At 36.2% G+C, this 57,671-nt stretch carries 52 protein-coding genes, 1 tRNA gene and 2 pseudogenes (1 of these 55 running past the window's edge); 20 read left to right on the forward strand and 35 right to left on the reverse strand.

Annotated elements, in window-relative coordinates; translation table 11 throughout:
* Positions 1-622: 622 nt before the first annotated feature.
* The 4 genes from V6255_RS09730 (at position 623) to V6255_RS09745 (ending at position 2,914) form a co-directional block, all read left to right on the forward strand.
* Positions 623-994, forward strand: coding sequence for a type II toxin-antitoxin system RelE/ParE family toxin (locus V6255_RS09730; RefSeq protein WP_341627974.1), 372 nt, complete (start codon positions 623-625; stop codon positions 992-994).
* On the forward strand, positions 987-1,289 hold the full coding sequence (locus V6255_RS09735) for a helix-turn-helix domain-containing protein (protein ID WP_025563033.1): 303 nt from the start codon (positions 987-989) through the stop codon (positions 1,287-1,289). Before V6255_RS09730 ends, V6255_RS09735 begins: the two co-directional genes overlap by 8 nt.
* 342 nt (positions 1,290-1,631) lie before the next feature.
* Positions 1,632-2,585, forward strand: a complete 954-nt coding sequence (locus V6255_RS09740) for a DnaJ C-terminal domain-containing protein (protein ID WP_341627975.1) — start codon at positions 1,632-1,634, stop codon at positions 2,583-2,585.
* On the forward strand, positions 2,582-2,914 hold the full coding sequence (locus V6255_RS09745; RefSeq protein ID WP_341627976.1) for a chaperone modulator CbpM: 333 nt from the start codon (positions 2,582-2,584) through the stop codon (positions 2,912-2,914). The genes V6255_RS09740 and V6255_RS09745 overlap by 4 nt, the downstream gene beginning before the upstream one ends.
* Positions 2,915-3,324: 410 nt before the next feature.
* On the opposite strand, the gene glgC is transcribed toward V6255_RS09745, so the two are convergent.
* Both glgC and V6255_RS09755 read right to left on the reverse strand, forming a co-directional pair.
* Entirely contained in the window at positions 3,325-4,587 is a 1,263-nt protein-coding gene (glgC, locus tag V6255_RS09750) for a glucose-1-phosphate adenylyltransferase (protein WP_341627977.1), read from the reverse strand.
* Positions 4,588-5,083: 496 nt separating this feature from the next.
* On the reverse strand, positions 5,084-5,995 hold the full coding sequence (locus tag V6255_RS09755) for a LysR family transcriptional regulator (RefSeq protein ID WP_341627978.1): 912 nt from the start codon (positions 5,993-5,995) through the stop codon (positions 5,084-5,086).
* A 246-nt stretch (positions 5,996-6,241) separates the two neighbouring features.
* Here V6255_RS09755 and V6255_RS09760 point away from each other — a divergent pair, with 246 nt between their 5' ends.
* Positions 6,242-7,093: a DMT family transporter gene (locus V6255_RS09760; protein ID WP_341627979.1), complete on the forward strand. Its 852-nt coding sequence runs from the start codon at positions 6,242-6,244 to the stop codon at positions 7,091-7,093.
* 213 nt (positions 7,094-7,306) lie between these two features.
* Here V6255_RS09760 and V6255_RS09765 read toward each other — a convergent pair whose 3' ends face one another.
* The 6 genes from V6255_RS09765 to V6255_RS09790 form a co-directional block, all read right to left on the reverse strand.
* Positions 7,307-7,543 carry a hypothetical protein gene (locus tag V6255_RS09765; RefSeq protein WP_341627980.1) on the reverse strand — a complete coding sequence of 79 codons (237 nt, stop codon included), beginning with the start codon at positions 7,541-7,543 and terminating at the stop codon, positions 7,307-7,309.
* Positions 7,544-7,901: 358 nt separating this feature from the next.
* The gene (gene glyA, locus V6255_RS09770) at positions 7,902-9,167 is read right to left on the reverse strand and encodes a serine hydroxymethyltransferase (protein WP_025563040.1); all 1,266 of its coding nucleotides are present in this window, start codon (positions 9,165-9,167) and stop codon (positions 7,902-7,904) included.
* Positions 9,168-9,421: 254 nt separating this feature from the next.
* The gene (locus V6255_RS09775; RefSeq protein WP_341627981.1) at positions 9,422-11,725 is read right to left on the reverse strand and encodes an FdhF/YdeP family oxidoreductase; all 2,304 of its coding nucleotides are present in this window, start codon (positions 11,723-11,725) and stop codon (positions 9,422-9,424) included.
* A gap of 219 nt (positions 11,726-11,944) precedes the next feature.
* A complete protein-coding gene (gene fdhD, locus V6255_RS09780) occupies positions 11,945-12,787 on the reverse strand; it encodes a formate dehydrogenase accessory sulfurtransferase FdhD (RefSeq protein ID WP_341627982.1) in 843 nt (280 codons plus the stop codon).
* A 392-nt stretch (positions 12,788-13,179) separates the two neighbouring features.
* On the reverse strand, positions 13,180-13,785 hold the full coding sequence (locus V6255_RS09785; RefSeq protein ID WP_341627983.1) for a LysE family transporter: 606 nt from the start codon (positions 13,783-13,785) through the stop codon (positions 13,180-13,182).
* A 164-nt stretch (positions 13,786-13,949) separates the two neighbouring features.
* Positions 13,950-14,081: a hypothetical protein gene (locus V6255_RS09790; protein WP_341627984.1), complete on the reverse strand. Its 132-nt coding sequence runs from the start codon at positions 14,079-14,081 to the stop codon at positions 13,950-13,952.
* A gap of 116 nt (positions 14,082-14,197) precedes the next feature.
* Here V6255_RS09790 and V6255_RS09795 point away from each other — a divergent pair, with 116 nt between their 5' ends.
* Both V6255_RS09795 and ettA read left to right on the forward strand, forming a co-directional pair.
* A complete protein-coding gene (locus V6255_RS09795; protein WP_341627985.1) occupies positions 14,198-15,097 on the forward strand; it encodes a LysR family transcriptional regulator in 900 nt (299 codons plus the stop codon).
* 132 nt (positions 15,098-15,229) lie between these two features.
* Positions 15,230-16,909 (forward strand): energy-dependent translational throttle protein EttA, encoded by a 1,680-nt coding sequence (gene ettA, locus V6255_RS09800; protein WP_025563045.1) that lies wholly within the window; start codon positions 15,230-15,232, stop codon positions 16,907-16,909.
* Between the two features lie 95 nt (positions 16,910-17,004).
* Here the strand turns inward: ettA and V6255_RS09805 are convergent.
* The 8 genes and pseudogenes from V6255_RS09805 to V6255_RS09840 form a co-directional block, all read right to left on the reverse strand.
* Positions 17,005-17,716 (reverse strand): annotated as a pseudogene (locus V6255_RS09805) (IS4 family transposase); the annotation flags it as partial.
* A gap of 155 nt (positions 17,717-17,871) precedes the next feature.
* The gene (locus V6255_RS09810; RefSeq protein WP_341627986.1) at positions 17,872-19,032 is read right to left on the reverse strand and encodes a cytochrome-c peroxidase; all 1,161 of its coding nucleotides are present in this window, start codon (positions 19,030-19,032) and stop codon (positions 17,872-17,874) included.
* Between the two features lies 1 nt (position 19,033).
* Positions 19,034-19,942, reverse strand: a complete 909-nt coding sequence (locus tag V6255_RS09815) for a sterol desaturase family protein (RefSeq protein WP_341627987.1) — start codon at positions 19,940-19,942, stop codon at positions 19,034-19,036.
* The gene (locus tag V6255_RS09820; protein ID WP_341627988.1) at positions 19,932-20,933 is read right to left on the reverse strand and encodes a hypothetical protein; all 1,002 of its coding nucleotides are present in this window, start codon (positions 20,931-20,933) and stop codon (positions 19,932-19,934) included. The genes V6255_RS09815 and V6255_RS09820 overlap by 11 nt, the downstream gene beginning before the upstream one ends.
* Positions 20,930-22,366 carry a di-heme oxidoredictase family protein gene (locus V6255_RS09825; RefSeq protein WP_341627989.1) on the reverse strand — a complete coding sequence of 479 codons (1,437 nt, stop codon included), beginning with the start codon at positions 22,364-22,366 and terminating at the stop codon, positions 20,930-20,932. Before V6255_RS09825 ends, V6255_RS09820 begins: the two co-directional genes overlap by 4 nt.
* 142 nt (positions 22,367-22,508) lie before the next feature.
* Positions 22,509-23,924, reverse strand: coding sequence for an imelysin family protein (locus V6255_RS09830; RefSeq protein ID WP_341627990.1), 1,416 nt, complete (start codon positions 23,922-23,924; stop codon positions 22,509-22,511).
* A 145-nt stretch (positions 23,925-24,069) separates the two neighbouring features.
* The gene (locus V6255_RS09835) at positions 24,070-24,942 is read right to left on the reverse strand and encodes an FTR1 family iron permease (RefSeq protein ID WP_341627991.1); all 873 of its coding nucleotides are present in this window, start codon (positions 24,940-24,942) and stop codon (positions 24,070-24,072) included.
* Positions 24,943-24,947: 5 nt separating this feature from the next.
* Complete coding sequence (locus V6255_RS09840; protein ID WP_341627992.1) at positions 24,948-25,364, reverse strand: cupredoxin domain-containing protein; 417 nt, start codon at positions 25,362-25,364, stop codon at positions 24,948-24,950.
* Between the two features lie 649 nt (positions 25,365-26,013).
* Between V6255_RS09840 and folE the strand changes: the two genes are divergently transcribed.
* On the forward strand, positions 26,014-26,586 hold the full coding sequence (gene folE, locus V6255_RS09845) for a GTP cyclohydrolase I FolE (RefSeq protein WP_341627993.1): 573 nt from the start codon (positions 26,014-26,016) through the stop codon (positions 26,584-26,586).
* 158 nt (positions 26,587-26,744) lie between these two features.
* Here folE and V6255_RS09850 read toward each other — a convergent pair whose 3' ends face one another.
* Positions 26,745-27,455: a hypothetical protein gene (locus tag V6255_RS09850; protein ID WP_341627994.1), complete on the reverse strand. Its 711-nt coding sequence runs from the start codon at positions 27,453-27,455 to the stop codon at positions 26,745-26,747.
* Between the two features lie 12 nt (positions 27,456-27,467).
* Positions 27,468-28,739, reverse strand: a complete 1,272-nt coding sequence (gene tyrS, locus V6255_RS09855; protein ID WP_341627995.1) for a tyrosine--tRNA ligase — start codon at positions 28,737-28,739, stop codon at positions 27,468-27,470.
* A gap of 140 nt (positions 28,740-28,879) precedes the next feature.
* Between tyrS and mtnN the strand changes: the two genes are divergently transcribed.
* Together mtnN and V6255_RS09865 are read left to right on the forward strand one after the other, a co-directional pair.
* Positions 28,880-29,575, forward strand: a complete 696-nt coding sequence (gene mtnN / locus V6255_RS09860) for a 5'-methylthioadenosine/S-adenosylhomocysteine nucleosidase (protein WP_025563060.1) — start codon at positions 28,880-28,882, stop codon at positions 29,573-29,575.
* Positions 29,575-30,549 carry a cobalamin biosynthesis protein gene (locus V6255_RS09865; RefSeq protein ID WP_341627996.1) on the forward strand — a complete coding sequence of 325 codons (975 nt, stop codon included), beginning with the start codon at positions 29,575-29,577 and terminating at the stop codon, positions 30,547-30,549. Before mtnN ends, V6255_RS09865 begins: the two co-directional genes overlap by 1 nt.
* 483 nt (positions 30,550-31,032) lie before the next feature.
* Here V6255_RS09865 and V6255_RS09870 read toward each other — a convergent pair whose 3' ends face one another.
* The 8 genes from V6255_RS09870 to V6255_RS09905 form a co-directional block, all read right to left on the reverse strand.
* Positions 31,033-31,647, reverse strand: a complete 615-nt coding sequence (locus tag V6255_RS09870; protein WP_137297819.1) for an FKBP-type peptidyl-prolyl cis-trans isomerase — start codon at positions 31,645-31,647, stop codon at positions 31,033-31,035.
* Between the two features lie 253 nt (positions 31,648-31,900).
* On the reverse strand, positions 31,901-32,458 hold the full coding sequence (locus V6255_RS09875; protein ID WP_341627997.1) for a bifunctional adenosylcobinamide kinase/adenosylcobinamide-phosphate guanylyltransferase: 558 nt from the start codon (positions 32,456-32,458) through the stop codon (positions 31,901-31,903).
* A 184-nt stretch (positions 32,459-32,642) separates the two neighbouring features.
* A complete protein-coding gene (locus V6255_RS09880) occupies positions 32,643-33,455 on the reverse strand; it encodes a 2OG-Fe(II) oxygenase (RefSeq protein ID WP_341627998.1) in 813 nt (270 codons plus the stop codon).
* A 174-nt stretch (positions 33,456-33,629) separates the two neighbouring features.
* Entirely contained in the window at positions 33,630-34,139 is a 510-nt protein-coding gene (locus tag V6255_RS09885) for a hypothetical protein (protein WP_341627999.1), read from the reverse strand.
* Between the two features lie 317 nt (positions 34,140-34,456).
* Positions 34,457-34,816, reverse strand: a complete 360-nt coding sequence (locus V6255_RS09890) for a DOPA 4,5-dioxygenase family protein (protein ID WP_341628000.1) — start codon at positions 34,814-34,816, stop codon at positions 34,457-34,459.
* A 418-nt stretch (positions 34,817-35,234) separates the two neighbouring features.
* Positions 35,235-35,642 carry a lysozyme inhibitor LprI family protein gene (locus V6255_RS09895; RefSeq protein WP_341628001.1) on the reverse strand — a complete coding sequence of 136 codons (408 nt, stop codon included), beginning with the start codon at positions 35,640-35,642 and terminating at the stop codon, positions 35,235-35,237.
* 65 nt (positions 35,643-35,707) lie between these two features.
* Positions 35,708-35,971 carry a hypothetical protein gene (locus tag V6255_RS09900; protein ID WP_341628002.1) on the reverse strand — a complete coding sequence of 88 codons (264 nt, stop codon included), beginning with the start codon at positions 35,969-35,971 and terminating at the stop codon, positions 35,708-35,710.
* 169 nt (positions 35,972-36,140) lie between these two features.
* On the reverse strand, positions 36,141-36,578 hold the full coding sequence (locus V6255_RS09905) for a hypothetical protein (RefSeq protein WP_341628003.1): 438 nt from the start codon (positions 36,576-36,578) through the stop codon (positions 36,141-36,143).
* Positions 36,579-36,964: 386 nt separating this feature from the next.
* Here V6255_RS09905 and V6255_RS09910 point away from each other — a divergent pair, with 386 nt between their 5' ends.
* From V6255_RS09910 to V6255_RS09920, 3 genes are all read left to right on the forward strand, one after another.
* Entirely contained in the window at positions 36,965-37,645 is a 681-nt protein-coding gene (locus V6255_RS09910) for a glutathione S-transferase family protein (RefSeq protein WP_341628004.1), read from the forward strand.
* 142 nt (positions 37,646-37,787) lie between these two features.
* Positions 37,788-38,915, forward strand: coding sequence for a zinc-binding dehydrogenase (locus tag V6255_RS09915; protein ID WP_341628005.1), 1,128 nt, complete (start codon positions 37,788-37,790; stop codon positions 38,913-38,915).
* 1,036 nt (positions 38,916-39,951) lie between these two features.
* Complete coding sequence (locus V6255_RS09920) at positions 39,952-40,557, forward strand: YitT family protein (RefSeq protein WP_341628006.1); 606 nt, start codon at positions 39,952-39,954, stop codon at positions 40,555-40,557.
* 442 nt (positions 40,558-40,999) lie between these two features.
* On the opposite strand, the pseudogene V6255_RS09925 reads toward V6255_RS09920, so the two are convergent.
* A pseudogene (locus tag V6255_RS09925) lies at positions 41,000-41,482 on the reverse strand (zinc-binding dehydrogenase); the annotation flags it as partial.
* Positions 41,483-41,503: 21 nt separating this feature from the next.
* On the opposite strand from V6255_RS09925, the gene V6255_RS09930 reads away from it, so the two are divergent.
* Positions 41,504-41,833, forward strand: a complete 330-nt coding sequence (locus V6255_RS09930) for a hypothetical protein (RefSeq protein WP_341628007.1) — start codon at positions 41,504-41,506, stop codon at positions 41,831-41,833.
* A gap of 536 nt (positions 41,834-42,369) precedes the next feature.
* On the opposite strand, the gene V6255_RS09935 is transcribed toward V6255_RS09930, so the two are convergent.
* Together V6255_RS09935 and V6255_RS09940 are read right to left on the reverse strand one after the other, a co-directional pair.
* Positions 42,370-42,460, reverse strand: a tRNA-Ser gene (locus tag V6255_RS09935).
* A gap of 254 nt (positions 42,461-42,714) precedes the next feature.
* Positions 42,715-43,350, reverse strand: coding sequence for a PilZ domain-containing protein (locus V6255_RS09940; RefSeq protein WP_341628008.1), 636 nt, complete (start codon positions 43,348-43,350; stop codon positions 42,715-42,717).
* A gap of 218 nt (positions 43,351-43,568) precedes the next feature.
* Here V6255_RS09940 and leuS point away from each other — a divergent pair, with 218 nt between their 5' ends.
* From leuS to ggt, 5 genes are all read left to right on the forward strand, one after another.
* Positions 43,569-46,157 carry a leucine--tRNA ligase gene (leuS, locus tag V6255_RS09945; RefSeq protein ID WP_341628009.1) on the forward strand — a complete coding sequence of 863 codons (2,589 nt, stop codon included), beginning with the start codon at positions 43,569-43,571 and terminating at the stop codon, positions 46,155-46,157.
* A 368-nt stretch (positions 46,158-46,525) separates the two neighbouring features.
* The gene (gene lptE / locus V6255_RS09950; RefSeq protein WP_341628010.1) at positions 46,526-47,068 is read left to right on the forward strand and encodes an LPS assembly lipoprotein LptE; all 543 of its coding nucleotides are present in this window, start codon (positions 46,526-46,528) and stop codon (positions 47,066-47,068) included.
* A gap of 7 nt (positions 47,069-47,075) precedes the next feature.
* The gene (gene holA / locus V6255_RS09955) at positions 47,076-48,074 is read left to right on the forward strand and encodes a DNA polymerase III subunit delta (protein WP_341628011.1); all 999 of its coding nucleotides are present in this window, start codon (positions 47,076-47,078) and stop codon (positions 48,072-48,074) included.
* 10 nt (positions 48,075-48,084) lie between these two features.
* The gene (nadD, locus tag V6255_RS09960; protein ID WP_341628012.1) at positions 48,085-48,732 is read left to right on the forward strand and encodes a nicotinate-nucleotide adenylyltransferase; all 648 of its coding nucleotides are present in this window, start codon (positions 48,085-48,087) and stop codon (positions 48,730-48,732) included.
* Positions 48,733-48,812: 80 nt separating this feature from the next.
* Entirely contained in the window at positions 48,813-50,582 is a 1,770-nt protein-coding gene (gene ggt / locus V6255_RS09965; protein WP_341628013.1) for a gamma-glutamyltransferase, read from the forward strand.
* Between the two features lie 79 nt (positions 50,583-50,661).
* Here the strand turns inward: ggt and V6255_RS09970 are convergent, their stop codons facing one another.
* The gene (locus tag V6255_RS09970) at positions 50,662-51,339 is read right to left on the reverse strand and encodes a PilZ domain-containing protein (RefSeq protein WP_341628014.1); all 678 of its coding nucleotides are present in this window, start codon (positions 51,337-51,339) and stop codon (positions 50,662-50,664) included.
* A gap of 567 nt (positions 51,340-51,906) precedes the next feature.
* Here V6255_RS09970 and V6255_RS09975 point away from each other — a divergent pair.
* The gene (locus tag V6255_RS09975) at positions 51,907-52,218 is read left to right on the forward strand and encodes a hypothetical protein (protein ID WP_341628015.1); all 312 of its coding nucleotides are present in this window, start codon (positions 51,907-51,909) and stop codon (positions 52,216-52,218) included.
* Positions 52,219-52,354: 136 nt separating this feature from the next.
* Here the strand turns inward: V6255_RS09975 and V6255_RS09980 are convergent, their stop codons facing one another.
* The 5 genes from V6255_RS09980 to V6255_RS10000 form a co-directional block, all read right to left on the reverse strand.
* A complete protein-coding gene (locus tag V6255_RS09980; protein WP_341628016.1) occupies positions 52,355-52,759 on the reverse strand; it encodes a GNAT family N-acetyltransferase in 405 nt (134 codons plus the stop codon).
* Between the two features lie 82 nt (positions 52,760-52,841).
* Entirely contained in the window at positions 52,842-53,150 is a 309-nt protein-coding gene (locus V6255_RS09985) for a DUF2007 domain-containing protein (RefSeq protein WP_341628017.1), read from the reverse strand.
* Positions 53,151-53,662: 512 nt separating this feature from the next.
* Positions 53,663-54,139 (reverse strand): acyl-CoA thioesterase, encoded by a 477-nt coding sequence (locus V6255_RS09990; protein WP_160062687.1) that lies wholly within the window; start codon positions 54,137-54,139, stop codon positions 53,663-53,665.
* Positions 54,140-54,476: 337 nt separating this feature from the next.
* On the reverse strand, positions 54,477-56,552 hold the full coding sequence (locus V6255_RS09995) for an EAL domain-containing protein (protein ID WP_341628018.1): 2,076 nt from the start codon (positions 56,550-56,552) through the stop codon (positions 54,477-54,479).
* A gap of 45 nt (positions 56,553-56,597) precedes the next feature.
* On the reverse strand, positions 56,598-57,671 hold the end of the coding sequence (locus V6255_RS10000) for a response regulator (RefSeq protein WP_341628019.1). It continues 1,716 nt past the right edge of the window; 1,074 of the gene's 2,790 nt are visible here — the last part of the coding sequence; its start codon lies beyond the right edge, outside the window; it ends in the stop codon at positions 56,598-56,600.

Here is a 57,671-nt window from a genome sequence, read left to right on the forward strand (position 1 = left end):
CTACGTCCCCTCTCCCCGTTGAGTTTTTCTGAATTAATGATTACCTTCAAGCAAGGTAAGGCATGGAGCGATTTATGCGACAGCATAATTATATGAGCGGGCTAAGCTCTACGTGCCCTTTACCGTTGCTAGCTCAGTTCGCCACATGGACGTGGCGTACGCCAAAAGTGCTAAACAGCCATTCATTGAAATAAGCAATATCAAATAGTTACAATAAAAACATTGCTCAATATAGCTACGTCCCCTCTCCCCGTTGAGTTTTTCTGAATTAATGATTACCTTCAAGCAAGCTAAGGCATGGAGCGATTTATGCGACAGCATAATTATATGAGCCGGCTAAGCTCTGCGTGCCCTTTGCCGTTCCTAGCTCAGTTTGCCACATGGACGTGGCGTATGAGCGGTGCATTAAGAAGGTAGTCATTAATTCAGATAAAAAAACGAATTAGGGCGAGTTTCTTTTGACTCTGTTTTCTTTGTTCGCAGTAACAATAATCGACACAAGAGCGATAATAAGTTGAGATAAAGCTTTAATCGATTTTGGTATCACTTTACTTTTTTTGAATTCAATTCAATTTTTATACAAGTTTATTTGTTTTTAAATCATACCCTACTGGAGTATACTTTGATCTATAAAACTAAGGTTTTTGTTTCTTTAACAAAAAAAGAAGCTTTATCTGATAATGATCTTATTAATGCCTGTCAAGAAATGAGCCAAGGACTTTTTGATGCAGACTTAGGTGGTAGTGTTTATAAAAAACGCATTGCTGCTGGCAATAAAGGAAAAAGTGCCGGCTATCGAACCATTATTGGAGCGGTTATCAACGATAAATATTTTTTCTTATATGCCTTTGCCAAGAGTGACAAAGCGAATATTAATTCTAAAGAGAAATTAGCACTAAAAGAGTTAGCTAAAGAATTTCTAGGGTTTGATCAGAATGAGCTAAACCAACTTGTAAATGATGGCGAACTTATTAAGGTAGAAAACAATGAGTGATATTTTAAAAGCAGTACATAAAACAGCTAAAGGCCTACAAAAATCTGGTGCGATAGATAAAACGACTATGCGTAAGTTTGATGCACTTTGTTTAACTAGTGTGCATGAGTTTACGCCAGATCAAGTTCGAGCTCTTAGACTTAAAAATAAACTTTCTCAACCCGTATTTGCTCGTTATTTTAATGTGAGTGATAAATTAGTAAAAAAATGGGAACAAGGAGACAGCAAACCAAGAGGTGCCGCATTAAAAATGCTATCACTCGCTGAAAAAAAAGGCCTTGATATAATCGCTTGATCGGACTCAATCTGAAAAAATAGAAAAAATCAGGTCTGATCTTGCCTTTTGCCTATAAAACCCACCGCCTCATAGAAAAATAATAAAGTCATTTGAGCAAGTTAACCAAGCGGAGGTTTTAGCTATAGTGCTAGTAATAATGCAGGCCTTATTCCAACAAAGTTTAGAGACTAATTTACATGTTAAATCTATTAATTTAATCATAACCCTCCGCATTCTGGTGTGATGTTAACTAGCCTTTATAAATTTAATTATTTAATAAATTTGTGATTAAAAAATAATTAAAGAGTAAGCTTAATAGTATGTTTAATACTGTTTATACTTTTATTCTTAGGTCGTTTTATGGAATTCAAAGATTATTATAAAATACTCGGAGTCAGCAAAGATGCTGATGTTAAAGATATTAAAGTAGCCTACCGAAAACTTGCCCGACAATACCACCCTGACTTACATCCAGGAGAAGGTGGGGGTGACAAATTTAAAGAAATCGCTGAAGCTTATGAAGTATTAAAGGATGCTGATAGAAGAGCAAAGTTTGATGAATTGCTTGAATATGGAGATCAATCAAGCCAAGGGTTTCAGCCTCCACCTGGATGGCAACAAAACCATCAGACTTCTCAAGGGGATCCTTCAGCCGATCAGGACTTCTCAGATTTTTTTAATTCCATCTTTAATGGTGGACTTGATCAATCTCACTTTAATGGTAGAGCTCAACCACATCACGCTAGGGGCCAAGATGTTGAAACAGAATTGGCTATTTCATTACAAGAAACACTACATCAACAAATTAAAATGGTTCACTATCAATTGCCTGTTTTCGAAGATGGAAAAGTACGCCAGATTAAAAAACAATTAAATATAAAAATACCGCAAGGTGTTATTAATGGTGAGCGTATTCGTCTTAAAGGCCAAGGAAAGCCGGGTTATGGTGGAGGTGAACCGGGTGACCTTTATTTACATATTCATGTAAACAGCCATCCCCTTTTTGATGTAAAAAAACATGATTTAATATTAACCTTGCCACTTGCTCCTTGGGAGGCGGCACTGGGAACTAAAGTTACCGTTCCGACACTCGATGGCAAAGTAACGTTGACGATAGCCGCGAATACTCAATCGGGTAAAAAATTGCGTGTTAAAGGTAAAGGCTTAAAAAGAAAAGGTAAGTTGGGCGATCTCTATGTCATCATTAATGTGATTATACCGCCTGTCAGCAATGATAAAGCAAACCAGTTATGGCAAGAGCTTGCAAAAAATTCAGCTTTTGACCCTCGGGTTTCATGGGGAGAATATTTATGATGCGCAGATTAACGGTCATTTCACTCAGTGAATTATGTCAATTAGAAAGAATTGAAAGCCATCATATTATTGAAATCGTTGAGAACGGTATTGTTAAGCCCATTGCTAATACGATCAGCGCGGACGCTACCGATAACAACAAAAAGCCTGATTGGGAGTTTGAAACGGCTAGTGTTTATTGGATAAAAAAAGCAGTACGGCTGCATCAAGATTTAGAAATTGACTGGCTTGCGGTGGCCTTGCTTATCGATTTAATTCAACAGAGAGATGCATTACAAAAAGAAAATGCATTTTTTAAACAACAGTTGAGCCGTTTTACTGAGTATTAATAATGCGAGAATAATAAACGAGAAGCTTTTAGCTCCTCGTTCCTTTTTATATTATTAATCAGCTGCTTAATAATTAGCTTTTTTAATAACTAGTTTTTTTAATAACTAGCTTTCTTCATAATCAGTTATATCGGCAGATTAAATATCAGAAAATAAGTAAGCTAACAGTAACAACCGCAGCTCACCTCCTCTTATGACACTTGGCTTTACCTAATTCGCCATACACATTAACATCAAAAAAGCATCGAAATAAAAAGTAGCGATTTAAATAAGCATCGATATAAAAACGATAGAATAAAAGGCTATAAAACACTGTTGAACGCGTTTCACCTTCCACCATTGAGCTTTACTAAACGGTGGAAGGAATGAACAATTAACAGATATGAAAAGTATGACAGAAAATAGTGTTCCTATTTTTTTAGTGCCTCAATCATGGCGCTAGTAACCAAGGTAATACCTTTTTCAGAGACTCGAAATCCTCTCGCAATGTCTTTTTCTCTGTCGTAGCCAATCGTTAACTCCGCAGGAATACGGCAATTAGCATCGACAATGACTTTAAATAATTTACAATTTTTACCGATATCACACTCAGGCATTAATACCGATTGTTCAATGACACTATGAGAATGGGTATGTACGCTCGAATATAATATCGACTTACGAATAGTGGAACCTGAAACAATACACCCACTAGCAACCGTTGAATCCAGTGCAGTCCCTCTGCGAGTGGCACTATCAAATATAAATTTAGCCGGCGGTAGCTGACTTTGGTAAGTAAAAATTGGCCATGTTCTGTCGTAGAGATCGAATTGAGGCTTGGGTTCTATTAATTCCATATTAGCCTCCCACAGTGCATCAATGGTCCCTACATCACGCCAATAAGGCGGTTTACTCGCGTCAGGGTCTTCGATCGGATAAGCAAAGATCGCATGCTGTTTAATAATAGAAGGAATAATATCTAAACCAAAATCATGGTTTGAAGTAGTATTGATTGCATCTTTATTTAACTGTTCAAATAGAAACTCTGTATTAAAAACATAATTACCCATCGATGCTAAACACACACCTGGCTTACTGGGCGTTTCTTTAGGGTTGGCTGGTTTTTCATTGAATGCGATCACTTTATTTGTTTCATCTACCGACATCACACCAAAACTACCCGCCGCCTCTTCGACGCTTACCTCAATACAACATACTGTCATATCCGCTTTATTCTCAACATGCTGTATCAGTAACTTACCATAATCCATACGGTAAACGTGGTCACCCGATAAAATTAATATGTATTTTGGTTTATGACTACGAATGATATCTATATTTTGATAAACCGCATCAGCGGTACCTGTATACCAATCGTTTAGCTTATGAGGCGATGCAGGAAGTACTTCCACAAATTCTGATAAATCAGCTTTAAAAGTCCCCCACCCGCGGTGAATATGGCTAATTAAAGAATGTGATTTATATTGTGTTGCAACACCGACACGACCGATACCTGAATTTAAACAATTAGAAAGAGGAAAGTCGATAATACGAAATGTACCGCCAAAGTAGACCGCTGGTTTAGCGCGGCGGTCAGTGAGCTCAAATAAACGACTCCCACGACCTCCGGCTAAAATGATTGCATAGGTGTCTTTACTTAAACTACTGATATATCGATCATCGTTGTTTAACATATGTCCTCCAGCTGATTTAAAGATTTTCACTGACACTATCATCCATCAAGCATAGATCATTTGGCGCTTAATTATTTAAACAAGCAAGCTTAATTTATGAACAATAGAAGGTCTATTGACTTGCATCAATGAAGAGAATAAAGGCGAATTGAATAGCGTTTTTATGGAGATTCTGAACAAGTAAATGATTAGAAAAAGAAGAGTCAGCAATGGCTTAAATCACAATAAATAATTCAAGTGCAAGCTACCTATACAACTAAAAGGCTAATACATGCGACTTATATAGTTTGGCTACCGTTATTACACCCAGAAAGGCTTATTCAAATAATGCATCACATTGGATACGTATCCAAAAATGATAAATGGGGTATAACACAACAGTAAAAGCACGGTCAGAAATTGTATTGGTCATCTTATAAATAATATTATAAAAGTAGGTTGAATATTGCCTTCCAAGCTATCAATAAACATGAGTATTAAATTTACTAGACGCAGTTTATTTATCCTTAAGGGCCTCCTCTAAAAAACGCACAAATACTTTTAGTTGGCTGGGAATAAACTTGGATTGGGGGTATTGCGCTACAATATCTCCTTGATAATTCCCTAACACTTTCCAATCAGACAGCAAGGGTATCAAGGCCTTTGATTTAACCTCATCAGCTACTGAGAAATCAGGAAACAATGCTAAACCAGTCCCCTGTAATACCGCTTCTTTACGAATTTCACTGTGATTAACAATGAAGGTCCCTTGTACATTGACTTCCACAATATCATTGAGGCTTTGCTTTGAGCTTATAGATGATGACAGTGCTGCTTGAAATTTCCATTCACGATCTTTTGGAATCTCCCCGAGTACGATGCAATTATGTTGAATCAATTCGTTGGGATGTGTTGGAGTCCCATGTTGTTTTAAATAGGCTGGCGTTGCACATAATAACTGCTTACAGCTAGATAGTTTTTTAGCGACAAGTCCTTCTATTGGGTTATCTGTGATACGTATAACTAAATCTACTTCATCACCGATGGGGTCTATCAGGTGGTCTGCCACTTTAAAGTGAAAAGATACTTTTGGGTAAAGCTTTACAAAATCCATCACCATCGGCATCAACACTTGTCGTGATAGTGCTTTAGGAGCGGCAATACGTAACGACCCTGTTATATCAGTTTCATTAGATTGCGCTGCTGAAACAGCCATTTTGGCGGAGGTCAGCATGTCTCGACATTGTATAAAAACTTGCTCTCCTGTTGAAGTTAGGCGCATTTTTCTAGTGGTTCTTTCTAGCAGTTTTTCTTCAATAGCCAATTCTAAACGAGCAAGGCTGCGGCTGATTGAGGATGGTGAAATACCCAGTGCTTGAGCGGCTTGAGATAAGCTACCAGATTCAACAACTTTGACAAAAATAGCCATTTCTGAAAGGAGAGGAATAAGTTTATTAATGTCCACAGCGCAATTATCCTTGCCATTTATTGGTATTGTTTCATATAAGTTAATTATTAATACTCTTCTTGTCAAAAATAATTATTAAGAAGAGCCGATATGAACGTACTAAGCACCCTCCTAAATACTGCCTTAAACACAGTAATAACCAACACTCTAAATAAGACTTCAAGCATAACTTTAGTCAGTCGCTTTCAAAGATTGCCGTTAACTGAAATGTTGCTGTTATTGGTCGCCATTTTTTGGGGAACAAGTTATGGCTTAACAAAAGAAGCACTTATTTTTACCAGCGTTTTATTGTTTATAGCAGTTCGATTCTCGTTAACCGGTCTTTGCATGGCACCTATCGTATTTAAAGAATACCGAGAAGGTAAAAATAAGGATTGGAAAGTGGCGATACCGAGCGGCATTATTTTATCCACTATTTTCTTGTGTGAGGTCTATGGGGTATCGCAAACATCGGCTTCAAATGCGGCTTTTTTGATTAGCTTATCGGTTATCTTAACCGCATTTTTTGAGCCTTTAATTAATAGAACCAAGATTCCATCATCGTTGTTACTGTTAGCAGTCACCTCTATTGTAGGCGTTTATTGTTTAACCAATTCAGGTCAATCAACCTTGTCACTTAATACTGGTGATTACTTCATATTGTCCGCCGCTGTTTTACGTGCGGTTATGGTGACGGTCACGAAACGTTTGTCTGAGGGAAAAGATATTACCACGTCTACCCTAACCGCTATCCAGGCATTTATTGTTGCTGTAAGCGCCCTTATATTATGTTTTATCACGCAACCTTTTGAAGCGGTCACATTACCAGCTAGCAGTCATTTTTGGTTGATAATGGTTTATCTCGTGTTGTGTTGTACGTTGTTTGCTTTTTATATTCAAAACTATGCAATAAGAAAGATATCACCGACGAAAGTATCTTTATTGATGGGCAGTGAGCCTTTATTTGGCGCTTTGTTTGCTGTTGTTTGGCTTAATGAATCACTTACGTTGTTACAGATGTTTGGCGGTGCGTTAATCCTTACAAGTGTATTAATAACGTCAGTCAAGGTGAGCAAATAAGTGTTAGTTATTATTAGCTATAAATAATTATCTATAAATAGCTTGTAATAAACAGTAGGAAATAAACTGTATAAATAGTAGATAAAAGTAGTTAGATATGAACAGGTAAAGATGGACCATTAAGGGTGATAAATCGAATAAATAATTAGCATTATATTGATAAGGTAATGCCTCTTAAATAGAGTTTATAAATAAGAGGCATTAAAAATTTGATTAGTTTAACGACGTAACAAGTTGAGTTTCTTTTTCTTGATTCGCTTTATGCTGACTGATCATGTCGTTTATAACTTGATGTACATCTTTACCTTCATAAAGGTATGACTGCTGTTCAACAAAACGCGGACCGTGACCACCATGGAAAAAAGAAGCACATCCGGTTGTTGCCAAAAGAACCACAGTTGCCATCAATAATGTTGCTTTTTTCATACCTTTTTGCATCAGTTTTTTCATAAAGTACTCCAATAAATTTAACGCTATTGCCTACTCTACAATAAGATTGTGCAAAAATTATGCAAAAATAGAAGGTAACCATAATTATTTATTAGCGAGTATATGTTTATTAATCAAGTACGTATCTATTAACCAAGTACGTATTTATTAACCAAGGACAGTGTTAACGACATTCTTAAATACACTCATACAGAAATAGAAATACATCCAGACATAAACACAGTTAAATGTAAGTAAAATAGAACGTAAATTTTAGGCAAAAAAAATCCGCACTTGTTAAATAAGTACGGATTTAAAATAGTGAGTGAGTTTTTATAGCAAGCTTAACTTATCCGACTATTGAGAGTCATTTAATGACTTAAGCGTAAACTGGGTGTTCACCACAGAATTTAGCAACTTTAACTTTAACTGCTTCAATTGTTGCAGCTAGTTTTTCTTCATCTTTAATTGCATCAAGCACGTCACAAATCCAAACAGCTAGTTCAGCAGCATCAGCAGTGTTTGCACCGCGACGAGTGAATGCTGGTGTACCGATACGTAGGCCAGATGTAACAAATGGAGAACGTGGATCGTTTGGTACAGAATTCATGTTTACAGTGATGTGAGCAAGACCTAGCGCAGCATCAGCTTCTTTACCTGTGATGTCTTGAGCAATCAAGTCAACTAGGAAAAGGTGGTTTTCAGTCCCATTAGATACGATTTTGTAACCGCGATCTTGGAAGACTTTAACCATTGATTTAGCGTTGTCTAACACGTTTTGTTGGTACACTTTAAACGCAGGTTCAGCACATTCTTTAAATGCTACTGCTTTAGCAGCGATAACGTGCATTAATGGACCACCTTGACCGCCTGGGAATACAGCTGAGTTTAATTTTTTCTCAAGTGCTGGATTCGCTTTAGCAAGGATAAGACCACCACGTGGGCCGCCTAATGTTTTATGCGTAGTTGTTGTTACAACGTCAGCAAATGGTACAGGGTTAGGGTAAAGACCCGCAGCCACAAGACCAGCAACGTGTGCCATGTCAACAAACAGGTAAGCACCTACTTTGTCAGCAATTTCACGGAATTTAGCCCAATCTACGATACCTGAGTATGCAGAGAAACCAGCAACAATCATTGTTGGTTTATGTTCAATCGCTAGACGCTCAACTTCAGCGTAATCTAAAACACCTGTATCTGGGTTGATACCGTATTGAACAGCATTGTAAACTTTACCAGAGAAGCTAACAGATGCACCATGCGTTAAGTGACCACCGTGAGCAAGACTCATACCTAAAACAGTATCGCCAGGTGCACATAATGCAGCGTAAACAGCACTGTTTGCTTGAGAACCAGCATGTGGTTGTACGTTTGCGTAGTCTGCACCAAATAAAGATTTAGCACGTTCGATTGCTAGAGACTCAGCAACGTCTACATATTCACAACCACCGTAGTAACGTTTACCAGGGTAACCTTCAGCGTATTTATTTGTTAATTGACTACCTTGTGCTTCCATAACACGTGGACTAGTGTAGTTTTCTGACGCAATAAGCTCAATGTGATCTTCTTGGCGTTGTACTTCATCAGTCATTGATTGCCATAATTCTGGATCGTAATCAGCAATATTCATATCTCGGTTAAACATGTGCATCTCCTGCTAGGAATTGTAAGTATAAGTCAATTTGATGTAGCGTATTTTACGCAATCTTTGTGCCATTGCATAGAGCAAATGATGTGAAATATATCTGAGATGAACGTGAAGAATAATAATGTGGAATAATAAAATAAGCAGATGAATGATTAATCAGCTAAATAATCAATCATTCACTGCCTTTTTAATTAAACTGCGACTTAAAAACCCAGTGAAAATACTGTGGAATTCAAGCTTTAAAACTACCTCTATACAATACGTTCTGGTAAAGGATTTTTTGCAGCACAAATAACAATAGCAATCGATTTTGAATTAGGTGTAAACGTAAAATCACCGTAATTAGCTAACGCCACTAATGGGTTGGCTTCAGGATAATAAGCAGCCGCATTACCCGTCGGAATATCATAAGCCAGTATTGTAAAATTAGTGACTTCTCTGACCACTTCATCTCCCCATAATGCTTCGATATCGACTTTATCGCCTGAGGTTAGCCCTAATGCAGTAATATCACTCTCATTCAATAAGATGATATTACGATCACCACTTAAACCACGGTATCTATCTTTAAATCCATAAATCGTTGTATTGTACTGATCATGAGAGCGCAGTGTTTGAAGCACAAAGATACGATTTTTAGTTAAGGCTCGTTGTGATGCTGACACAATGGAATCGGGTAAAGGTGAGCCATGGAATTGTGCTTTTTGATCATTTGTATTCCATATTCGTTGCCCTGCTGCATTACCTAGATAAAAACCGCCGGGTGCTTGCAAGCGTTGGTTCATATCAGAAAACCCTGGGATAGTTTGGCTAATATAATCGCGAATCAAATCATAGTTTTTAACCGTTTCCAGCCAATTAATAGGCGAACTTCCTAAGGTTGCTTGTGCTATGCCAGCTATAATCGCGGGCTCTGAACGCATTTGGCGAATATCACTTTTAATAACACCTTGAGAACTATGCACCATAGAGAATGAGTCTTCTACGGTAATTTTTTGAGACTTTCCTTGTTGTAAATCGATATCCGTACGGCCTAAACAAGGTAAAATTAATGCGGTTTTACCTGGGTATAAATGGGTTCGGTTTAGTTTAGTCGCGATATTAACCGTTAGATCACAGCGGCTCATAGCTTGACGTGTGATCTCAGAATCTGGCATAGCAGCCACAAAGTTTCCGCCTAAACCAATGAACACTTTACTGTCACCACGTAACATAGCTTCCACAGCTTGAACGGCATTATGCCCGTGCTCTGCTGGTGGTTTAAAGTTAAAGGTTTTTTCTATGTTATCTAACAGAACTGCATTAGGTTTTTCGTCAATCCCCATTGTGCGATCGCCCTGCACATTTGAGTGACCTCGAACAGGACATAAACCAGCGCCCTTTTTACCTATATTACCAAACAGTAATTGTAAGTTAGTCATTTCATTAATGGTTGGAACAGAATGTTTGTGTTGTGTAATACCCATTGCCCAAGTGAAAATAACGCGTTTTGATTGTTGATACACATCCGCAGCAGATTTTATTTGTTTTTTTGATAAACCTGACTGCGCAGTAATGTCAGACCAAGGTGTGGCATCCACTTGTTCTAAATAAGCATCTAAGCCGCTAGTGTGTTGTTCAATAAATTTAATGTTAAAGACACGGTCGCCATTTTCAAGTGCTTGGTTATGTCGTTTTAGTAAGACTTTGACCATACCGCGCACAGCAGCCATATCGCCGCCTAAATTAGGCGTAAAATATTGGCTAGTTAATTTGGTTTCTCCACCTAATACCATATGAGCTGGCGATTGTGGATTGGCAAAGCGCTCTAAACCACGCTCTTTTAAAGTATTAAAGGTCACAATATTCGCACCACGTTGAGCAGCATGACTTAAGGTATGCAACATACGCGGGTGGTTAGTCCCTGGGTTTTGACCAAAAACAAAAATAGCATCAGCGTGGTCGAAATCTTCCAGTGTAACTGTGCCTTTACCGACACCAATCGCTTGTTTCATAGCATAACCACTGGCTTCATGGCACATGTTTGAACAGTCTGGAAAATTATTAGTGCCAAATTTTCTAATCATTAACTGATATAAAAAAGCAGCTTCATTACTAGCACGGCCAGAGGTATAAAATTCAGCTTGATTAGGATCGGTTAAACCATTTAAATGCTTGGCAATTAATGCAAAAGCGTCATCCCAACTGATAGCCACGTATTTGTCTGTTTCTGCTTGGTAAACCATAGGATCAGATAGGCGACCTTGATCTTCTAAATAATAGTCACTTTGTTTACGTAATGCGGACACTGAATATTCGGCAAAGAATTCAGGCGTTAAACGACGTGATGTAGCTTCCCAATTAACTGCTTTTGCACCGTTTTCACAAAATTTGAAACGGTCTTTTTTGCTGTCTTCACCCCAAGCACAACCTGGGCAATCGAACCCATGGTCTTGATTGGTTTTCATTAAATTTAATATGTTTTTAGCGACGTTCTCACTATGTAATAAATGTTTAGCTGTACTGGCTAGTGAACCCCATCCACCAGCTGCTGCAGTATATTTTTTAACCGTCATAATGCCTACCTATGAGTTGTAATGATGCTAATTGTTAAACTTCTTCTTTCTATGTGTCTTATTGCTGAATTTACTCTTGTTCTTGCTTTTTAAACGATGGCTTTTGTTAAAGCCATTATTTTTATTAAAACTTTTAATGCTTTTAATGCTTTTAATGCTTTTAATGCTTTTAAACCTCTAGCGCTAACATGGCTAATACCACTAACGTCATCCGTTTTATTATTGTTTTTTTAAACGAAAATCACCGTGATAGACATTGCAAGCATCCTCACCGACAAAGCCAATTAAAGTAATGTTGAACTGTTTTGCGACAGCAATTGCTAAACTAGATGGAGCCCCTATCGCAACGACCACCGGAATTTTCGCAGCAACGGCCTTTTGCATTAGCTCAAAACTAATACGCCCACTTAACATTAAGACAGATTGAGCGCTGAGTTTTCCGCGCGTCAGTAAATCACCAACGACTTTATCAACAGCGTTATGTCGCCCCACATCTTCTTTACTTGATAAACAAGCCTCTAGCGTAAATATGCCAGCACTATGCACTCCGCCAGTGACGGTAAATAAGGATTGTTGATCTCTTAATTGCGATGAAAAAGTCAATAAAGTGGAAAGCGGTAACCAATGTTGCGTTTCGTCCATTGCAATATTAAAGGTATGCGCTAACTTTTTAACATTGCTGGTACCACAGATACCACAGCCAGAATGGCTAATAAAATGACGGGTCAATGTTTTCCAATCGACAGTCACGTTTTCAGCTAAAAAAACATCACACTGATTATGCTCAATAGTTTCGATTGATTGGATTTGTTCGATACGCTCAATGACAGCATGAGACAGTAATAAACCAGTGACTAATAAAGCATCTTCACCTGGCGTTCTCATGGTAACCATTAAAGGTTTTTCGAGGACTTCTCCGGTTTTTTGGCAAGTCCAATGTAATACAATATTGAGAGGTTCTTCACTGATAACTATGTCTTCACTCAACCGCACATCAACAGTCCCTTCCGGCGTTAATCGATAGCGTTGACGATTAACATACTGATATGATTTTGAACTCATTAACCACCCTACGTAAGGTTATTCTTTTAAACAAATGACTCAGGCTGATATTCAAATTAAGAAGTCTTAACTGTTTTCTATTAATGAATAACGGATCACTTAGCGGAGATCAGCTTTATATCACATTTATCACAATAATTTTAGATAAATGTCTTAGGATTATGGTCAATTTTTTGTCTTCTTTAATTTTCCGCCTCTTCTTAGCTAATTCATTAGCTTTTTTGGCGAATGAATTCACTTATTGAAGCCTGAATGGTCACCAGAATAATTCATCACCTCACTCTGCTTTTATTCATAAACTCGTCTATTTCAATATATAAAAATCATTTCATTGGCGTATTTATTTGCAACCTAAATCAATAAATATCCTTCCCCATTAATCGATAGAAAATTTACATCGCAATTGAGATAGCAATACCAATAAAAATGATACCAAACATAAAGTTTATATTGCGCATCGTCTGCGCCTCTGAAAAAAAGCTTTTAAAAGAGCTAGCCCCAAGACTATAAAGGAACATAACGATTGTATCGATCAGGACGACTATACTGCCCAGTAACAAATATTGAGTAGCTGCTTGTGAATGTTCATTAACAAATTGTGGTAGAAATGCAGTCAAAAAAATGATTGATTTAGGATTTGTTAAATTGACTATAAACCCTTGACGCATCAACACCTGCTTACTTTTTTTAGCTTCATCAACAATAAAAAAATCTTTAGATTTAAGACTATTCATTATTTTATCGACTCCAAGATAGGCGAGATAAGCAATGCCTAGATATTTAATAACACTGTAAAGTAATGGTGACTGTGAAACCAACATTCCAATACCAAGATAAATAAAAAACAAGTGCACGATTAGAGCCGCCTGTAATCCCAAAACACCAAAACTTGCACCTTTCAATCCGTTCACTATGACATTATTGATAGATACTACGGCACCACTCCCAGGAGAAATGCTAAAGAAAATGCAAGCAACAATGAATCCTATAAAGTCCATAATTTTCTCCTCAAATAATATTTATATTTTTATCTAATTTGGCTACTTCTATTTCACCGATTACATTAAATATGTTATCTAAATTTTGCGCTGGAAAAACAGTTCAATTCAAGGCGTAAATTGAGCCTGTCGAAGATTAACTTCGTTAATCGTCTATCGGAGAATTAACCAAAAGAGGTTAATTCTTCAATGGCTGTTCCCTTTACGACATTTACAACGAGGAAGTGAGCTATTTTAACCAATAAAATAGATAAGCTATTTATTGTGATTGGTATTACACGTTTTTCTCGCAGCATTGTGCTTATATCCTCAATTAGCAGTATTAGTACGTTTTGATGTTTAACTATTAATATCACTATGTGGTATGTTTTGAGTATTCATCATTGCTAAATTGGCAATAAGGAAAAACTTAATGCTTTCTTCATTGGATTTACATTTTTTTTATGCTATTGCCACAAGTAATAGTTTGTCTGCTGCCGCAAAGAAATTAAACGTGACGCCGCCAACTGTTACTCAAAGGCTACAAACCTTAGAGGCAAAACTTTCATTAAAACTCGTCGAGAGAGACTTTCGTCGTTCCAAGTTAACAACAAGTGGTAAAAAGTTAGCTAGTCGGTGCAAGTTAATACTCGATGAAATTGACTTATTAACAGACGAATTAAAGGAAGACCAAACATCACTTGCAGGTAAGCTAACGGTACTTGCACCTCTTGGTTTTGGTGAAAAGTATATTGCATCGATCATTGGTGACTTTTCTATTAAATACCCCAACCTTAAAATAAAGTTACTACTGTCTGATCATCCAGATAAAGCATCGTCACCGGAAGCGGATATTATTATTTATATTGGGGAGTTGAAAAACTCATCTATGAGAAGAGTTGTGTTAGCGAAGAATCGGCGTCTTGTATGTGCCTCCCCATCTTACTTGGAAAGCACTGATAAAATTGAAAGCCCTGAATTATTAAGTAACCATAAATGCATCGCATTAGTAGAAAATAACGAAGACACCATGCAATGGTCATTCACACATAAAACCAGTGGTAATATTTCTAATATTCGTATAGAACCGAGTTTAGTATGTAACGTTGCTGATGCAGTTAAACTTTGGGCATTAAAAGATTTGGGTATTATTCACCGCTCTGAGTGGGATGTAAGGCAAGAGATTGAAAGTGGCAGGTTACAAGAAATCCTTACTGATTATAAACTGCCAGACGCTGATGTTGTCGCTCTTCTAAATGACTCAGAGAAAGATCGACCTCGACGAGTTAATATGTTTATAAAATATTTAAAATCTTCATTGAAGGAGCTGTAATAAAATTATTGCTTGATCATTAATCTACTTTTATCACTTTTGATTACCTAAGCGATTACCGTCTGTTGCTTGTTGATTGGTAGATACTCTACAATAGCTAACAATTATTTTATTCATTATAAAGGATTCCCCATGGCTCAAGCATTGCCTGATAAGTTCATTTATTCTATGTCACGCGTTTCTAAGGTCGTTCCACCTAAACGTACGATTTTAAAAGATATTTCATTAAGTTTTTTCCCTGGCGCTAAAATTGGCGTATTAGGTTTAAATGGTTCAGGTAAATCAACCTTATTACGTATTATGGCGGGCATCGATCAAGAATTTGAAGGTGAAGCACGCGCATTAAACGGCACTAAAATCGGTTACCTTGCACAAGAACCTGTATTAGATCTTGAAAAAAATGTACGTGAAGTGGTTGAAGAAGCAGTATTTGAAGTTAAATCTGCACTAACAGAACTCGATGCAGTTTACGCAGCTTATGCTGAAGAAGATGCAGATTTTGATGCGTTGGCTAAACGCCAAGGACAACTTGAAGATATTATTCAAGCACATGACGGACATAATCTTGATAATCAATTAGAACGTGCTGCCGATGCACTACGTTTACCAGCTTGGGATCAACCGATAAAAGTACTGTCTGGTGGTGAACGTCGACGTGTTGCGTTATGTCGTTTATTACTTGAAAAACCAGACATGTTATTACTAGACGAACCAACCAATCACTTGGATGCGGAATCTGTGGCTTGGTTAGAACGTTTCTTACATGATTATGAAGGGACTGTTGTGGCCATTACCCATGACCGTTACTTCCTTGATAATGTAGCAGGTTGGATCTTGGAATTAGACCGTGGTTACGGTATTCCATGGGAAGGTAACTACTCGTCTTGGTTAGAGCAAAAAGATGAGCGTTTAAAGCAAGAAGCAGGACAAGAGAAGGCACGCCAACGCCAAATTGAACAAGAACTTGAATGGGTTCGTTCAAACGCGAAAGGACGTCAGTCTAAAAGCAAAGCACGTTTATCTCGTTTTGAAGAGCTTAATAATCAAGATTTCCAAAAACGTAATGAGACGAATGAGCTATTTATTCCAACAGGCCAACGTTTAGGTGATCAAGTTATCGATGTTAATAACTTAACTAAATCATTTGATGGTCGCGTGTTAATTGATGACTTAAGTTTCAGTATTCCTAAGGGTGCGATCGTCGGTATTATTGGTGCCAATGGTGCGGGTAAATCTACGTTATTTAAAATGTTAGATGGCACTGAAAAACCTGACTCTGGTGAAATCATTGTGGGTGAATCAGTACAGATGGCGAGTGTTGATCAGTTCCGTGATCACATGAATGATAAATTAAGTGTTTTTGAAGAAGTGTCTGGCGGCAGCGATATTATTCAAGTGGGTAATATTGAAATACCAAGCCGTGCTTATTTAGGTCGTTTTAACTTTAAAGGTTCTGACCAATCTAAAATTGTAGGTGATTTATCAGGTGGTGAACGCGGACGTTTACATTTGGCTAAACTACTTAAGTCTGGCGGTAACCTATTATTACTCGATGAGCCAACCAATGATTTAGATATCGAAACATTACGTGCACTTGAAGATGCCCTACTTGGGTTTGCTGGTTGTGCCATGGTTATTTCCCATGACCGTTGGTTCTTAGACCGTATTGCAACACACATCATTGATTACCGCGATGAAGGTAAAGTTAACTTCTATGAAGGTAACTACAGTGATTATGAAGCATGGATGAAGAAAACATACGGTGCAGCTGCTGTTGAGCCAACACGTATTAAATACAAACGTATAAGTTAAATCGACAGGTGCTTAAACCTAAAGTCGTTTATTAAATATAAAAATTAATAAGCACAAAACAAAAAGCCCATTCATAATGAATCAATGCCGTTCGTTTAAGAGATTTTAGGCTTATATCTTAACGGATATCTAGATGGGATATAGAGCACTGAACGTGAAAACGTTCGGTGTTTTCTTTTTTGGGTAAAATAAAATGTTTAACATCTTCTCGCATAAGTTGAAGTTTTTTCGGAATGCCTCCATTACCTGATAGTGCATAGACTCTTATTGGTGTATCTATAATACAAATGGCAGCAGTGAAGCTGATCCGTGTAGGTTCAACCTTAGCTTCTAGTGTAATTTCCCCATCCAATTGATTGCTTTTAAGCTCTCCAAAACTCTGCTCTATTTCCCCATCGCTCCCAGTACACAGACAATAAACCTCCCATTGAATAAGCTGTCGGATCGATTAGCGAGGTAATAAAACCTTTAATATCACCCTTTGGATCTTGATAACATATCATTCTTGCTTGCCAAGTCTCTGGTAATGTTGGGTTTTTAGTTCTCGCTTGCGGGGATACGGGCATTTCAATTAATAAATCATTATCGCCGTATCACTCTATAACTTCATATCTCATCGATTTTTTACCGGTGTTAGCCAATGTGCATTAATACTGAACTGTTGCCAGTTGAGCATTAAGTATGCTGAAAAATAACAACGATCAAATAAGGTTAATGAACCTTCTGGAATATCGTCAGCAATCGTTTAACTAACGTTATTTCACCGACGCTACAGCTATTAAATACAGCACCAATTCCATTTCTTGATTAAAAAAAATCCCCAACCTTAAATAAGAATGGGGATAATGTTCTATCTGTAAGATCGTTCAAGTTTTCTTAACAGCTCCTTAAACGATCAGCATTAATTCATCATGAATGTTTTTTTATAACTAAAAATTAATGTGATTAACAATGTTTAACGCTTACTTACTTTTTTCTTGTTCTTCCAACATTGACTCATAACGTTTATCAGTCAAAATTTTCATGAAAGCCACCAACGCATCTATTTTACGATCGGTTAATGCCTTTCCTTTCAAATCCTCTTTGTCTACTGTTTTAGGTACTTCAGCTGATTGCCATGGTTTCTTTGTTTCAGGATTAACTGTTCGTTCTGGGTTATTATAATGGTCATAAAACTCCATCACAGTACGTAACTCTTTGAAGACACCATTATGCATATAAGGCGCAGTCACAGCGACATTACGTAATGATGGATTTTTAAATTTCCCATCGTACTTAGGATCGTCAACGGCAGGATTCTCTAATAAACCATGGTCAATATGATCTGCTTTTAACCCCGCTAAACGAAGAATGTCAGCATAAGAAGGTACACCTATATTACGGTATTGATGATTAGTAAAAGGTTCTTGCTTGCTATCTTCTGTTTTTAATAAATGACAACTATTACAACTTACATTATTGTTTGAGAAAAATAACGTTCGCCCTAAATCTTCTAGCACAGTCAGTTCGTATTCACCTTTTAAAAAACGATCATATTTACTGTCATAACTAGCAAACTGTTTTGTTTTCTCAAATGCCTGTATAGCATTAGCAAATCCTTGAAAAGCGGGCAACACTTTTCCTTTAGACGATGATTCAAACACGTTTTTACCGTATAAACTTTTAAAGCTATCAACATAAAAAGGATTTTCTTGAATACGTTTAACAAGTGCTTCTGCATTAGGTAAGCCCATTTCAGCAGGATTTAATGGCGGCCCCATCGCTTGATCAGCTAATGTATTCGCGCGACCATCCCAAAACTGCCCACCAACATATTCCTTTAAAGCATCATCAAAGTGAAATGAAGGTGAGGTATTAGCGTATCCAGCCATTGGCGCATTACGCCCACCAAATGATTTACCATCATCACCTAATGAAGCAATGCCATGCCCCACATTTTCTCGATGATCAGTAAACCCTTTTGCAGGCTCATGACAAGTAGAACAAGACATAGTGCGATTAGCTGAAAAATTAGAATCTAAGAATAATATCTGCCCTAATTGTGCTTCTGTTATTTTATTTTCAGCATTGATATGGCTTGCAAAAGTGAAAAGTAGCAATAAACAATAAAATCTCTTTTTCATTTTAATTCCGTTTAATAATGTTATAAATATCAAAAAAGGGGGTAATAATAATTTTTATAATACCACCATATTTTTCTCTTTTTCCTTGACCTAAACCAAACTTGTCTTCCGAAGATACATGTTGAGACAGTGTTAAGGTTCCAAACATCCAATCCCACAGTGCGAATACGCTGCCTAGGTTTTTATGCATACTTTTCTGTTGATGATGTACTTGATGTTGTGCAGGCGATATTAATAAACGCTCTAACCAACGCCCATAACTCAGACGAATATGGCTGTGTCTCAAGTTACCAGTAAAAGAAAATAGAATGACCACAAAGGCATTCCCACCTAATACCGAATAAAGATTAAGTCGTGCACCAAAACAAAAAACAAATATTCCCGTTACCACACCAGCAACCAATGCATTACGTAATGCATACAGCATAATTTCTACCGGATGCAAACGATAAAAGGTCAATGGATTCAATGACTCAGCGCTATGATGTACCTGATGAAACTTCCATAACCAACGATTGGTATGCAGCCAGCGATGCAACCAATAGCGGCTAACATCTCCGAGTACAAATAAACTTAAGGTATACGCAACCATAATATCGCGATAGTACCAAGACAAAAATAAAGGTTCCGATACCGAATTCAACCAATTCAATGTCCATAGAGCGACGGTGTTCGCTGACAAGAGGACAGGCGCTATAAATAATGCCTTAAATACCCAATTGAATATAAAGTAACGGTAATCTAATTTTGAGTCAGCATTAAACCAATAAGCCTTTAACGTGGGCGCTGAAATTGCCCCCACTTTAAAGACATACCAACCAATTGCGATAACAGTGCTAACAATAAGGTAACCCCAGAATATGCGGCTACTGCCATTCATGAATAACGCTAAGGGTGTATCAATCGCCATCTGCATCAATTAAATTCGCCGATACGCCAATTTGACTCACTAAGTGTCTGTAAAAGGCTTTTTGAACATCTAACAATCCCTGAAATATTGGGATCATGTCATTTAAATTAAAGTTATGATCAACAGGTGTATTTTTATAAGCTTCCAATGAAGATGCTAACGCTACTTGCACAGCATGAATACCTTCTTTACCGTGCTTTTCATAAGCGATAGTCGCTACATTCGGTTGTTGATCTTCACCTAAAAGTTGTTTATTGGTCTCTAAAATCCCACCGATAAATGCCCAAGATGCTTCACTGTATGGGTATTGTTGATGCTCAGGTTTAGTTTCACCAAGATTGGCTTTAGTTAACCCACTCACTTGTGCAATACGCCAATCTCTTGTTTTATAAATATGTTCAATCTCAGCATTCACGACTAATGACAGTCCTCTGTCTACATCGAAAAGAAACGCATCACGATTGGCTTTATAACCCTCACTAATCTGCGTAAATCGTTTACACACGTTCGCTACCATGACTTCTGCAAACTCTTTTCTACGTTCAGACCATTCTCCACTGAACATGACTGAGTCAATAGCACCCATGGTTTTATAAGAGTTTTTGTACAATGCGGTTGAAGGTTTTGAATCACGTCCTACTAAACGCTCAATGCTTTCATGAATGTTTTCATTGCCACTATGGAAGTAATCGACCATTAATGGATAGTCCATGGCATTCATATCATAATCACCAAGAATATAACTTGCTTGGACTCGTCCCCAGCCTTCAGCCAGTTGCACAAATGCTTGGTGACGCACATCACTTGATTTGCTTTCTAAAGACGTTTGTAAATCTACACAATATTGCACTGCGTTATCCGCATTTTGCTGAATAACATGGTCATAGATTGAAGCATAAGGGTCTTTTTCCTGTGCATTACTCAGCTGAGCATGGCTAACCAAAGGGACGCTAAGTAAACAAATAGCTGACAGGGGGGTAAAAATTTTCATAGTTGCTCCAGAAAGTGTAACAAGGCCAAACGCTCAGTTTGGTCTAGTTTAATAAATTTTGATTTAGCTATTTCAGCTTCTCCACCGTGCCAAAGAATCGCTTCTTCCGGTGTTTTCGCTCGTGCATCATGTAAAAAACGATGTTGTGCACGAACACGTGCCCCTACTCCCCATAAAGGCGCAGTACGAAATTCTCGTTCAGTTGCGAGAAACTCTGGGCGTCCATCTTGTAGTGCCTCACCCATATCGTGCAAGAGTAAATCAGAATAAGGGTGAAATTCAACTCCTTTAGTCGTCGTTAATGTTGAGCGATGGCAACCGCCACAACCGACTGCTTCAAATAATGCTTTTCCTTGACGCGCGGTAGTATCTAACACAACAGATTGAGGTGCTTTATGGTCGCGAATAAAAGAAGCAATGGCTTGTAAACGCAACATAGGTAAATCTAAACTACCCAATCTTGTTTGATCGCCTCGAGGTGCAGCCAAACAATCTGCTTGTGCTGGTTGGCAAAGTTCTTCAGGGAAAAAAGGATTGGTTAGCCCTAAATCATGCGCAGCGGCATTGGCAGTTTGTCCAACAATATTCGGTGCACTGGCTTTCCAATTCATACGCCCTAATACTTTTTCAGCTTGATCGGGTGCGTTTAACCAGTTTGCACGACCACTAATACCGTCTTTGTTTGCATCAAGTGGGTCTTCCCATGCAAGTATTTGTTCATTTGAAACTTGTTCTATTAATCTTAAACCCGCTAATGTAGGCGGTTGTCTTAATGCAATCACAGTGTCTTTCGCTAACGGTCCGTAGGCTAATTTATCTAAATACGGAATGAAAGTCGTTAACGTTAATGATTGACCATCAGGATAGGTAAAAGAATGAGATTCAGTTTTTAATCTTGTTTGTGCTTCTGGTTTTACTTTGCCGTTGCCTCTGATTGACACTTGGGCACCGTAAACGGGATCAGGGACACTATCGTGCATTGGCGTATCAAGATTATTCACTAACCAACGAGATGTGTGTTTATTTGGCTGTGTTAACTTAAAAACTAAACTACGTAATGGTTGGTTTTCATCACTAATGGTTGGCGCACTGCCGTTATTGACATGACAACTTACACAGGTATTCGAACTAAAATGTGGACCTAGCCCATCGCGTGCTGTTGTTGCACTGGGTGCCTCTACCCATGGGATAGTAAAAAAAGAGCGACCAAGAATATACTGGTCAAATTCGGTATCGTTCATCTTAATTTGATGAGAAAAAGGCTTACTACCAGCTGCATTAGTAAATTCATCTACATTATTGTTGCTAGCGGTCTTGCTCGTCGTATTATTTGCACTGACGTTCGTTTCACTATGAACAAAGTGACTCGATGCAAGAAATAAAAAAATGCCTTTGAGTGTATTTTTTACTGCCTTATTAGAATTGATTTTCATATTTCACTTTCAAAATAAATTGCACCTATAGGTAACGAGAAACGCCACCAACCGATTCCGGGTAGTGGCGTTTAAACTAATAACCTTACTGCATGTTATTTATGACAATAACATTGACCACAGTATTACCAGTTACATTGCTTTAAAGTTGTGTTTCTTCAGCATCAGTAACATCATTAGTTGTTAATGAAATACCGTACGCTTTAGACACAGTCACCATTTGGTCACCTAGACGACGTAATTGGTTTTTAAGCGTGACAATGTTTTGTACACTTTCTTCGTTTTCTGGACGAATCTGATAATCAAAATGCATTGTTGTTGTTGCTAATGTGTTGATGGTCGCAATACGTGTTTCAATATCAGCCATTAATGTAGCAATTTCAGCTTGCTCTTCAGTTGATAAGTTATCAATGAAAGCTGGACCTACTTTTTTGCCTTTGTATTCACCTAGTAGTACGTTCTTAATACCTTGATAGTTCAATGCAATATCACGGTGTGTATTATCAGAGAAACATGAATGCTCATCTTCTTCACTTGGCGTTAATACTGCAACAGCAATACGTTCGTTAGCTAGTTCTGATTTAGAGAAGACACCAACACCTGCAAAGATTTGTTTTAACGCAGTAGATAGTTCGATATTTTTAGATGCTTGATCGCCTGTTAATTGCTCTAATAAAGCAGCACGGTAAAGACCTTTATCACCATTTACTTTATCTTCCCAAGCACTTGCTACAATTGATAAATCATCAACCATTTTTTGTGCAACAGAGCCAAGGTAAGCAAGACGACGTTCAGCTAGTTTATCTATTGTGAAGTCAGTTAATGGACGTTGACCAGCAGTCATCGCACCATTGCTGATAGTGTCTTCAATCATGTTGTTGTAATCTTGATCTTGACCCCAAAGCATGAATTCAATGGCATGGTAACCAGCTGCTACGTTTGCATCGCCGCCATTTGTATTTAGCTCACCTAATACTGCTGGTGTTAGTGTTGTTACGTCAACAGCAGTTACCTCTTCACCGCCTGGTGTAAACAACCCAACAGTATCAATAATGTTACCAGTAGTACGCTCATTGTTAGCATCAACAGTGTAATCGATCATGTTTTCATCTAAAGGCCATGAGTTAAGCTCACCTTCTACACCACCGTAAGTTTCAGCTACCCAACCGTCTTCAGCGTCGATAGGGCCATTTGAAAGGCGGAATATTTCTGTTGTACCGTAACTTTCACGAGAGACTAACCAAGCATCTTTAGCCGCTTGTAATGTTGTATCAGTCGGCGCTTTTACAAAAGCACTGATTGCTGTTTGTAATGTTTTTGCATCTTTCACAGCATCTGAGTAGTTAGCTGAAGCAATATTTGCATAAGTTGATAATGCCGCTAACTTATCACTCTGAGATAGACCAGTTACTGCTTCAGTCTTTGTTACCACTTCTGTTGCTACAGCTTTGACTGTTGGCGTTTCAGTTTGCGGTACTGCTGGTATTTCTGATTCTGCGTTACAAGCTGAAACTAATAAAGCGCCTGCGATCATCGTGCTTAACATTGTCTTTTTCACTTTTATACTCCTGGATGTACATTAAAAACGTTAGTGAGTTTTATCGTTATCAATAAACTCATTGTGTTAATTGCTTCCTGCAACTGTGTAAATTGTGTTCTGCAATTTGTATATATAATTTCTTTCTTTAACTTTTTATATAGCTTTAAGCGTGTTCAGCCTTTAGATGTGCAATCGGTTCAGACTGCTTATTTGATTGCCATTTAAGTAACAGCAATACTGCAACCCAAAAAGTACTTAATATCATCAGATCCCAACCAATCGGTTGTGAGCGATAAGCAAATAATGAAGCCAATAAATTACCTAATATTGAACTATCACTTAAAATACTGGTCATATCCCACATGTTGCTATACATCCACGCCGGCAATTCAGTTGCGCCTAGAGGACCACTTAATAATTTTTCTGAAGCCGCTAAAAACAAAGCTGAGCCTAAAAAAAGCAACATGATTTCAGTCACTCGGAAAAACCATTTCCATGAAACGAAGCGACCACCTAGCTGTAAGGCATAAAATAAAATCATCGCCAGTGCTAAACCAATAGCCGCTGCCATAAAGAAGCTCATGTACGATGCAAAAGAATCTAGTTGTAAAAGAGAACCGTAAAGGAACATCACTGTTTCAGACCCTTCTCGCCCTACTGCTATCATCGCGAGGAAGAACACACCCCACCAATTCTTTTCACCGCTCAAGTTTGTTGCTAAGCCACTTTCAATTTCTTGCTTTAACGTTCGGCCGTGAACACGCATCCACATCACCATCTGAACAATTAATGCACTTGCAAATGCCAACATACCGATTTCAAACCAAGTACGTGCTTCGCCGCCTAAAATATCTGTCACACCAATCAATGTTAATGTGAGTAATGTTGCTAGTCCGAATCCTGCTAGTATTCCGGCAAACAACCATTTTTTTCCTGTTTTGGCATCCTGCCTATCATTCATCCAAGCATACAGAATTCCAATTACTAAGAGCGCTTCAATGCTCTCTCTGCATACGACGAATATAGTCTGACCCATTTTTTTTATTCCTTACCTTTTACTATAATTTTACCTAGCGTTGTTGGTGCAAAATCATCGAAGTAATCATAAGTACCAATATCTAAAGGTATGATAACGACGCTGGTTTCTGCCTTCATGAACAAGACTTTTTCTTGGCGTAACTGATTGCTTTCAAATTCAGCGGGTTTATTGCCGATATTACGAATCACGATACGGAATCTTGTTTTTTCTGGTACGACTAATTCAGCAGGAATTAAGTCACCATCTTTCATTTCTACAAGGTAAGTTTTAAGTTTGGTGTAACGGGGGTCATTCAATTCAACGCTAAAACCATCTGCGTCTTTTTGTGAACTAACTGAAGTTTCGCTTGCTGAAACGAAAGAATTAACTGAGATAACAGCAATAAAAGAGGAAATAAAAAAATTACGAACAAATTTCATTGAAAATATCCAAATATCTGGTTATAAAAGTGAGGTCTATCCCTCAACTTTGTCAATTTTATTAACATTACGGATCATAAAGTAATAAAACATCATAAGCAATAATAACTATCATTACTATTTAAAAAATTATATTTATCTCATGGCATACGTTCTCGAGTTAACTTTTGTCAAAATAGTGTTCTAAAAAATCCATCTGTTTATTTGCCCTTTGTTTTTTTAAAAAAAAGATATACGACTGAGTCTGAGAATAAGTTCAATATAAATCCGTCGAAGTGCCATGTTTAATTAGATCCGTTTTTTCAAATTAATGTCGAATTTTATCTATCATTTATCTTTAAAATAATATGATGGAACATAAACCTGAAAAACCTGACTTTAATTCGGGCTTTTTTATTTCTTGCTGACCATGAATACTGATAACATACTCAACATTAATTAAGTTAAGTGTGTGTTCTCAATAACATGAATAATAGTCATTGAAATAAAACTAATATTTATGAATATTGTTACCATGATTTTTATTTAAATTAAGCTTATTAATAACGGTAATTGAATGGTTATAAAGGCCTGATTCAATGGGTACATTCTCCGTTTCATCTCTTAGATTCACATATAAAAATATAACAAAAGTTAAAGGAAATATTTCATGGACAAAAATATAGAGTTCGAGAGTTCGGTTAAAAAAATGCTTGAACATGTAGGTGAAGATCCAACGAGAGAAGGTCTAATAGACACCCCTTCTCGAGTAAGAAAAGCCTTTGAATTTATGTGTGGCGGTTATACTCAAGATCCAAAAGAAATTCTTCAAAAAGCGCTGTTCACTTCTACTAATGATGAAATGGTTGTTATCAAAGACATCGAGTTTTATTCACAATGTGAACATCACATGTTACCAATCATTGGCAAAGTGCACGTCGCTTATATCCCTAATGGTAAGGTTGTAGGCCTATCTAAAATACCTAGAGTTATCGACGTATTTGCTAGGCGCCTACAGATTCAAGAACAACTGACTGAGCAGATTTGTGATGCATTAAATGAACATCTACAGCCTAAAGGTGTTGCTGTAATGATTGATGCAAGACACATGTGTATGGAGATGCGAGGTGTTCAAAAGATCTGTTCAACGACAGTCACTTCTGCATTGAGAGGTTTATTTAAATCGAATAAAAAGACTAAAGATGAATTCTTATCAATTGTGTCGTCTTCTTTAAGAAAATAAATTTTTTAATAAGCTTTTTAATAAGTAATGGTAAGCTCTTTTTTTAATGTAAAGTCTGATTTACCTGTAAAATAAATACAAAAAAGCCTGATATTAATCAGGCTTTTTATTAGCTTAAAACTATTGATTCAGCTAGCATTTTAGATCAATACGAAAGACTAGAATGCAAAAGTTACATTTGCAGTAAATTCTTCATCGTCATTCGCGCTAACACTAAAACCAAACGTATCAGATAATTGAACACCTGCGTCTATCGTTGCTTCCCATTCGTTAAGGTCGGCACCTTTAAAACCATGTGCATAGCTTGGCGTAATACCAACCCAATACATACGATTAAATGTATACCGTGTCGTCGCATCAAATTTAACATAGGTAGTGTCTTCGATATCACCATCCCACAAATAACCAACACTCACTTTCGGGTAAAAGTTAAGATGATTATCCATAAAAGCAAGCTTGGCAAAGAAACCAATAGAGGTATCATTTACATCATCGAAATCATTGCCATCAGCACGGATATCTTCACTCCAACTACTATCAAAAGTCACACCTGAATTAGACTTTGCATTTAATAATAAGTAGTTTACTTCATAAAAATCTAAATCATGTTTAGCCGCAACAGTAAAACGGTGTTTATATACACCACTTAAATAACCACCATAAGATGCAGATAAATCAATGCCTTCCGTACCACCTCCAATAGTTGCACTTGAGTAAACCGCTGTCGGATCGCTCATATCCACCCATGGTTCTTCTGTTTCATCTGCTAATACAGCAAAAGATGATAAACCAACCAATGTGCCAACCGTCGCTTTTAAGGCGCAGCTTTTTAACACACTATTTTTTAAGGTATAGTTTTTTAAGATCATATGGATTCTCTTTTATTTCCAGATAAATAAATTAAATAAACGCTTACCACGTTTAACCAATGTGTAACGTGAAAATAATGCATCTACTTTTTGAATAGTTGCTTCAGTATCAGTGACTTTGTCTCCATTCACCATCACAGCACCATTATTTACAAATTCTCGAGCCATTTTATTCGATGCTGCTAATTCGCAACTCGTTAATAACTCAACAATAGAAGCACTTTCAGTGTCAACATCAGTAGCAGGAAGTCCATCTTGCGCTAACTGAGCTAAATCAGACTCACTTAAGCTACTTAAGTTCCCAGAAAATAATGCTTCAGTAATACGTTCTGCTGATGCTAACCCTTCTTCACCGTGTACTAAACGTGTTACTTCACGTGCTAAAATAGCTTGTCCTTGTGGACGCCCTTTAATGGTTTTATCTTTTTCTTCAATTTCTGTAATTTCTTCAACAGATAAGAAAGTGAAGTAACGTAAGAATTTATAAACATCAGCATCTAATGTTGTGATCCAGAATTGGAAAAAAGCGTAAGGCGATGTTTTAGTTGGGTCTAACCAAATTGTACCTGATTCGGTTTTACCAAATTTAGTTCCATCTGCTTTAGTTACCAACGGCATCGTAATACCAAATACTTTTTCTTGATTCATACGGCGTGTTAAATCGATACCACCCGTGATGTTACCCCATTGGTCAGAACCACCAATTTGTAACGTACAGGCTTTTTCTTTATTTAAGGCTGCAAAATCATAAGATTGTAATAACATGTAACTGAACTCAGTAAACGAAATACCAGCACCTTCGCGGTCGATACGTTGTTTAACGGATTCTTTTTGGATCATAGCATTCACACTAAAGTGCTTACCGACATCACGTAAAAACGAGATGCTATCCATTTTACTAATCCAATCTAAATTATTAACAACTTCGGCAGCATTGTCTTTTTCATCAAACTCAATAAATGCACTAACTTGTTTTTTAATTGAGTCTACCCAGTTTCCGACAATTTCATCACTGTTTAATTTACGCTCTGCCGCTTTGAAACTTGGATCGCCAATCAAACCAGTTGCTCCGCCCACTAATGCTAACGGCTTATGACCCGCTTCTTGAAAACGCTTAAGAATCAATAAAGGCACTAGGCTACCAATGTGTAAACTATCAGCAGTAGGATCAAAACCACAATATAAAGTACGGCTTGCACTAGATAGATGTTCATGTAGCTCTTCATCTGCAGTTGTTTGGGCAATTAGACCACGCGCTTTTAAATCTTCGAGTAAGGCATTCATTTACTTTTTCCTAGTTTGCTAGCAATATTAATTACACAGGATTTTACACAGTTACTCGCCACAAAAAAACCTTAGAGTGAAGATATAGCGAACAATATGTTAGCATTACATCTTTATTGATATCACAAAGAGAAAATTACATGAAAATAGGCATTATTGGAGCAATGGATGAAGAAGTTAGCATCCTAAAATCGGCAATGAATAACGTAACAACAACTAGCATTGCAGGTTGTGAGTTTTACCAAGGTGACCTTAACGGCAAACAAGTTATTTTAACAAAATCCGGTATTGGTAAAGTGGCAGCAGCCGTTGCAACGACTTTATTGTTAGAAAAGTTCTCTCCTGACACAATCATTAACACGGGTTCAGCCGGTGGTTATGATAAAAACTTAAATGTTGGAGACATTGTTATTTCAACAGAAGTAAGATTTCACGATGTAGATTTAACGGCTTTTGGTTATGAAATTGGTCAAATGGCACAATTACCACCTGCTTTTGCAGCAACGCCTTCATTAATCGATATTGCTGAACAGGCTGCACAAACATTACCAGGCTTGAACATCATCAAAGGCCTTATTTGTACTGGTGATATCTTCATGGCCGATCCAGTAAAAGCAGAAGTAGCGCGTACTAACTTTCCAACTATGGCTGCTTGTGAAATGGAAGCTGCTGCGATTGCACAGGTTTGTTTCCAATTTTCAGTCCCGTTTGTAATTATTCGTTCACTGTCTGACATTGCAGGTAAAAAATCAGAGCTTTCTTTTGAAGAGTTCTTACCTGTTGCCGCTAAAAATGCCTCTACCTTAGTGGAAGCAATTGTAGATAGAATTAATTAATGCAGGACATATTAGCATTAATGGAACAACACAGCGTTTATTTCAGCTTTATGTTTGCTGCGCTGTGTTCGTTTTGTTTCTCATTACCTAAAGATCTTAACCCCCTTTCCGCTTTTGCACTTATTTTCAAACAAATAGCGGTTAAAGTTAACCTACCAGAACGCAGTGATGGATATAAGCGATTAGCTAGTTTACTCGCCTTTTCATTAATCTATTTTCCCATCGTCTTAATCATCAGCCAATTATATGTAGTGGCGTTTAAACCTTTTATGATTGATATTGTGGTGATCTATAGCCTATTGTCTTGGCATGACAAAATGAACGTCTACAAACAAATTAATAGTGATCTACGACATAATAGTTTGGCTACGGCAAAGTTATTCTTATCGCCACTCACATTACGTGAAACAAAACCGCTGTCTTTATTAGGCACCAATAAAGCGACCATTGAATCTCTAGTATTACATTTAACAAATGGATGGTTTACGGTTATTTTTTGGTATCTAATCAGTGGTCTTTATGGTGCTTTGTTTTATCAACTAATGCATATTTGTACACAACAATGGAATTGCAAATTACCGCTGTATAAAGTTTTTGGTCAACTACCCTCTTTCATTACCAGGTTACTTCAATTACCTGTACATATACTCGTTAGTTTTACATTTTCTTTGTACGATAAACCGATCAAGCATCTCTTTAAAAAATTCAAACAAAGCGTTGATTGGCATCATTTCTCTTCAGGTTTATTACTGAGTAGTTTTGCATTAAGCATTCAAACACAGCTTGGTGGTGTTCGCTTATATGAATCAGAGAAAGTCACTTATGCCAACCTCGGTATTAATAATCAACCAACGATAGATAAAGTTACCTTAGCAATTCAACGCTTAGGGTTAAGCGCTTGGTTTTGGTTAATTTGTATTAGCCTCTACGAATTTTTCCCGCAGATTGTTGCTTATTTTAATGGCAGTTATTAAGTCCTTATTTTGTAATAAGTACTTTTCTAGTAACAGAAGAGACTGTTAATGTCGTTAAATAGATAAGCGACTTTCAAAGAAACAGCTCGCATTTATGACTGAATTCAAGCAGTAATACCGATTACATTAAATAAGTGATCTAAATTTTGCGCTGGAAAAATAATTTAGTTTAAGGCGTAAATTGAGCTAAATGGTTGTTCCATTTACGAAATTTACAACGAAGAAATAAGTTATTTTAACCAGTAAAATAGATCAGTTAATTAGTGTGATTGGTATAAGAACGCACCCACTTTTATTGATTAAATTGAAGCGCTAATCGCTAATCGCTAACAAATGTATTTGGCTAACTCGAACCAGCGAACACTAATCAATAACCTCATTGAATCAATGTCTAAAAAATAGCAATAAAAAAGCCCTTATCTGTTACCAGATAAGGGCTTTTTAACTCATTAAGTAATAAAACTTAATGTCGTTAGAATTAAATTATTTAATTGCTAATAATTCAACTTCAAATACTAATGTAGCGTGTGGGCCAATTGCAGCACCTGCGCCACGCTCTCCGTATGCAAGATCTGCAGGGATAGCTAATTTCATTTTTCCGCCTGGAGACATTAGTTGTAATGCTTCAGTCCAACCAGCAATAACGCCACCAACTGGGAATTCAGCAGGTTGACCACGTTCTACTGAACTGTCAAATACTGTACCGTCGATTAAAGAACCGTGGTAATGAACACTTACTGTAGATTCTGCTGTTGGTTTTTCGCCTTCGCCTTCTGCAACTACTTCATATTGAAGACCAGATGCAGTAACCGTAACGCCTTCTTTCTTAGCGTTTTCAGCTAGGAATGCTTCACCAGCCGCGCCTAATACTTTAGCTTGCTCTGCAGCAGCTGCTTGCATGCGCTCAGAAATTACTTGGAATGCAGCTTGTAGATCTTGTTGAGAAACTTTACTTTCTGCGCCAGCAAAAGCATCAGCAATACCAGCAGAAACAGCTGAGATTTCTAGACCATCAAAAGGATTAGAAGCAAGTTGCTCACCCATTTGTAAACCGATACCGTAACTTGCTTGTTGCTCTTGAGTAGTATAATCAGACATATATTTTCTCTTTTTTTATGAATTATTGGGTTTCCCCATCGATGTTAATTAATAATATGGGGAGCAAAAATAAGATTTAAAGGGGGAATTTATAAAAAATTAAATTTTCTTTAAAACAAGCCTACATACTGCTCAATATCAGCTTAAATCTCTATTTAATATTGAAGTAAAACAAACACTTTGAGATAGAAATGTGTAAGTACACTTAACTGTTCATGCGAACTTCCATAAAATAAAACAGGTAAAAAATTAATTATTTAAGTGTTTGCTTTATTCCTGCCGTCACTAAAAATACATGTTCAGATAACGCAGCCACTTTTTGGTTTAATTCACCTAGCTTGTCAGCATAACGCCTTTGCAAAGGCGTTTCACCAATGAGACCACACCCCACTTCACCGGTAACTATAATGACATCACATTTAGTTGTCGTTAAAAAAGATAATAAAGAGGCTTGTTGTTGTTCCATTATTGTTAAATTCTGCTGTAAAGAATTGTCTAAACATAAATACCATCCTACCCAAGTAGAAAGGCACTCTATCAACACAATATTTTCTGGTGAGTTCAATGATTTCAAAACAGATAACAAATCAACCTGTTGGTAATCTAATTCATAAGTAGAAATAGGTAACTCAAACTGTGCTTGACGACTTTGCTTATGTTTCTCAATACGTTCAATGGTTTCATCACCAAAAGCAACACTAGTGGCAATATAGACAGGTTTTAAAGAATGGGATTTAACACGTTCAATTAACAACGTTTCTGCAGCGGCACTCTTACCGCTTCGTACTCCACCAATAAACAACTGAATCATAACTACCCTTTTTAACATCAACGTAATTTTGAGACTATTTTTTGTCTCATTACTTTTTAACTAAGCAACCTATTTTAACTAAAAAACCTACTTAAACTAAACAATATGCTTTCAATTAAATTACCTAGCTTTCAACTAAGTAGCACAGCATAACAATGACATTAAAAACGACATATAAAAGGATTTATTCTTTATTAATAAGCCCTTTTCCGCGACCTGTTTTTAGTGCCTTAGCAACATTATTACGTAGGAAATTATCAACAACACCGACGGTTCTTTTCCACTTTTCGCCAGGTCGACCAGTAAAAGAGGTGACGTGAAAGTACTCTAATCCATTAGGTGATATTTCAGAGAAATAATAATTTGAAACACAACACCTTGCATTATCAGCAATAACAGGGCTCACTGAGTGCCAAGATTTATTATTCGTTTCCATCACAACGAGTCGATTAAATTGTGCAATGATGGTCTCAGGAACAGTCACTTTCGCATCCCATAACTCAAAGTTACCGCCATTCTCAAGCATCCACTCTGGCGTTACGTAATACAGTAAATTTAATCTACGATAGCGCTTTCTATTTCCATCATGGCTATTATCAATATGCGGATTTAAAAAGTCATTTTTAAACATCATTGAAAGCCCACCAGCATACAAAGTAGGATCACCTTCTAATGCTTTCATACCCACTAACGATGATATTTTCTCAACCACCTCAGGTAATTGAAAGGCTTTAGTAATATCACTCAATATAGCAGAGCTATTCGCTAAAGCAGCAAAGGTACTTTTTTGTTCACGGAAACTTTTACGTTTATGAAAACCATCACCTTCTTTTGGAAAAGCCATATAAATTTCATCAACTAATGCGACAGGTAATAAATTATCAATATAAAAATAATTCGTTGAGGTACCTTGATGCGTCGACCATTGTTTCAAAATAGACTCTGTTTGTTGCTCAAGCTGAGTGATGATCAGTTCTTTTATTGCTTCTAATGTCATACATCGGTATTCCAATAAGGTTTGAATATTAATAAAGCGAGAAATAATGTTAACTAACTTATCACTAACAATGACAATGACAATGACAATAGAAATTTAGATTCAAAAAATAAATCAACACCGTCATTAATAAAAAAGTATATCAGCTACTTTTCCGACACTAATTTCAACAACTTAATTTTCTATTAAGGCTAACATTCTGTTTTTAGCTTCAACCGTTTCATCGTGGCTTGCAATGGAAACAAAAAATGAGTTTGTTGTTGTAAAGTTTGCTTTAATGAGAGGAATACAACTAATTAAAATGTCAGCACTACGCACTCTAACTCGTTCATGAAAAGACTCCTGCAACTCTTCATCTTCAATCGCTTCAACAGCATCCCACATTTGTTGACAAATTTTATCCGTTATCGCTACTGAATCAGGGTTAGAACTTTGATCAAAACCATCCCAAGAACCTGCCGCATACTTATCATCTTCGTCTAATTCTTGCTCCCCTTCCACCGTTAGAATCGAAGCTAACCATAAATCACATGGCTCACCAAGACCTAGCCAGTCTTCACTATAACCAAAGCCACTTATCGTATCATCTGTATTGTTACTAATATAAATAATGTCTTTTTCTATTGCTTCTTTAATTAAAACATCAAAATTTGTTTGTTTAAAAAATAAACTAACGATATCCATTATAAATTACCTTAATATTAACTTAATTATTCACAGGTATAACAACAGATAGTTGAATTATGCTGAGATGAGTTATTAAAATGAAAGCCACGTTAATTGATACTTACTTGATGTTCAATTAATTATTCGCCTCTAATTAAGCAATTGGGTAAATAAGATTGTGTAATTGAAATAAATAAGAGCATATTCAGAATTGAAAAAAGGTAAGAAAGAGTCTGCAATAAAGCATAGATATTATGAAATAGACTAAACACGCGATGTATTATGGCTGTATGAACAAAGTATTTCAGTTGAACTTATGCTGTTACATCTTCACACTATGTATCGTTTTTAAATATAGATAAATTAAGATCTTGCGGTTTACCTAGCCAATATGCCATATCAGTATGATCTTTTAAGTTATTACCCGTTACTGCGTGAACAAATACTGTTAAACCATTTCGCTCATTCTCAAGCCATGGAATAAGCATATTAAAGTCATTTGAAGTAAAAATTATTTGGCAACTCCATTTAGGATGCGGACCTATTTTTCTGCGGTGAACTCGTCCCATAGATAATCCAAATAAGTGAGCTGCTTTTTCACATAGCATGGTGGCGAACGTTACAGTTTCTTGTTCAAAATAAACATGAGCATGGTACTTATCATGATCGTTGACTGGAAATTTATCTACATTCATTAATTTTCCTATTAATACAGTGAATATTATAATCTTAACTAAATCTTACCGCGTAGTTCTAGAAGCCACTATTTTCTATTGTTCATCTACATGAAAACAAGGTCTAATGCTTACACATAATGCCATAAATACAAATGTCGATGTTAAAAATTGAAGCAAAGTAATGCATTCCTTTCACCCCATTGAAGTAGATGTTCAGAGGACTTTCCTACATGTTTTTTAACCGTATGAAACCGAATAAAATAGTAAATAAAAGCGTATAACAAAGCGAAACCAGTCTACTCTCAGCCAAACACAATATAAATTTGATAAATCATTATCTAAAATCATCAATAAAAATAACGTTATAATTAAAAAATGAAATAGTAGATAAAAATCAATCTAAACTTGATTTACAAAGAGTGGCCATCTATGTCCTTTAAACTTTTGGTTCAGGCAATACCGGTGGTGTACTATCCATATAAGTGAGAAAATTTGACCATATTTCATGTGTTCTTTGCTTGGTTAATTTAGTTTTACAATTCAAAGACATAACGCCTCTAATACTGCCTTCTCGCCACATAGTATAAATAGAACTACAATGTGCCTCAATATAGACGCCCCATGCCTGTTGAGCGTTATCAATAGCCGCAATCAACTCTTTATCGTCGCTATTTCTTTCTTTACTTTTAGCTAAGTAAGCTGTCATTTCGAGTTCTGCTTTGCTCAACTCAACGCCTGCACAGTAATTGATATCCAACGTGCTGATCATGTTATTACAATCAATTTCATCGCTCACCACAAAACTTGAGTAGATGGCGAACATCAAGAAAATAAATTTATTCATTTAAACCTCGTATTAATTTACAAGCGACATACTTCGGATAGTATCCCAAGCTTCTTTTGATTTACCTACAATAACAACCATAAAATCCCGCCATACATAGCAAGATTACACACTATCGCAGTGGTGTATCCTTTTTCACCTTTTCGATACCAATTCCCTAAAGAGAAAGATCGATTACATTGCATTTTCAATTGAAAAACAGATATATTTTCATTTTTTTTAACATGCTGTCCAAATAAAAACACCTGCTTAACCAATACCAACATTAATAAATTAACGTTAAGAAGCAGAAATATAATAACTAAAGCAAACTTAAGACTCTCTTCCATACGCGCCCTTATAACAGTTAATTAAATAACTCAAAATAATTGACTAAATCAACAGTATTTTAAAAATTAAACTCGCATAATTTATATGTTTTATTATGCATTTTTATGACTATAAAACATTAATTTTTCTCTTTTAGAGTCGAACTACAACTGAGCGACCACCAGTATCTCAACAAGCTAATTTAGCTATTTTTAAATATTTCTTTGAAATAATCGGTTTAGAATAATGAACTTCTGATAATAGGTTAGTAAAGAAGTGTCGGCCCGAGTTATTAACAAAAATTTGGTACCTAGTATTTGGAAAGAAATCAAATTCAATAGAGTGATTATTTATTACTTGGATATTATCGAGTGTTCCAGACACATATTCGAGACCAAGATCAACCTTATCTATACACTTAAGATCATGACTTATTAGCGTCAAATGCAACTGTTCTTCAAACGCACAATTATCAGTCGAGAATAAAAGAAAAGATCCATCCTCTAATTTATATTGTTTCTCAATGATGGCTCCTGAAATAGTTAAAGAAACTCTTTTTTCCTCAAATTCTAATTGATAGTTTTCTTTAATATTTTCTTTTAAATTAAATTTTTCTATTTCTTGCATAAGAAACTCAAACAACATTGATTTTTATTTGTCATTTTACAAATGTATCATAAGTGCATTTTTTACACCTAATACAAAATGAAATCATCAATAATGATTAGCTTTGATTAATGTAATCTCTAAAAGCGACCTATGGGCTTAACAGTTGGATTTACAGTAATGTTTCGCCTTATTATTGTCTTAAAAACAATAGTGATTCACATTAAGCTGCATATATAACCATATTAAAAGGTGTAATAATGTTTTTAAGTTAAACATTACACCTTGTTGACATTGTAGCGTCTTATATGTGTATGCTTTATTAAGCCATTAACAACAACTTTACATGAATGCTTTATGCAGATGTTTTACATTAATATTTTACCTTAAGAATAGAAGAGTGAATTATGATAATTTTGCACGGTTTTGCCGCTAGTAACTATTACAACCTAGTGAAACATGTACTTCTCTATAAACAATTACCATTTCAAGAAAACCTCCTTTACGCAGGCAGCAAAGAGTTATTAGCCATTAGCCCAGTAGGTAAAGTGCCCGCTATCACGACACCCGAAGGTTTGAATATTTCAGAGTCGAGCGTGATTTGTGACTTTTTAGAAGAGACTTACCCTGATATTCAACTCTACCCTGAAAACAGTGGCGAACGTGCTGTTGTGCGTCAAATAATGAAAATAGCAGAGCTTTACTTTGAATTGCCAAGTAGACGTTTTATACCTTATGCCTTTTCTGGTACTGAAGCGCCTGAGCCGGTTAAAGTAGAAATACGCCAAGTATTAAAGCGTGGTATTACTGCATTAAGTCATTTATCTCAATTTTCACCATGGGTTGCAGGAGAGCAATTTACAATGGCTGATATCTACGTTTATTACGTTAATAGCATCGTCAGTAAGTTTGCATCTAGCCAACTTGAATGGGATGTACTGGCAGAGATTCCAGGAATGACAAAATGGAATGAGTCTATGAGTCAATCACCCATTGCTCAAAAGATTGAGGCAGATCGTTTAACAAATATGCCCGAATTTATTAAAAAAGTAACCGCTCAAATTAGAGCTTCAAAAGCTAAACAGTAATTATTGATGCACTAAAAACGAAAATAAAATGATTTTTTTCGGTGTTTTTCAAGACAGTTGGCACTCATTAGCTCATCCAAAAAAACACAACCAATATCAAAAAATTGGTTAATAACTTACCTATTTGTAGGAGAAATTCGAAATGACAAATACCAATATTCAACTGACTTCAACTATCAGCGAAGACAATAAATTAACACTTGCCTTACAAGACATCGACATGCCACAACCTAATGCTGATGATGTGGTTATTCGCATTGAAGCGGCACCCTTAAATCCATCTGACTTAGGTGTTCTATTTAGCGCTGCCGACCTATCAACAGCAGTTCAATCTGGCACAGAAAAGAGCCCAGTTGTTACCGCAGATGTGCCAGCTCAGTTTATGCCTTCGCTTAAAACACGTGTCGGTAAAGCAACGCCTGTCGGCAATGAAGGGGCTGGAACAGTAGTAGCAGCCGGATCATCGCCTGCGGCACAAGCATTAATGGGTAAAATGGTTGCAGTGATTGGCGGAGGTAGTTATCGCCAATATCATTGCGCCAATATACAAAGCTGTCTTGTATTAAAGGAAGGCACAACAGCTAAGCAAGGTGCATCGTCTTTTGTTAACCCACTTACCGCATTAACAATGGTTGAAACCATGCGAGCAGAAGGCCATAAAGCAATTATTCATGCAGCAGCGGCTTCAAACCTTGGACAAATGTTAAACCGTATTTGTATTGCTGATGGTGTAGATTTAATTAATATTGTGCGTAAACCAGAACAAGAAACATTGTTACGTGATATGGGTGCTAAATACATTGTCAACTCAAGTAGTGAGTCTTTCCTTGATGACTTAACAGCAGCAATTATTGAAACAGGTGCGACGATTGCGTTTGATCCGATTGGGGGTGGGCAGTTAACCAGTGACATTCTTAACTGTATGGAAGTAGCCGCAGCCAAAAACATGAAAGAGCACTCTATTTATGGTTCTGACACATTCAAACAAGTTTACATTTATGGTGCGTTAAATCGTGGTCCCATTACAATAAATCGTAACTTTGGTTTTGCTTGGGGTGTGAATGGATTCTTATTATTCAATGCGCTTGGTAAATTAGGCTCTGAAACCATCGTTGCAATGCGCAAACGTGTGGCTGATGAAATTACGACGACTTTTGCAAGTCACTATACACATGAAGTGTCATTGTCAGAAGCATTGAAATTACAATCAATAGCTGCTTATTCTAAACAAGCAACAGGTGAAAAATACCTAATAACACCGCAAAGTTAATTTATTATAAAAAAACAGCCTATTGAATGGGCTGTTTTTTAACGATTAGTGAGTGTAAATATATACCCGTTTCAACGCTTTCTAAATTTTGCACCTTGAATGGTAACGAGCATAAAAGCAGATGTTGAAATAGCATCAGCTTTTCTATTTTATAGACATCCCTTTTAACTGATACTTATACCAATGGAATTAAATAAGTGAGCAGAGGTTGCGCAGGAAAAATTAACACTAATAAGGCGTGAGTTGTAGGAGATAGTTGTTCTCACTTCAAAACTCACAACGCAGTTAGAGGTGATTTTAACCAGCAAGAATGATCTCCTTATTAATTCTTTTGGTATTATTATTCACACCTTATTATTTGAATCCAAGTTGGGTTTTCTACCAGTGCTTTTCTATTAATACTTTTATTGATAAGAGCTCGATAAAAACTAACACTCTAAATAACGGGTGCCATCATCATATAAGTTGTCATGCATTAGTTTAACCCTTTATGACACAAAAAAACTAACCCAAATACTCCCATATTTGATCGACAATACCTTACTAATTTATCAAGCTTCCAGCCCTTAACCTCAGATAGTTAATTCCTATCTTTAATCATACCGATTATTTAATCAAACCGATTATGTAATCAAACAACCATGAGTTTATAGCCGATTAAACAATCTGCTATTTATCAGTATTACAAAAAAGCGCAGGTCATTAATTTTAAGTACTTTTAAAAAGCTGTTACATAAAAAGTAAAGTGTTCGATCTCAACGCAAATATTTGTGATTACTGCACCATGTTAATGCAATTTAATTTGTAAATGAGGTTGTTATATAGCCTAAACAGAACTAAATTAGCGGCGTTGGTAGTGGGATTATAAATATTTATTATTGGTCTAATTATTGCTATTTAATCTTTAATTATTAAGTATTTATTGTTTGTTGAAAAAGCACTGAAGATGGATATTAAGTTTCCAGATACTTTCAAACATTCGAAGCGAATTAATTTACTTTTATTTTTTATTACTGAACAAATAATTAGGCTTGCTATGTCTACAAAATCAGCTCAACACTCATTGTTTGAAGATGCTCAAGGTATACTGATAGGTACTCTTCTTGCAGCCCTTGGTATTACGTTTTTCAAATCAACGGGGTTGCTTATTGGCGGTACCGCAGGTTTAGCCTTCTTAGGGCAATATGCGTCTTCATATTCATTTAGTGATGTGTTTTTTGTTATCAACTTACCCTTTTATTATTTGTCATATCGACAACTTGGTTTAGCTTTTACATTAAAAACCTTTATTTCTGTATTTCTCTTGTCTATTTTTGTTGAGTACGCTCCTTCTTTCATGCAATTTGAATTTTTGGATCCTATATATGCAGCGTTCATTGGTGGGTTATTAGTTGGATCTGGTTTACTTGGGTTATTTAGACACCAAGCTAGCTTAGGAGGATTAACTATTCTCGCCCAATACTTAGCTAAACAATATGGAATATCCATTGGTAAATTTCAAATGGCGGTGGATTGTGTCGTTCTTATTCTTGCCATATTCATTGTAGATTGGGATGCTATCGCGTTATCAATCGTCGGTGCTATTTCTTATAACTTAATATTGGTTATAAACCATAAACCGGGCCGTTATAGTGCAAGATAACTGTATTAATGGTGAGTAATAAACACATAAATATAGTTTGTGTAGATATATACCCGTTACCATTCAAGGTGCAAAATTCAGAAAACGGTGAAGTGAACAAATTGTAAGCAAAAAGAAGAAGATCTAACGCGTTAAATCGACACTTTCTAACAACGTTTTCTAACAACGAAGGTGTTGATTTCACCGCTTGCCCTCTGGATCGTTAGTTTAAAAACCAACTCTGCGTTGCAACCTTCAATAAGGACTCGACATTGTCATCATGTTACGCCTTAACTTGGAGTCCAAGCTAACGACTGAACAAAGCACCTTTAAACGGTAACGGGAGCATTAACTTAACTAATAAAGCAGAAGTGAAATGTCTCTATCAATGAACTATTAAACCAGTCATTGATGATGGATAAACAAAGAACAGTCTTCATAGAGACACATCCACTATTAAGTTTTACTCAGAAACGTTAAGTACAATTTTACCCACATGCGCCTTTTTCAAAAACGTATCTTGCGCTTTATTTATCTCTTCCAATGGAAAAGTAGCCGCGACGATTGGCTTAATTTTATCTTGTTCAATCCAGTTTATTAAACTTTTAAAAACTTCAGGTTCAAGCACTGTACATCCAAAAAAACTTAAATCTTTTAGGTAAAGTGTCCTAACATCCAGTTCCACCAAAGCGCCACCAATCGCGCCAGATACAGCATATCGTCCTTTAGGCTTTAATACCTCTAACAATTGTGGCCACTGCTTTCCAGCAACAAGATCAATGACTACATCAACACTATTTTCGCCCAATACTTCAGATAAATTAGCGTCTCTGGTAATGACCTGATCGACTCCTAAATCTAACAATTGTTGATTTTTACTTGGGCTAGTGACAGCAATAACGTAAGCCCCGCGCGCTTTTACAAGTTGAATGGCAGCAGAGCCAATGAAGTGACTGTTGAGGACTTCATGAAGGCAGTGACCGAACATGGTTCATTTATCGATATGACCGATGAAGGTTGGAATGAGATATTTGAAAAAGCCAAGCAACATGCTGAATACGATAACGTACATCCACACAATATTGAATCAGGCCAAACCTATAGCAACGGGAAAATAGGAAAAGAATGGGAGATTAGAGAAGTATTAACGATAAGTAATAAAAAGACCGTAAAATACTTTGTACTCGCAGGTGAAAACATAAATCTCTTAGAATCTTGTTCGGTAAAAGAGTTTATTGCTTGGTCTAAGTTTAAAGTGAACAAAAATAATATTGGCATATGGGAGAGACTCACTTAAAGCGATGGCATAATCTTATACCGATTACATTAAATAAGTGATCTAAATTTTGCGCAGGAAAAACAACTTAGTTCAAGGCGAAAATTGAGCTAAATGGTTGTTCCCTTTACGAAATTTACAACGAAGAAATAAGTTATTTTAACAAGTAAAATAGATAACTTAATTAGTGTGATTGGTATTACAATCTAGTTTTAGAACTTAGTACGGTAAAGTATTTTTAAGGCATATAATGAAAGCTAGATTTATGTCATTGATAATACTAATTACATTAAATAAGTGATTTAAATTTTTTGCAGATTAAATGGGGTAGTTTAAGGCCTAAGTTGAGGTTTTTATAAGATCATCTTCGTTAATCGTCTGTCGGGGGAATTAACCAAAAGATATTAATGCTTTAATGGTTACTCCCTTTACAAAACTTACAACGAGAAAATAAATTATTTAACAAGTAAAATAGATCAGTTAATTAGTATGATTGGTAACGATACTTCAGAAAGTAAAAAGGCTCACCACTTTTCAGTAATGAGCCTTTTCAAATGTGGCGGAGGAGGAGAGATTTGAACTCTCGGAGAGCTATTAACCCTCGCTGGTTTTCAAGACCAGTGCATTCAGCCGCTCTGCCACCCCTCCGCAGAACGAGACGAATAATACAGACTTTAAGCCTTGTTTGTAAAGTTTATTTTGACGAAATAAATTTGTTTGCCGAATAATTAAACATAAAGTTTAAATAAACGACATTAAGACTATATTTTATTCAGCTATTACATAATATACTTCAATCGATTCACTTTACTTTACTTTACTAATTTAAATTGTTTATTTCAGCTAGTTGCCTAATAACCTTTACTTAAGCCACCTTCCACCTGCTTATGATTTAAATCGACTTACTTAAATAGATTAGTATGTGCATCTGGATGTTGCTCTGCATGACACTCAAATAAGTATTCAGTTAAAGAAGAGAGCATTTCGTCGTCGCCTTCTTTGCCTAAAGAATAAGCCACTGTGTATTTATCGATGCGGCGTATTTGAGAGCCTGAGATAGGTAATCGTGCCCGGTCAGGTAATTGCAGATAAATATTACTTAATATTTCCGGTAATGATTCATGTTCAGGATCATCAATTAATAAAGAAATCCCAGATGCGGAAAGATCTTTAACGCGGTAAGGTAAAACGTCTCCTTCTTCATTAACGATCCTCATGGTTTTATCTGCAGATAATCGCCATGAGCGAAGCTTATCGCCAGTTTCATAAATTTTAGGTGATTTAAGCGTCATACTAAAATTAGTGAAGTCGCCCATTTTCATTTGCACTGGAAAAATCAGATGGTGGCTTCCGTAATTCGCAACTAATTGCAAATCGTCTGCTAACCCTAGTTGAAAGAGTAATGCGTCTTTTCCTGACTTCGATGAAATATCATAATTGAGCTCTTTATTTTCACTAATTTCTGTATCCAATAACATTTCAGACAGTAGCTCAAATTCCTGATCATTGATTAATAATTCTTTATCTGATTTAGCCATTGGTCTCCGCCTTATGATTTTAGAAAGTCCTGATCCTTTTATGTTACGACAATTTCACATATTTATGTCTAAATAATTACTTTTTAATCTATTTCCTTTCGCAATAGTCCAACTTTTTTAAAAAATGAAGCTTCATTTCTCATAAATATTGTTGCAAAGCAACTGCTCCTGTATCCTACAGCCCTTATTAATTTTTTTTCATTGCAGGCAGACTTAATATGCAAGAGTTATACAACCCTAAAGAGATTGAAGCTAAATTCCAAAAACATTGGGATGACAATCAATCATTTAAAGCGACTGAAGACCCATCTAAAGAAAAATATTACTGCCTCTCAATGTTCCCTTACCCAAGTGGCAAATTACACATGGGACATGTGCGTAATTATACTATCGGCGATGTTGTGTCTCGTTTCCAACGTATGCAGGGTAAAAATGTTATGCAACCTATGGGTTGGGATGCGTTTGGCTTACCAGCTGAAAATGCAGCGATTAAGAACAATACTGCTCCAGCAGGTTGGACTTATGAAAACATTGCTTACATGAAAACACAACTTAAGCAGTTAGGTTTTGGTTATGACTGGAGCCGCGAATTAGCGACTTGCCAACCTGAATACTACCGTTGGGAACAATGGTTTTTCACTAAGCTATTAGAAAAAGATTTAGTTTATAAAAAAATGGCAACGGTAAACTGGGATCCAGTGGATCAAACAGTGTTAGCCAATGAGCAAGTTATCGATGGTCGCGGCTGGCGTTCTGGTGCAATCGTTGAGCAAAAAGAGATACCACAGTGGTTTATTAAAATTACAGCTTATGCACAAGAGCTATTAGATGATTTAGACCAGTTAGACGAATGGCCTGAACAAGTTCGTACCATGCAACGTAACTGGATTGGCCGCTCAGAAGGTATTGAGATGGACTTTAAAGTGGCAAACAGCGATGAAACATTCTCTGTTTACACGACTCGCCCAGATACGGTAATGGGCGTGACTTATGTTGCTGTTGCAGCACAACATCCTTTAGCGTTAGAAGCTGCAAAGTCTAACCCAACATTAGCGGCATTCTGTGAAAGCTGTAAAAACGTTAAATTAGCAGAAGCTGAATTAGCGACGATGGCTAAAGTGGGTGTTGATACAGGTCTTAAAGCTATCCACCCTATTACTGGTTTAGAAGTACCAATTTGGACGGCTAACTTTGTATTGATGGGATATGGTTCTGGCGCAGTGATGTCTGTACCTGCACATGACCAACGTGATTATGAATTCGCTAAAGAATACGGTTTAGATATTAAAGCAGTGATTAAACCTGCTGATGCTGACGTTGATGTTTCAACTGAAGCGTTTACTGATAAAGGCGTTTGTTTTAACTCTGGCGACTTCACTGCTTTAGAAGGTTTAGACTTTGATGCCGCATTCGACGCAGTAGAAGCGCGATTAACAAGTGAAAATAAAGGTAAACGTCAGGTTAACTTCCGTCTTCGTGACTGGGGTGTTTCACGTCAACGTTACTGGGGCGCACCAATCCCAACATTAACGCTTGAAGATGGAACGGTTGTGCCTGTGCCTGAAGATCAGTTACCGGTTATCTTACCTGAAGATGTCACCATGAACGGCATTGTTTCACCTATCAAAGCTGACCTTGAGTGGGCTAAAACAACGTATAACGGTCAACCTGCTACACACGAAACAGATACGTTTGATACGTTCATGGAATCAAGCTGGTATTACGCACGTTATTGTTCACCACAAAGTGACGATAAAATGTTAGATCCTGCTAAAGCTAACTATTGGTTACCGGTTGATCAATACATTGGTGGTATTGAGCACGCTATTTTACATCTTTTATATTCTCGCTTCTTCCATAAATTATTACGTGATTTTGGATTAGTAAACAGCGATGAGCCTTATAAGAAGTTATTAACGCAAGGTATGGTATTAGCAGACGCTTATTACTATGAAGATGCAAAAGGCGGTAAAGTTTGGGTATCTCCAACTGAAGCAATTACAGAAACAGATGCTAAAGGTAAAGTTATTTCAGCTAAAACAGCTGACGGACAAGTATTGGTTTATGACGGTATGAGCAAAATGTCTAAATCAAAAAATAACGGTATCGACCCACAAGTGATGATTGATAAATACGGCGCAGATAGCGTGCGTTTATTTATGATGTTTGCTGCACCTGCTGAGCAAACGTTAGAGTGGTCTGACTCTGCGTTAGAAGGTTCATTACGTTTCCTTAAGCGTTTATGGAAATTGGCATTTGATCATGTTTCATTAGGTGAAGTTGCCCCATTAGACATTAAAGCATTTAATAATGACCAAAAAACATTACGCCGTGAACTACACAAAACAATTGCGAAAGTAAGTGATGATGTTGGTCGTCGTCAAACCTTTAATACTGCGATTGCTGCGGTAATGGAATTAATGAACAAACTGACTAAAGCGCCAACTGAAGCAGCGCAAGATCGTGCTATTTTACAGGAAGCTTTATTAGCAGTGACTAAATTGTTATCTCCAATCACACCGCATATTTGTGCAGAGCTATTCACTTTATTAGGTTCTGAAGATGATATTTTGTCTGCACCTTGGCCGACGGTTGATGAGTCAGCATTAGTTGAAGATTCAAAACTGATTATCGTGCAAGTTAATGGCAAGTTACGTGCAAAATTAACGGTTGCAGCTGATGCTACGCAAGAACAAGTAGAAGCACTTGCAAATGAAGATGATAATGTGAGTAAATTCACAGCTGACAAAACGGTTCGTAAAGTAATTTATGTACCGGGTAAATTATTGAATATCGTGGCTAATTAATTTATTAGTTAACGTGTTCAATTTACTTAGATTAGAACGACTTTGATTATTTAATAAACCTCTTATTCTTTAGGATAAGAGGTTTATTGTTAATCACACTTACTAATAAGATAAGATAAAATAAGTGACACTTAATTTTTTCTATTTATATTTATAAGCTAAAGCTCGCCCTATATAAGATACTCTTGCGTTAAACGACAAAAGAGAAAGCGAGTAATATTAAATAGATAATTGGAATTAACCATTTATACGATCATCATCAATTTTTAATAGCTAAATAACTAATATAACTAAATAACTAAATAACTAAATAACTAAATAACTGACTTAGTCTTATTCATTCTCTTAAACATTACAAAAGGCTTTTTATGCATTCAATTCACCCTCGAGCTTTTTATCGCCTGACTCTTTATCGTCGTACCATGTTATTAATGACGTTAGCGATGACATTATTGCTAAGTGGTTGTGGTTTTCACCTTAAACATAATAATGGTTTAGTGGAAAAATTCCCTGAAATATACTTACAAACTAATAATCCTAAAGGTGATTTAACTCGTCTTGTTAAACTGCGTTTACGTGGTGCAAATATTAAGATATTAACAGAGCCTAACCCTGATGCTGCAGTGTTAAGACTCAAATCAGAAAGTCAAAGTGAACGTACTATTTCGTTATATGCAACTGCACAAAATGCAGAAAAAGAGATTGGTTATGTCATGAAGTACTCTTTAAAAATGCCTAATTTCACGGCTAAAGATTTTGACGTTAATTTATATCGAGATTTTCTTTACGATTCTTCGCAAGCATTAGCAAAATCTCGTGAACAAGAGTTATTAATCAAAGAGTTAAGAGTAGTTGCAGCCGATCATATTATAGCCACTATGCTGAGCATAGAAAACCAAGTGACCGAGTAACCTTTTTATGCGAATTTATCCTGAACAGCTAGCACAACAGATCCAACAAAAACTGCCTAGCTGCTGCTTGATATTTGGTGATGAAGCACTATTAAGCATTGAAGCCTTTGAACAAATTCAAGTTAAGGCTAAAGCATTAGGCTTTTTAGAACGTTTTAGTTATAGCTTGGATGGTAGCTTTGATAAAGACCAAATATTTAGTCAATTCAATACCCTATCATTGTTTTCTGAAAGACAAATTATTGAATTAACGCTCAGTAAAACCACCAAAGAAAATACTGATTTCATCAGAGAAATTACACCGCTTTTAAATCCTGATATTCTATTGGTCATCAAAGGGCCAAAACTGAATGCTCAACAATTAAAAAGTGTCTGGTTTAATAAACTAGAGCAACAAGGTTTGTTTGTTGCCACTAATGTATTAATGCCACAACGTTTCCCTCAATGGTTATTTCAACGCCTGCGTGTTGCCGGTTTAACGGCTGATAATGAAGTGATCGACTTTTTAACACTGCATTTTGAAGGTAACTTATTAGCGGCGAAACAAGAAATTGAAAAATTATCTATCCTTTTCCCTAAACAACATTTACATTTAACCCAAGTAGAACAAAGTATTACGACGCATAATCATTTTAGCTTGTTCCAATGGGTAGATAGTTTGTTAGCAGGAGAAAAGGCACGTAATGCGCGTATCATTAAACAATTACAGGCTGAAGGCACGGAATTGTTATTACTGAGCGCAACATTAGCCAGTGAAATTCAAAAGCTGCTTTCATATTCGTATCAAATGAAAACACAATCGTTGCCATCGCTATTTGCACAACAAAAACCTAAATTATGGCCAGCGAAACAAGCTTTATTAACCAAAGCATTAAACCGTTTAAGTACTTTGCAATTAGAGAAAATGATCATTGAGTGCGCTCAATTAGAAGTCTCGGTTAAGGTTGAAAATAAAACAGATACTTGGTTACAACTGAATGCGATTTGTTATCAATTTTTAAAATAAAAGGATGTAGATGAAAATTAATGACTGTGCTGCAATCGGTTTTTTAGGTGGGACATTTGATCCCATTCATTTTGGCCACTTACGACCTGCATTAGAGATTCAACAAGCACTAAATTTACAGTCATTATATTTATTGCCAAATTATATCGCACCACATAAAGAAAAAACCTTAGCTAATACGCAGCAGCGTATTGAAATGGTTAAGCTCGCCATTCAAGATACACCGGAATTACAACTCAATACCCAAGAGCTATTACGCTCGACCCCGAGTTATACCATTGATACCTTAAAGCTATTACGTAAGCAATATCCTGACACACCACTCTGCTTTATTATGGGCATGGACTCTCTGATTAATTTCGATAGCTGGTATCAATATCAAGACATATTAGACTATTGTCATCTCGTGGTTAGCCACAGACCCGGCTGGGATCCAACATTCAATGATGTAGTGAGTAAACTCTTATCGGACCATCAAATACAAGACCCAGCCTTATTACATCGTTCTTTAGCGGGATGTGTTTATTTTCAAAGCACTAGCCAATTAGCGATTTCTTCTTCTCAAATTCGTCATCTATTATCAAAAAAACAAAGTATTAATTTTTTAACCCCGCAATCTGTTTGCACTTACATAAAGGAACAACACTGTTACACCTAGCTTAAAAAACATAACCATAGCAATATAATCATAATAATAAGAAGAAACGGACACTTTACTTTTAAATAAGGAACATCACTATGTTAGCTCTGATTAAAAATAAAATATCTCACCCTCTCAACTTCGCTGTTTTATCTTTTTCGCTACTTGCGATTACCCCATCTACATTTGCAGCAACCACTACAACCGCAGCGCCACAGACTGCAATTTACAGTCAAATGGCCATCCATCATCCTGTATGGGCGAAAAGTGGTATGGTAGCTTCACAAGAAGCGATTGCCACTAATATCGGGTTAGATATTTTAAAGCAAGGTGGTAATGCCATTGATGCAGCAGTGGCTGTGGGATATGCATTAGCAGTTACACTACCAAGAGCAGGTAATCTCGGTGGCGGTGGTTTTATGTTGGTGTACCTAGCTGACAAAGAACAAGTTGTTGCTATCGATTACAGAGAAAAAGCACCTGCTAATGCTTCGCGTGATATGTATCTTGACGAAAATGGTGATGTGATTCCTAATTTATCGACTTTTCATGGTTTAGCTATTGGGACTCCGGGTACCGTAATGGGCCTAGAGCATGCTCGTAAAACATTCGGTACGATGTCTAGAGAGCAGTTGATTGCCCCTTCTATTAAACTCGCGAAAGACGGTATTGTCGTTACCGCTGATTTAGCGACGTCACTTAATGCCTTAAAAGAGCGTTTAAGTAAGTGGCCAAATACACATAAAATATTCTTCAAAAAAGACGGTTCAAACTACCAACCTGGCGATATTCTTAAACAAGAAGACTTGGCTAAAACACTGTCAATCATCAGTAAAGAAGGTGAAAAAGGCTTTTATGAAGGTGATATTGCAAAAGCAATCGCAGGTAGTATTCAAGAAGCCAATGGCGTTGTTACTGAAAAAGACCTCAAAAATTATAACGTAGTCGATCGTGAAGCGATTAAAGGGACTTACCGAGGTTATGAAGTCTTTTCTATGCCACCACCCTCTTCAGGTGGTGTCCATATAGTACAAATATTGAATATGCTTGAAAACTATGACTTAGCTGCTATGGGCCATAACAGTGCACAACATATCCATACCATGGTTGAAAGTATGCGTCGTGCTTATGCAGACCGTAGCTTGCATCTAGGGGATAGTGACTTCGTAAGAGTGCCAGTGAAAACTCTCACCAGTAAAAAATATGCAAAACAGTTAGTCGCCACCATTGACCCAGATAAAGCGACATCAAGTAAAGATATTCAGCCTGATGCTAACTTACCTTATGAAAGTGACCAAACAACACATTTTAGTGTCGTTGATAAATGGGGTAATGCTGCAAGTAATACTTACACACTAAATTACAGTTATGGATCTGGGATTGTTGCAAAAGGCACAGGCGTTCTATTAAATAATGAAATGGATGACTTTTCATCTAAACCTGGTCATGCAAATGGTTATGGATTAATTGGTGGGGAAGCTAACTCTATTGCACCTGGTAAGCGCCCTCTTAGTTCAATGAGCCCTACCGTTATCTTAAAAGATAATGCATTGTTTATGGTAACAGGAACACCTGGTGGATCTCGTATTATCACAACAACATTACAAGTTATTTCTAACGTGATTGATTATGATATGAATATTGCTGAAGCAAGCTCTGCACCACGTATACATCATCAATGGTTGCCTGATTATATTCGTATTGAATCTGGTTTGAGTGCAGATACAATTAAACTATTAGAAGAAAAAGGGCATGAGATAAAAGTACAATCGGCAATGGGTAGCACACAAAGTATCATGAAATCAGAAACAGGTTTATACGGCGCATCAGACCCTCGTAGACCGTCTGCATTAAGTGTGGGTTACTAATCAGTTTATGTAATCGGTATTAAATAAGTAATGAAGATTTACCTGTCGGGTGGACATATTATTATTCGATAGGTAAATCTTATTTTTGTAGATGATGCACTAACAGTTCTTGAATGCTTGCTTTGGCTTCCGTTTCAGGCGTCATAAACACAAGTCCACATTGCACTTCGTCATTAACAGCTAGGTTAGTAATATTTTTTAAAGCAACCGATAGGCATATCTTTTTATTCTCTTCTTCAAGATCAATACATAGCTCGTAAACCGCACCTATGCTTAAACTCTTTTCTTTTTTGCTGACAAAAGCACACCCTTGAATAGATAAATCAATTAGCACACCATGCGTTATAATCGCCTTTGTTGCTGAATCAACCATTGAGGCTTCAACACTCACATCAACTCGTCGATGTTGTCTTAGTGCCGCTGACTCAATCGTTTTTGGGTAATCTAAAACTAACCAACGTCCAGTAATGGTCATTATTTTCTGTATCGAAGATCTAAAAGCAATAACACTTGCTTGTTGTTGGTCATTATTCATGAAACGCACAATCACATCATTAGTTTCTTTAATATGTGGCAATGCTTTGATCCAACTTGCATCATTTCCAAAAGCTAAAATCACAGACATATTTGGGTCAACACCAATTAAACGTGTTTTTAAACGAATTGGTTTAGTGGCTGTAATGATTTGTAAATGTATGATTTCACCGCAATTGACTTGATTTAAACGAGTAAGTTCTCGATTATCTATCTTTGACACTTCCACCTCTCCAACTTCTCTTTATACGCCAGTGATATACGATAACTTATTAATAAAATGATAAGGCTTAAATAAGATAAACTCTAATAATTTAACCGATATAAAATACACATATGTCCTTAAAACTAAATAACCTAGTGAATAGATAAGCAATGACTTGATACAGCGTAACTAAACTATTTAATAAGCTCTTAATATAGTATAAAAAGTGGAGATTGTATTTATGATTATTTCATTATAGGAAGAGGTTATTAAAATTAATGCAGGATAAAATGTCGATACGATACAACTGTTTGCATCATTACTTGATTAAACAATTGAATGACGTTGATCTAATCTCCATTAGAGCGAATACTTTTCAATAACCCCAATATAACGACTCTTTCAAACTAACCATAGCCATTTTATGATTTCAAACAAATAGGCCATTTGATTATCAAAATACAGCTAAAAAATAAGTAACACATAATGGTAGTTTGCTCATAATCGAATTAGTAAGATCTCCGGGTAGTTATAGACAACACGATCAGTTATGATCGCAATTAAAGTAACTAAATGAGAAAAACCATGACTCAACCTATTATCACTAAAAAACAAGTTGTTGATACTCTGACACTTTGGCACCAAAAGAAAATTGATAACGCACAATTACAAGATTGGATGGTGACACACTTTGATCCACCTGAAACATTAATTGGAGAAGATGAAGAAGAGCTCGTCCAAGAAGCAATGCATATTATTATGAATGAGTATGAGTTAGCTAAACTAGATAAGTTTAAAGAAGAAGGTTACGAATTTGCAATGAAGTTTTTGGCCTGCACAGAGGAAGACTTTGTACAATTAAGACATCAATTTATCCACAAAGGTTTTAGTGATTAATCCATATTAAAGTATTGATAATTATCACATAACCATTTATATAATCAGTTGTTATATAGTCAGTTTTTTTATGCTCATTATAGTTATTTAGTTATGTGAATAAGCTACAAGCGTTGAATACAAAGCCATGGAAAGCTTATAAGCTTTTAGACATTCTATAATAGGCAACATCACTTTTATAAAATAACTCTCCCGTTTTATCAAAACCAAAACGTTGATAGAAACCTAAAGCCGATTCTCTTGCATCAAACCATAAGTAGTTAATACCCTGAAGCTTTAAGTTATCAATAAGATAATTAATCATAAAAGTTCCAACGCCTTTACCTTGAAATGCACTAAGAGTCGCAAATTTTCTTAATCTTGCAGTATTATTGTCAAGATAAAGAGAGGCGACACAAACTGTCTGTTGATTACTCATCACAGCAAAATGTAAAGCTTGCTCGTCGCCTTCCACCCGACAGAATTCAGGGGGCTTATCTGGCCATAACACTTGGTGACGAACCAAAATGGTATCTTGCCATTTAATTGATACTACTTTCAAAGTAAACCTATTCAGCTATTTTAGTATAATATTTCTGGTTATCAGGTTATTTAGCATTCATTACAATGACTATATTAAGATATTACGGAGCTTCATTATTACAATTCCAGCAGACTTCAAAAGCAGGATCATTTTTCTCATTGCAATTAGCACAAACCCAATCAGCTATATTTTTTGATTGTTGAGATTGTTTTAAAATGGCAGTAGCCGCTTCTAAATCATTATCATCAAAAACCCAAACTTCAGGCCAACAATCAAAAGCAGACACTTCACCCATCGCACCTTGAGAAAACTCATTTTTAATAAACACTTTGATGTTTTGTGCTTCAATTAGATTTTTTATGTTCCCGACAATAAAATGATTTTCATGTGTATAAACTAGTTTCATCATGACCTTCCGATTATTTATTGATTAATACCAATCACAATAAGTAGCTTATCTATTTTACTTGTTAAAACAGTCCACTTCTTCGTTGTAAATGTCGTAAAGAGAACAGCCATTAAAGAATTAGCCTCTTTTGGTTAATTCTCCGATAGACGATTAATAAAGTTAATCTTCGAAAGGCTCAATTTACGCCTTGAATTGAACTGTTTTTCCAGCGCAAAATTTAGATAACATATTTAATGTAATCGGTATAACAGTCCAACACTTTATATCTGAACATATTATTTAAGCGATACTCTGAACTATGTCCTAACTATTTTTTTAATTTCGGTTTTTGGCTTCGATTCAGATAATAAGGCGACATTAATAAAGATGATATTTAAAAAAATAAAAATTAATGTCTCAGAGTTAACTTTTAACGATAAAGAAATACTTAACTTGATGATGTATAAACCATCAAGTTATTAATCGCTCTTAATCTGAAAAAAAAATGGTAAAAAAGTAAGTTTATGAAAAAATTAATCTACAAAAATTTCCATTTCTTCACCAATTTTCTTACGCATCTCCATTAGCTTCATTGCTGTATCATGTTGTTTAATATCAGCTTCTGATTCAGGAATCCATTGCGGCACTAACTCTGATTGACCATTTTGATCTACTGCAACCATGATAACGATACAATGTGTTGTAGTGCGTTTGTTAAGCGACTTAGGGTCACAAGCATTTACTTCTAAAGCAATATGCATTGATGATTTTCCGGTATAAATAACTTTTGCAAGTACTTCTACCAAACTGCCCACATGAATAGGCGCAACAAAACGTATACCACCAGCATAAGCGGTTACACAATAACGACCACTCCAACCAGCTGCACAAGCATAGGCTGCAAGATCTATCCATTTCATCACAGCGCCGCCGTGAACTTTCCCGCCAAAATTTACATCTTGAGTTTCAGCTAAAAATCTCAGGGTTATATCACGTTGCGGTTTTTTCATATTAGTTCTCTAAATTCAGTATGGTTAGTAAATTTATCTGCTTAACAGTGAGTTAGCAAATAATTATTTATTTCGTTAAAAGGGAATTAGTAATATATGACAACATATAATGTCGAATTATAAGCTCAAATTAATAGAGTCAAAAGCAACCACTAAGCGCATAGGTAGAGTAATCTAAAAAATTTAACAGTTAATAATAGTGATTAACGCATATAGAAAATAAACAATAATAAAATAATTTACGATTAGACTTGTTTAAAAATTCGATATTAATCAATGGGTTTATCTTATAGGCATTCAATAAAAATGTATCTACAACCGTCTATTTCCGCTTCAACTACCACTTTTTATTTTCTATTAAATGTTGTATTTCAGTATATGTCACTGGTTTAGAATAATAATACCCTTGTATAATTTCACAATCATTATCACGCAAATAAATCAGCTGCTCAATGGTTTCAACCCCTTCAGCAACCACTTGTAATTCAAGGTTTTTAGCTAAACTAATAATGGATTTAATCATCGCGGTATCTTGTTTATTATTTGGGATATGATCAATGAAAGATTTATCAATCTTTAATATTGATATTGGCATGCTTTTTAATTGTGATAATGAAGAATAACCAGTACCAAAATCATCAATCGATAATCTGATGCCGATATCTGTTAAATCTGTAAGGGTTTCTTTAATTGTATTTTCTTGGTTTGTAGGTATTAAATGTTCTTCAGTAATTTCCATTTCTAATTGACTAGCATCCACACCAGCATTTTGTAAAGCTTCAACGACGAACTTGGTAAAACCTTTGCTGTATAACTGTCGGCTAGAAACATTAACCGCAATAGATAAATGCCCACAAGCCGTATTCTGCCATGCTTTTAATTGACGAATGGCTTCTTCTATCACCCATTTTCCTAGCGCAATAATAAGGCCAGTTTCTTCTGCAATAGGTATAAATTCAGAAGGGTAAACTGGCACATCGTTTTTTATTGGTAAACGAATAAGGGCTTCTACACCTGATATTAACTCAGTATTACTGCAAACCTTAGGCTGATATAAAAGAATAAAATCATCTTTTTCAATGGCTTCTCGCAATTGATTTTCTATGGACCAACGTTTAGCAGTGCTTTCTGTTAAATCATTAGAGTAAAAATAGACATTATCTTGTTCTAGTTTTTTAGCCTGGTACATTGCTGCATCTGCATTCCTTAATAACTCACTTATTTCTCTGCCATTATCAGGATAAATACTGATCCCAACACTCGAACCAATATGAAGATATTCATCATTAATAAAAAATGGGTCTTCAAAGAGTTTTTGAAAACGTTTAATAAATGACGGTATTTGTTCTAAATCATCGATTGAGTCGAGTAGTATCGCAAACTCATCTCCACCAAAACGAGCCACGATATCGAATTTACGTATAACGGTACTAAAACGTAATGCCACTTCTTGTAATAATAAGTCGCCAACTTCATGGCCAAGTGAGTCATTCACCTGCTTAAAACGGTTTAAATCAATAAATAATAGTGCGACTTTACGGTTGAGTCGATCAGCTCTTTGTATTGCTCCTTCTAATCTTTTATTAAATAACACCCTATTAGGGAGGTTAGTTAACGCATCGTGATGAGCAATATGCACCAACTTTTTCTGTGACTCTTTAAGCTCACTAATATCTTGCATGATGCCTGAAATAATCGGCGTTGCATTTTTATTATCTTCTAACAACTTACCTTGTAGTTTTAAATGTAAATACTCATCCGTCGGCAATTTAATTCTTATATCCAAATTAAACGCTAAACCATCATTAAAGGCCTGTAATAAGACATTTTTGATATGAAACTTTTCAGAAGGATGAATCAAATCAAGTAAAAATTCTTTGCCGCTCTCAAACTTATAAGATGACAAAGAAAGCATTTTAGAAAGCTGTTTAGACAACAATAAATGCCCTTTATTACCTTCTAATTCCCAGTAGCCTAATCGTGCAATCTTTTGAGCATGCTCAAGTCGAGATTCACTTTTCTTTAATGATTTAAAATAATGACTATTACGTAAAATATAACGCAAGTGGTGCCCAAACAAAGACCAATTAATAGGTTTAATAATGAAGTCAGTCGCTCCTAAACGATAAGCATATTCGATGGATTTTGTATCATCCATACCAGTAATCATGATGATTGGCACTCTCTGCCCCTCTTCTGATTCACGAATTAACTGGCACACTTCAAAGCCATTTAATTTAGGTAGATCAACATCTAATAAAACCAAGTCTGGCGTATGTTGATTAAATAAAATAATACCTTCAGCCCCATCTTTAGCCTCAACCACATCATACAGGTCCGGTGATAGGACTTGATTAATTAATAATCGAGTCATTTCATCATCATCTATCACTAATATTAATTTCTTATTCATAAAGACCTCAATATCGAGAATAATATACCGCTATTAATCATTAAATTATGACTCATTATTTTTTTCGTTAAAATATGAAATGACACGTTGAGATTCAATTTCAATCTCATCAATCAGCGTAGCTATTGATGAATCGGTTTTAGCAGTAATCGCTTGCTCTAAATTATTTGATAATTTAGCTAATTGAAAAGCCCCGACATTTGCACTGCTAGACTTTAAAGTATGTGCTGCTTTTCTAATACTTTCATGGTTTGACGTTACCTCTTTAAAAGTAGATAAACTTTCGGTTAATGTATTGATATAAAGCGAGACGACTTTATTAACTAGCGCATCAGAATGACCAGGTTGTAATGAGGCAATTTTATTTAATGCATCAGGGTCAACGGAAGCTAGTTTTTCATTCGTCTGAGCTGTCATCGTATTAATAACGTCATTTTTACTGCTGGCCTCATTTTGACGAGGAATACTCAACCATGGGGATAATTGGTCATAAAGTTGAGCCACTGAGAAAGGTTTGCTTAAATAGCCATCCATGCCTGATTGCAAACAACGTTGCATATCACCATCGATGGCATTAGCTGTTAAAGCAATAATAGTATTGCCTTTAGGAATAATATTTTTCAATTCCAAACTACGAATAGTCCGTGTTGCTTCTAGACCATCCATTTCTGGCATTTGCATATCCATTAGCACTACATCATAATTATTTTTCTTGAGAGCTTCGACCGCGATTAAACCGTTATCAGCAAGATCAACATGTAAACCAAATGACTCAAGAATAATAACAGCCACCTCTTGATTCACAGGATTATCTTCCGCAACAAGAATGCGATATGGATAATTAAACTGGTAATTTTGTGTATTATTTTGTGCATTATTCTCTGAACGTTGTGCATTGACCGTTGAACCGGTTATCGCTTTTGTCAGTGATAGATAAAGTTCTTTTTGTAAAACAGGCTTGTTAAGGAAACAAGTAATTTGGTTTTCTTTTAATAATTCACTATCTGCAGTCACTGAACTAAGCATAATAATAACGGGTTGTTGCCAATGTGTGTTTTGACGGATTTGTTTTGCCAATTCAATCCCATCCATTTCAGGCATATGCATATCTAAAATTAA

Origin of the sequence: Psychromonas arctica, from assembly GCF_038155225.1 — a bacterium.
Taxonomy (GTDB): Bacteria; Pseudomonadota; Gammaproteobacteria; order Enterobacterales; family Psychromonadaceae; genus Psychromonas; species Psychromonas arctica_B.

Bases quoted from the DNA above. Each gene is read 5' to 3' on its own strand.
- V6255_RS09735 (WP_025563033.1), top strand. From the start codon at position 987: ATGAGTGATATTTTAAAAGCAGTACATAAAACAGCTAAAGGCCTACAA.
- V6255_RS09740 (WP_341627975.1), top strand. From the start codon at position 1,632: ATGGAATTCAAAGATTATTATAAAATACTCGGAGTCAGCAAAGATGCT.
- V6255_RS09745 (WP_341627976.1), top strand. From the start codon at position 2,582: ATGATGCGCAGATTAACGGTCATTTCACTCAGTGAATTATGTCAATTA.
- glgC (WP_341627977.1), bottom strand. From the start codon at position 4,587: ATGTTAAACAACGATGATCGATATATCAGTAGTTTAAGTAAAGACACC.
- V6255_RS09755 (WP_341627978.1), bottom strand. From the start codon at position 5,995: ATGGCTATTTTTGTCAAAGTTGTTGAATCTGGTAGCTTATCTCAAGCC.
- V6255_RS09760 (WP_341627979.1), top strand. From the start codon at position 6,242: ATGTTGCTGTTATTGGTCGCCATTTTTTGGGGAACAAGTTATGGCTTA.
- V6255_RS09765 (WP_341627980.1), bottom strand. From the start codon at position 7,543: ATGAAAAAACTGATGCAAAAAGGTATGAAAAAAGCAACATTATTGATG.
- glyA (WP_025563040.1), bottom strand. From the start codon at position 9,167: ATGTTTAACCGAGATATGAATATTGCTGATTACGATCCAGAATTATGG.
- V6255_RS09775 (WP_341627981.1), bottom strand. From the start codon at position 11,725: ATGACGGTTAAAAAATATACTGCAGCAGCTGGTGGATGGGGTTCACTA.
- fdhD (WP_341627982.1), bottom strand. From the start codon at position 12,787: ATGAGTTCAAAATCATATCAGTATGTTAATCGTCAACGCTATCGATTA.
- V6255_RS09785 (WP_341627983.1), bottom strand. From the start codon at position 13,785: ATGGACTTTATAGGATTCATTGTTGCTTGCATTTTCTTTAGCATTTCT.
- V6255_RS09790 (WP_341627984.1), bottom strand. From the start codon at position 14,081: ATGCTGCGAGAAAAACGTGTAATACCAATCACAATAAATAGCTTATCT.
- V6255_RS09795 (WP_341627985.1), top strand. From the start codon at position 14,198: ATGCTTTCTTCATTGGATTTACATTTTTTTTATGCTATTGCCACAAGT.
- ettA (WP_025563045.1), top strand. From the start codon at position 15,230: ATGGCTCAAGCATTGCCTGATAAGTTCATTTATTCTATGTCACGCGTT.
- V6255_RS09810 (WP_341627986.1), bottom strand. From the start codon at position 19,032: ATGAAAAAGAGATTTTATTGTTTATTGCTACTTTTCACTTTTGCAAGC.
- V6255_RS09815 (WP_341627987.1), bottom strand. From the start codon at position 19,942: ATGGCGATTGATACACCCTTAGCGTTATTCATGAATGGCAGTAGCCGC.
- V6255_RS09820 (WP_341627988.1), bottom strand. From the start codon at position 20,933: ATGAAAATTTTTACCCCCCTGTCAGCTATTTGTTTACTTAGCGTCCCT.
- V6255_RS09825 (WP_341627989.1), bottom strand. From the start codon at position 22,366: ATGAAAATCAATTCTAATAAGGCAGTAAAAAATACACTCAAAGGCATT.
- V6255_RS09835 (WP_341627991.1), bottom strand. From the start codon at position 24,942: ATGGGTCAGACTATATTCGTCGTATGCAGAGAGAGCATTGAAGCGCTC.
- V6255_RS09840 (WP_341627992.1), bottom strand. From the start codon at position 25,364: ATGAAATTTGTTCGTAATTTTTTTATTTCCTCTTTTATTGCTGTTATC.
- folE (WP_341627993.1), top strand. From the start codon at position 26,014: ATGGACAAAAATATAGAGTTCGAGAGTTCGGTTAAAAAAATGCTTGAA.
- V6255_RS09850 (WP_341627994.1), bottom strand. From the start codon at position 27,455: ATGATCTTAAAAAACTATACCTTAAAAAATAGTGTGTTAAAAAGCTGC.
- tyrS (WP_341627995.1), bottom strand. From the start codon at position 28,739: ATGAATGCCTTACTCGAAGATTTAAAAGCGCGTGGTCTAATTGCCCAA.
- mtnN (WP_025563060.1), top strand. From the start codon at position 28,880: ATGAAAATAGGCATTATTGGAGCAATGGATGAAGAAGTTAGCATCCTA.
- V6255_RS09865 (WP_341627996.1), top strand. From the start codon at position 29,575: ATGCAGGACATATTAGCATTAATGGAACAACACAGCGTTTATTTCAGC.
- V6255_RS09870 (WP_137297819.1), bottom strand. From the start codon at position 31,647: ATGTCTGATTATACTACTCAAGAGCAACAAGCAAGTTACGGTATCGGT.
- V6255_RS09875 (WP_341627997.1), bottom strand. From the start codon at position 32,458: ATGATTCAGTTGTTTATTGGTGGAGTACGAAGCGGTAAGAGTGCCGCT.
- V6255_RS09880 (WP_341627998.1), bottom strand. From the start codon at position 33,455: ATGACATTAGAAGCAATAAAAGAACTGATCATCACTCAGCTTGAGCAA.
- V6255_RS09885 (WP_341627999.1), bottom strand. From the start codon at position 34,139: ATGGATATCGTTAGTTTATTTTTTAAACAAACAAATTTTGATGTTTTA.
- V6255_RS09890 (WP_341628000.1), bottom strand. From the start codon at position 34,816: ATGAATGTAGATAAATTTCCAGTCAACGATCATGATAAGTACCATGCT.
- V6255_RS09895 (WP_341628001.1), bottom strand. From the start codon at position 35,642: ATGAATAAATTTATTTTCTTGATGTTCGCCATCTACTCAAGTTTTGTG.
- V6255_RS09900 (WP_341628002.1), bottom strand. From the start codon at position 35,971: ATGGAAGAGAGTCTTAAGTTTGCTTTAGTTATTATATTTCTGCTTCTT.
- V6255_RS09905 (WP_341628003.1), bottom strand. From the start codon at position 36,578: ATGCAAGAAATAGAAAAATTTAATTTAAAAGAAAATATTAAAGAAAAC.
- V6255_RS09910 (WP_341628004.1), top strand. From the start codon at position 36,965: ATGATAATTTTGCACGGTTTTGCCGCTAGTAACTATTACAACCTAGTG.
- V6255_RS09915 (WP_341628005.1), top strand. From the start codon at position 37,788: ATGACAAATACCAATATTCAACTGACTTCAACTATCAGCGAAGACAAT.
- V6255_RS09920 (WP_341628006.1), top strand. From the start codon at position 39,952: ATGTCTACAAAATCAGCTCAACACTCATTGTTTGAAGATGCTCAAGGT.
- V6255_RS09930 (WP_341628007.1), top strand. From the start codon at position 41,504: ATGAAGGCAGTGACCGAACATGGTTCATTTATCGATATGACCGATGAA.
- V6255_RS09940 (WP_341628008.1), bottom strand. From the start codon at position 43,350: ATGGCTAAATCAGATAAAGAATTATTAATCAATGATCAGGAATTTGAG.
- leuS (WP_341628009.1), top strand. From the start codon at position 43,569: ATGCAAGAGTTATACAACCCTAAAGAGATTGAAGCTAAATTCCAAAAA.
- lptE (WP_341628010.1), top strand. From the start codon at position 46,526: ATGCATTCAATTCACCCTCGAGCTTTTTATCGCCTGACTCTTTATCGT.
- holA (WP_341628011.1), top strand. From the start codon at position 47,076: ATGCGAATTTATCCTGAACAGCTAGCACAACAGATCCAACAAAAACTG.
- nadD (WP_341628012.1), top strand. From the start codon at position 48,085: ATGAAAATTAATGACTGTGCTGCAATCGGTTTTTTAGGTGGGACATTT.
- ggt (WP_341628013.1), top strand. From the start codon at position 48,813: ATGTTAGCTCTGATTAAAAATAAAATATCTCACCCTCTCAACTTCGCT.
- V6255_RS09975 (WP_341628015.1), top strand. From the start codon at position 51,907: ATGACTCAACCTATTATCACTAAAAAACAAGTTGTTGATACTCTGACA.
- V6255_RS09985 (WP_341628017.1), bottom strand. From the start codon at position 53,150: ATGATGAAACTAGTTTATACACATGAAAATCATTTTATTGTCGGGAAC.
- V6255_RS09990 (WP_160062687.1), bottom strand. From the start codon at position 54,139: ATGAAAAAACCGCAACGTGATATAACCCTGAGATTTTTAGCTGAAACT.
- V6255_RS09995 (WP_341628018.1), bottom strand. From the start codon at position 56,552: ATGAATAAGAAATTAATATTAGTGATAGATGATGATGAAATGACTCGA.